At 54.0% G+C, this 57,671-nt stretch carries 49 protein-coding genes and 1 riboswitch (2 of these 50 only partly in view); of the genes, 28 read left to right on the forward strand and 21 right to left on the reverse strand.

Going from position 1 to position 57,671, the window contains the following annotated elements; all coding sequences use genetic code 11:
* A protein-coding gene (gene atpD / locus HCH_RS04185) for a F0F1 ATP synthase subunit beta (RefSeq protein ID WP_011394888.1) crosses the window boundary here: on the reverse strand, positions 1-175 show its 5' portion. Its footprint begins 1,205 nt before the window's first position; 175 of the gene's 1,380 nt are visible here — the first part of the coding sequence; it begins with the start codon at positions 173-175; its stop codon lies off the left edge, out of view.
* Between the two features lie 232 nt (positions 176-407).
* On the opposite strand from atpD, the gene HCH_RS04190 reads away from it, so the two are divergent.
* Both HCH_RS04190 and HCH_RS04195 read left to right on the forward strand, forming a co-directional pair.
* Positions 408-2,504: an ATP-binding protein gene (locus tag HCH_RS04190; protein ID WP_011394889.1), complete on the forward strand. Its 2,097-nt coding sequence runs from the start codon at positions 408-410 to the stop codon at positions 2,502-2,504.
* Positions 2,497-3,855, forward strand: coding sequence for a sigma-54-dependent transcriptional regulator (locus HCH_RS04195; protein ID WP_011394890.1), 1,359 nt, complete (start codon positions 2,497-2,499; stop codon positions 3,853-3,855). Before HCH_RS04190 ends, HCH_RS04195 begins: the two co-directional genes overlap by 8 nt.
* Positions 3,856-3,870: 15 nt before the next feature.
* Here HCH_RS04195 and HCH_RS04200 read toward each other — a convergent pair whose 3' ends face one another.
* The 4 genes from HCH_RS04200 to HCH_RS33545 form a co-directional block, all read right to left on the reverse strand.
* On the reverse strand, positions 3,871-4,248 hold the full coding sequence (locus HCH_RS04200) for a nuclear transport factor 2 family protein (RefSeq protein ID WP_011394891.1): 378 nt from the start codon (positions 4,246-4,248) through the stop codon (positions 3,871-3,873).
* A gap of 933 nt (positions 4,249-5,181) precedes the next feature.
* Positions 5,182-5,949, reverse strand: a complete 768-nt coding sequence (locus HCH_RS04210; protein WP_011394893.1) for a hypothetical protein — start codon at positions 5,947-5,949, stop codon at positions 5,182-5,184.
* Positions 5,950-6,574: 625 nt separating this feature from the next.
* On the reverse strand, positions 6,575-7,159 hold the full coding sequence (locus tag HCH_RS04220; protein WP_148212472.1) for a hypothetical protein: 585 nt from the start codon (positions 7,157-7,159) through the stop codon (positions 6,575-6,577).
* Between the two features lie 133 nt (positions 7,160-7,292).
* Positions 7,293-7,511, reverse strand: a complete 219-nt coding sequence (locus HCH_RS33545) for a hypothetical protein (RefSeq protein WP_148212473.1) — start codon at positions 7,509-7,511, stop codon at positions 7,293-7,295.
* A gap of 317 nt (positions 7,512-7,828) precedes the next feature.
* Between HCH_RS33545 and HCH_RS04230 the strand changes: the two genes are divergently transcribed.
* The 7 genes from HCH_RS04230 (at position 7,829) to HCH_RS32955 (ending at position 17,477) form a co-directional block, all read left to right on the forward strand.
* Entirely contained in the window at positions 7,829-8,842 is a 1,014-nt protein-coding gene (locus HCH_RS04230; protein WP_011394898.1) for a TAXI family TRAP transporter solute-binding subunit, read from the forward strand.
* A 60-nt stretch (positions 8,843-8,902) separates the two neighbouring features.
* Positions 8,903-10,990 (forward strand): TRAP transporter permease, encoded by a 2,088-nt coding sequence (locus HCH_RS04235; protein WP_011394899.1) that lies wholly within the window; start codon positions 8,903-8,905, stop codon positions 10,988-10,990.
* Positions 10,991-11,229: 239 nt separating this feature from the next.
* Complete coding sequence (locus HCH_RS04240; protein ID WP_011394900.1) at positions 11,230-12,756, forward strand: type VI secretion system contractile sheath domain-containing protein; 1,527 nt, start codon at positions 11,230-11,232, stop codon at positions 12,754-12,756.
* Between the two features lie 88 nt (positions 12,757-12,844).
* Positions 12,845-13,603: a metallophosphoesterase gene (locus HCH_RS04245; RefSeq protein WP_011394901.1), complete on the forward strand. Its 759-nt coding sequence runs from the start codon at positions 12,845-12,847 to the stop codon at positions 13,601-13,603.
* 287 nt (positions 13,604-13,890) lie between these two features.
* Complete coding sequence (locus HCH_RS04250; RefSeq protein WP_041598415.1) at positions 13,891-15,372, forward strand: right-handed parallel beta-helix repeat-containing protein; 1,482 nt, start codon at positions 13,891-13,893, stop codon at positions 15,370-15,372.
* Positions 15,373-15,501: 129 nt separating this feature from the next.
* Positions 15,502-15,978: a GNAT family N-acetyltransferase gene (locus tag HCH_RS04255; RefSeq protein WP_011394903.1), complete on the forward strand. Its 477-nt coding sequence runs from the start codon at positions 15,502-15,504 to the stop codon at positions 15,976-15,978.
* A 242-nt stretch (positions 15,979-16,220) separates the two neighbouring features.
* Positions 16,221-17,477, forward strand: a complete 1,257-nt coding sequence (locus HCH_RS32955; protein WP_011394904.1) for an immunoglobulin domain-containing protein — start codon at positions 16,221-16,223, stop codon at positions 17,475-17,477.
* Positions 17,478-17,683: 206 nt separating this feature from the next.
* On the opposite strand, the gene HCH_RS04265 is transcribed toward HCH_RS32955, so the two are convergent.
* From HCH_RS04265 to HCH_RS04275, 4 genes are read right to left on the reverse strand one after another with little or no spacing between them, the layout of a single operon-like run.
* Entirely contained in the window at positions 17,684-18,907 is a 1,224-nt protein-coding gene (locus HCH_RS04265; RefSeq protein WP_011394905.1) for a vWA domain-containing protein, read from the reverse strand.
* Between the two features lie 33 nt (positions 18,908-18,940).
* The gene (locus tag HCH_RS04270; protein ID WP_011394906.1) at positions 18,941-19,504 is read right to left on the reverse strand and encodes a hypothetical protein; all 564 of its coding nucleotides are present in this window, start codon (positions 19,502-19,504) and stop codon (positions 18,941-18,943) included.
* On the reverse strand, positions 19,501-19,638 hold the full coding sequence (locus HCH_RS34100) for a hypothetical protein (RefSeq protein ID WP_011394907.1): 138 nt from the start codon (positions 19,636-19,638) through the stop codon (positions 19,501-19,503). The genes HCH_RS04270 and HCH_RS34100 overlap by 4 nt, the downstream gene beginning before the upstream one ends.
* 55 nt (positions 19,639-19,693) lie before the next feature.
* Positions 19,694-20,032, reverse strand: a complete 339-nt coding sequence (locus HCH_RS04275) for a PspA/IM30 family protein (protein WP_011394908.1) — start codon at positions 20,030-20,032, stop codon at positions 19,694-19,696.
* 199 nt (positions 20,033-20,231) lie between these two features.
* Here HCH_RS04275 and HCH_RS04280 point away from each other — a divergent pair, with 199 nt between their 5' ends.
* From HCH_RS04280 to HCH_RS04290, 3 genes are all read left to right on the forward strand, one after another.
* Positions 20,232-20,936: a response regulator transcription factor gene (locus HCH_RS04280; RefSeq protein WP_041598417.1), complete on the forward strand. Its 705-nt coding sequence runs from the start codon at positions 20,232-20,234 to the stop codon at positions 20,934-20,936.
* A complete protein-coding gene (locus HCH_RS04285) occupies positions 20,936-23,116 on the forward strand; it encodes a sensor histidine kinase (protein WP_011394910.1) in 2,181 nt (726 codons plus the stop codon). Before HCH_RS04280 ends, HCH_RS04285 begins: the two co-directional genes overlap by 1 nt.
* 264 nt (positions 23,117-23,380) lie before the next feature.
* Positions 23,381-24,586: an MFS transporter gene (locus HCH_RS04290; protein ID WP_011394911.1), complete on the forward strand. Its 1,206-nt coding sequence runs from the start codon at positions 23,381-23,383 to the stop codon at positions 24,584-24,586.
* Between the two features lie 63 nt (positions 24,587-24,649).
* Here HCH_RS04290 and HCH_RS04295 read toward each other — a convergent pair whose 3' ends face one another.
* Positions 24,650-25,930, reverse strand: coding sequence for a hypothetical protein (locus HCH_RS04295; RefSeq protein ID WP_011394912.1), 1,281 nt, complete (start codon positions 25,928-25,930; stop codon positions 24,650-24,652).
* Between the two features lie 164 nt (positions 25,931-26,094).
* Between HCH_RS04295 and HCH_RS04300 the strand changes: the two genes are divergently transcribed.
* Positions 26,095-26,769, forward strand: coding sequence for a PrsW family intramembrane metalloprotease (locus tag HCH_RS04300; RefSeq protein ID WP_011394913.1), 675 nt, complete (start codon positions 26,095-26,097; stop codon positions 26,767-26,769).
* Positions 26,770-26,779: 10 nt separating this feature from the next.
* Positions 26,780-27,535 carry a DUF5071 domain-containing protein gene (locus HCH_RS04305; protein WP_011394914.1) on the forward strand — a complete coding sequence of 252 codons (756 nt, stop codon included), beginning with the start codon at positions 26,780-26,782 and terminating at the stop codon, positions 27,533-27,535.
* A 34-nt stretch (positions 27,536-27,569) separates the two neighbouring features.
* Here HCH_RS04305 and maiA read toward each other — a convergent pair whose 3' ends face one another.
* The 6 genes from maiA to HCH_RS04335 all read right to left on the reverse strand — a co-directional run bounded on the left by maiA (position 27,570) and on the right by HCH_RS04335 (position 33,372).
* The gene (maiA, locus tag HCH_RS04310) at positions 27,570-28,217 is read right to left on the reverse strand and encodes a maleylacetoacetate isomerase (RefSeq protein WP_011394915.1); all 648 of its coding nucleotides are present in this window, start codon (positions 28,215-28,217) and stop codon (positions 27,570-27,572) included.
* Positions 28,214-29,197, reverse strand: a complete 984-nt coding sequence (locus HCH_RS04315) for a fumarylacetoacetate hydrolase family protein (RefSeq protein ID WP_011394916.1) — start codon at positions 29,195-29,197, stop codon at positions 28,214-28,216. The genes maiA and HCH_RS04315 overlap by 4 nt, the downstream gene beginning before the upstream one ends.
* A 23-nt stretch (positions 29,198-29,220) precedes the next feature.
* Complete coding sequence (locus tag HCH_RS04320; RefSeq protein WP_011394917.1) at positions 29,221-30,348, reverse strand: homogentisate 1,2-dioxygenase; 1,128 nt, start codon at positions 30,346-30,348, stop codon at positions 29,221-29,223.
* Positions 30,341-31,438, reverse strand: coding sequence for a 4-hydroxyphenylpyruvate dioxygenase (hppD, locus tag HCH_RS04325; protein ID WP_011394918.1), 1,098 nt, complete (start codon positions 31,436-31,438; stop codon positions 30,341-30,343). Before hppD ends, HCH_RS04320 begins: the two co-directional genes overlap by 8 nt.
* Before the next feature lie 192 nt (positions 31,439-31,630).
* Complete coding sequence (gene phhA / locus HCH_RS04330; protein ID WP_011394919.1) at positions 31,631-32,449, reverse strand: phenylalanine 4-monooxygenase; 819 nt, start codon at positions 32,447-32,449, stop codon at positions 31,631-31,633.
* Between the two features lie 239 nt (positions 32,450-32,688).
* A complete protein-coding gene (locus HCH_RS04335) occupies positions 32,689-33,372 on the reverse strand; it encodes a phospholipase D-like domain-containing protein (protein ID WP_011394920.1) in 684 nt (227 codons plus the stop codon).
* 194 nt (positions 33,373-33,566) lie between these two features.
* Here HCH_RS04335 and HCH_RS04340 point away from each other — a divergent pair, with 194 nt between their 5' ends.
* The 9 genes from HCH_RS04340 (at position 33,567) to cobC (ending at position 42,565) form a co-directional block, all read left to right on the forward strand.
* Positions 33,567-33,977, forward strand: a complete 411-nt coding sequence (locus tag HCH_RS04340) for a hypothetical protein (protein ID WP_041598419.1) — start codon at positions 33,567-33,569, stop codon at positions 33,975-33,977.
* 150 nt (positions 33,978-34,127) lie between these two features.
* Positions 34,128-34,316, forward strand: a complete 189-nt coding sequence (locus HCH_RS04345) for a DUF3012 domain-containing protein (RefSeq protein ID WP_011394921.1) — start codon at positions 34,128-34,130, stop codon at positions 34,314-34,316.
* Positions 34,317-34,459: 143 nt separating this feature from the next.
* A riboswitch (cobalamin riboswitch) is annotated at positions 34,460-34,657 on the forward strand.
* 111 nt (positions 34,658-34,768) lie between these two features.
* Entirely contained in the window at positions 34,769-36,715 is a 1,947-nt protein-coding gene (locus HCH_RS04350) for a TonB-dependent receptor plug domain-containing protein (protein WP_011394923.1), read from the forward strand.
* Positions 36,716-36,746: 31 nt separating this feature from the next.
* Positions 36,747-37,928, forward strand: coding sequence for a hypothetical protein (locus HCH_RS33555; RefSeq protein ID WP_011394924.1), 1,182 nt, complete (start codon positions 36,747-36,749; stop codon positions 37,926-37,928).
* Positions 37,929-37,966: 38 nt separating this feature from the next.
* Entirely contained in the window at positions 37,967-39,457 is a 1,491-nt protein-coding gene (locus tag HCH_RS04365) for a cobyric acid synthase (protein ID WP_011394925.1), read from the forward strand.
* Positions 39,454-39,981: a bifunctional adenosylcobinamide kinase/adenosylcobinamide-phosphate guanylyltransferase gene (cobU, locus tag HCH_RS04370; protein ID WP_011394926.1), complete on the forward strand. Its 528-nt coding sequence runs from the start codon at positions 39,454-39,456 to the stop codon at positions 39,979-39,981. The genes HCH_RS04365 and cobU overlap by 4 nt, the downstream gene beginning before the upstream one ends.
* 114 nt (positions 39,982-40,095) lie before the next feature.
* Positions 40,096-41,142 carry a nicotinate-nucleotide--dimethylbenzimidazole phosphoribosyltransferase gene (gene cobT, locus HCH_RS04375; RefSeq protein ID WP_011394927.1) on the forward strand — a complete coding sequence of 349 codons (1,047 nt, stop codon included), beginning with the start codon at positions 40,096-40,098 and terminating at the stop codon, positions 41,140-41,142.
* A 17-nt stretch (positions 41,143-41,159) separates the two neighbouring features.
* Positions 41,160-42,026 carry an adenosylcobinamide-GDP ribazoletransferase gene (locus HCH_RS04380; RefSeq protein WP_011394928.1) on the forward strand — a complete coding sequence of 289 codons (867 nt, stop codon included), beginning with the start codon at positions 41,160-41,162 and terminating at the stop codon, positions 42,024-42,026.
* Positions 42,011-42,565: an alpha-ribazole phosphatase gene (gene cobC / locus HCH_RS04385; protein WP_011394929.1), complete on the forward strand. Its 555-nt coding sequence runs from the start codon at positions 42,011-42,013 to the stop codon at positions 42,563-42,565. Before HCH_RS04380 ends, cobC begins: the two co-directional genes overlap by 16 nt.
* Position 42,566: 1 nt before the next feature.
* On the opposite strand, the gene HCH_RS04390 is transcribed toward cobC, so the two are convergent.
* The 3 genes from HCH_RS04390 to HCH_RS04400 all read right to left on the reverse strand — a co-directional run bounded on the left by HCH_RS04390 (position 42,567) and on the right by HCH_RS04400 (position 47,594).
* Positions 42,567-43,775 carry an EAL domain-containing response regulator gene (locus tag HCH_RS04390; protein ID WP_011394930.1) on the reverse strand — a complete coding sequence of 403 codons (1,209 nt, stop codon included), beginning with the start codon at positions 43,773-43,775 and terminating at the stop codon, positions 42,567-42,569.
* A 138-nt stretch (positions 43,776-43,913) separates the two neighbouring features.
* Positions 43,914-46,406 carry an ATP-binding protein gene (locus HCH_RS04395; RefSeq protein ID WP_011394932.1) on the reverse strand — a complete coding sequence of 831 codons (2,493 nt, stop codon included), beginning with the start codon at positions 46,404-46,406 and terminating at the stop codon, positions 43,914-43,916.
* 33 nt (positions 46,407-46,439) lie between these two features.
* Positions 46,440-47,594: an FIST signal transduction protein gene (locus HCH_RS04400; protein WP_011394933.1), complete on the reverse strand. Its 1,155-nt coding sequence runs from the start codon at positions 47,592-47,594 to the stop codon at positions 46,440-46,442.
* 213 nt (positions 47,595-47,807) lie between these two features.
* Between HCH_RS04400 and creD the strand changes: the two genes are divergently transcribed.
* Positions 47,808-49,169, forward strand: coding sequence for a cell envelope integrity protein CreD (gene creD, locus HCH_RS04405; protein WP_011394934.1), 1,362 nt, complete (start codon positions 47,808-47,810; stop codon positions 49,167-49,169).
* Between the two features lie 22 nt (positions 49,170-49,191).
* Here the strand turns inward: creD and HCH_RS04410 are convergent, their stop codons facing one another.
* Positions 49,192-49,677 carry an Lrp/AsnC ligand binding domain-containing protein gene (locus HCH_RS04410; RefSeq protein ID WP_011394935.1) on the reverse strand — a complete coding sequence of 162 codons (486 nt, stop codon included), beginning with the start codon at positions 49,675-49,677 and terminating at the stop codon, positions 49,192-49,194.
* 132 nt (positions 49,678-49,809) lie between these two features.
* On the opposite strand from HCH_RS04410, the gene ald reads away from it, so the two are divergent.
* A complete protein-coding gene (ald, locus tag HCH_RS04415) occupies positions 49,810-50,931 on the forward strand; it encodes an alanine dehydrogenase (protein ID WP_011394936.1) in 1,122 nt (373 codons plus the stop codon).
* A 615-nt stretch (positions 50,932-51,546) separates the two neighbouring features.
* On the opposite strand, the gene HCH_RS04420 is transcribed toward ald, so the two are convergent.
* Complete coding sequence (locus HCH_RS04420; protein WP_011394939.1) at positions 51,547-52,320, reverse strand: acetoacetate decarboxylase family protein; 774 nt, start codon at positions 52,318-52,320, stop codon at positions 51,547-51,549.
* 296 nt (positions 52,321-52,616) lie between these two features.
* On the opposite strand from HCH_RS04420, the gene HCH_RS04425 reads away from it, so the two are divergent.
* The 3 genes from HCH_RS04425 to HCH_RS04435 form a co-directional block, all read left to right on the forward strand.
* The gene (locus HCH_RS04425) at positions 52,617-53,354 is read left to right on the forward strand and encodes a proteasome-type protease (protein WP_041599225.1); all 738 of its coding nucleotides are present in this window, start codon (positions 52,617-52,619) and stop codon (positions 53,352-53,354) included.
* 175 nt (positions 53,355-53,529) lie between these two features.
* Positions 53,530-56,808, forward strand: coding sequence for a DUF2126 domain-containing protein (locus HCH_RS04430; RefSeq protein WP_011394942.1), 3,279 nt, complete (start codon positions 53,530-53,532; stop codon positions 56,806-56,808).
* 3 nt (positions 56,809-56,811) lie between these two features.
* Positions 56,812-57,671, forward strand: partial view of a circularly permuted type 2 ATP-grasp protein gene (locus HCH_RS04435; RefSeq protein WP_011394943.1) — the 5' end (the start) only. 1,636 nt of this gene lie beyond the right edge of the window; the window shows 860 of its 2,496 coding nt (coding positions 1-860); the start codon lies at positions 56,812-56,814; the stop codon falls past the right edge of the window.

A 57,671-nucleotide genomic window follows, 5' to 3' on the forward strand; every position in this document is an offset into this window, starting at 1 on the left:
TCACCGCCTGAAGTTCATTGGGGCTAATATGACGGTGCACTTCAAAAATGCAGGTATCGCCATCAAGACGGGTATAGACCGCCCGTCGCAGAGGCGGCAGCTGTGGGCAGCGAATAATCGCCACCGGGCCGTGAACTTCGACAATTTCTCCAATAGGCGCAGCGTCTGCGGTCATGTGGCGAGGTCCATGTCGTGCATAATCGGTTGTTTCCTATGGAATAAAAATAATCCAGTTACATTCGGCGAGTCAAAAAAGAGTTCTTCGAGTGTAGGCGGGGGGAAGATCGGCCCCGTTGATTTGGCGCATTTTTTGGCAAACCTGACAGGATGGTAAGGTCGAGTCCTTAATTCCCACAGGTGCGGAATGTCGTTAAGATGAACGCCAATAAAAACAAGTGTAGTTCATCATGTTTCCGGCTGATTCGTCCCGTCCGTCCCATCGCAAAGCGCGCCAGATCGCGCTGGTTTTTTTGTTGCTGGCGACGGTGTCGTTGAGTTTTTTCCTCTCCCGCAATCTGCTAATCAAGCACAATGGCGTTGAGTCGGAGCAACTGTTGCAGGCGTTTGAAAGCGCTTTGCTGACCGCCATTGATAAATATGTCTATTTCCCCGCCATCCTGACCGCGGACCCGCGCTTTCAGCGGATGTTGCGCCGCAATGAGCGGGATGACGACATTTCCGAACTGCTGAATCGCTTCAATCAAGCGGCCGGCTCTGATGAGATTTTCATTATGAACGCCGAGGGGCTGACCCTGGCGTCCAGCAACTATCGCGACGCCACCAGCTTTGTTGGCCATTCCTACGCATTCCGGCCTTATTACGCAGACGCCATCGCTGGACGCACCGGGTTTTATTATGCGGTCGGCGTCACCACCGGCAAGGCGGGGTTGTTTATCTCTGCGCCGATACGGGACAACACCGGACGCATACTCGGCGTCACGGTCGTAAAACTGGACCTGACGCCGCAACAGGCGAGTTGGGCCGCAACTGGCAACCGGATATTCCTGAGCGGACCCAATGATATTATATTCCTGGCGTCTGATCCGGCTGCGCTGTATCGCGCACTGAGGCCGTTAGAGCAACGGGTGACGGCGGAGCTTAAGGTCACCAAGCAATACGGCTCCGCGGAATCGAAACCGTTGCCGACGGAGGTTGATAGGTGGTCTGACGCCCCCATTGTGGAAGTAGGCGGCGCTCGTTTGCTGCTGTATTCGCGTCAGGTCGTCGGTCAGCCCTGGCGCATGCACAGGGCGACGCCGGTAGCGGATGTGAACACCATGGCGGCGCTGATCTCCGCCGCGTGCGGCGGCGCGGTTTTGTTGCTGATCGTGCTGGCCCTGTATTACCGCGAAGCGCGCCAAAAACGCCGCGCGGAACACCGCTTACTGAAAGTCATTGAAGAAAGCGACGCGCATCAACGGGCGATTATTCAAAATACGGACGCAGGATTGATGACTCTTAATGAGCGCATGGAAATCCGTGAGATGAACCAGAAAGCAGCCGAACTGTTTGGCGTGCCGGCGCAGGCCGAGGGCGCTTCTCTGGACCCGAGGCGTCTGGTGTCGCCCTGGATCAGCGCGCCTGATAGCGAAGTCAGGGAAGCCGAGGGCGTTCGTCCCGACGGTGTTTCATTCCCCATTCTGTATTGCGTCAGTCTGATTCGTACTGGGCCGGATCGGGAGTATTTGCTGACTGTACACGATGTCAGTGAACTGAAAGCGGCGCAGGCGTCTTTGCTGCAAGCCAACGAAGAGCTTGAGGCGAGAGTGGAGGAGCGCACCCAGGCGCTGCGGACAACTCAGGAAGCATTGATGCAGGAGCGCAAACTGGCGGCGATGGGGCGTATGTCCGCGGCTATTGCCCATGAGCTGAATCAGCCGCTGACGGCGCTGGTCAGCTATGTGGCTATGGGACGGTTGTATCTTGAGCAGGAACAAAAAGACAAAAGCGCCGCTACTCTGGATAAAATGGATGCGCTGGTGCAACGCATCGCCAGAATCTCCTCTCAGCTCAAGTCGTTTGCGGGCATTCGCTCCGTTGACTTGCGACCGACGGCTTTGCAGGCGGTGATGCGGTATGTGGAGGAGGTGCTGGAGCATAAGCTCAACCAGCAAAAGTCCATCATTCGTATGCAGATTCCGGATGGACTACAGGCTATCGCGGACCAGCACATGCTGGAGCAAGTCATGATTAACTTGCTTGATAACGCTATCGCTGCGGTGAAGTCCGCGGTGAAGCCTGATATTTCCGTCGCGGCGGAGCGTTGCGGCGATCGCGTTATGATATCCGTTCGCGACAATGGCGAGGGGATGGACGAAGAACGTTTACGACACCTGTTCGACCCGTTCTTCACCACCAAGACAGGAAGTGAGGGGTTAGGCCTGGGATTGGCGATCAGTTATAACCTGCTGCAGGACATGCATGGGGAGATAACCGTTACCAGTACACCGGGTGAAGGCAGTGAATTCACCCTTAGCTTACCGGCAGTAAAACAACATGACTAATTTGGTTTATATCATCGACGACGACAGTTCCGTCAGAGAGGCGTTGGAAGAGTGGCTGGCGCTGGCAGACCTGGAGGCCAGGGGGTGGACGTCCGCCGAAGCGGCCTTGCAGACCATTGATGAGAGCTTCGCCGGGGTGGTGGTGTCAGACGTCAGGATGCCCGGTATGGACGGCATGGCGCTATTACAGAAAATGCCGAAAAATATTCCCGTACTCCTGATCACCGGCCATGGAGATATCGCTATGGCGGTGGAGGCGATGAAACAGGGCGCTTATGACTTCATCGAAAAGCCGTTTCAGCCCACTCATCTGGTGGATGCTATCAAGCGGGCATGCCGACAACGGTCATTGTTGTTGGAGAATGAGCGCTTACGCAAAGCATTGGCGTCGCAGCAGGGGCTGGAATCGATTCTTATCGGTGACTCGCCGGGCATCAAACGGCTGCGTCGACATGTCCATGAACTGGCGCAGTTGGATGTGGACGTGCTGATCCATGGTGAAACCGGCGTAGGCAAAGAGCTGGTGGCTCGATGCTTACATGACTTCGGTAAGCGCGCGAAACATCCTTTTGTCGCCCTGAATGTGGCGGCGATTCCGGAAAATCTGTTTGAAAGTGAACTGTTTGGGCATACCGCCAGCGCTTTCACCGGCGCGCAGAAAGCCCAGGCGGGTAAGTTTGAATACGCCAACAAGGGCACGCTGTTTCTGGATGAGGTGGAAAGTATGCCGCTGCATTTTCAGGTGAAGGTGCTGCGCGCTTTACAGGAGCGGGAGGTGGTTCGACTCGGCTCGCATCAGGCGGTGGCGCTGGATGTGCGTGTGGTGGCGGCGACCAAGGAGGACCTGAAAAAAGCGGGGGATGAAGGCCGTTTCCGCAGTGACCTTTATTACCGCTTGATGGTGGCGGAGTTGCGCATTCCTCCGTTGCGGGAGCGGCGCGAAGACATTGCGTTGCTGTTCGCGCACTTCCTCAAGCTGGCGGCGCAGAAACACGATAAAGAAGCGCCCGAGCTGCGCGGCGATGACTGGATCGCCCTTGAAAGCCATAACTGGCCCGGTAACGTGCGGGAACTCAAGAATCTTGCAGAGCGCTATCTTTTACGCAGCCAGTTCAGCGACGAATCCATCCGGGAAGTGCTCTCCGGCGAAAAACTGGACATGTCCAGCCCGTCGGACCAATCTCTGGCGTCCCGTGTTGCGGAATATGAAAAAGCGGTTATCAGCGCGGAACTGACCGCCAAGAAAGGCAATATCAATCAAGTGATGGAAGAACTGGACCTGCCCCGCCGCACGCTGAATCAGAAGATGCAGCGTTATGGATTGCGGCGGGAGGATTTTTTGGGAGGGTAAGCGAATTCGGTAAGATCAGTCGTCGATATCAACCCATTCTTTACGCCATTCTTGCGGCGCAAAGTCGTCTGGCCAGTACTCAACCTGTTTGGCGATCAGACCGTCTCTAACAGTGCTGAAGGTGAGGGCGCGTCCTTTAATCACTCCATCAGTGACGGATACATCCGTCACCACCTGCTCCCCCTCACACAGGATGTGATTCAGAGAGAATCGCCATTTTCCCTGTGCGGGATAATGGGCGTTGATCAGAACAAAATTCTCGCGCCCCCGAATGACTTCCCCAGATTGCGGCCAATGACAGACATAATCCTCCGACAACATCTCGCTGGCCTTGTGGAAGTCATTGGTTTGCATGAGCTGCCAGTACCTTTCAAGGGTAGATTTGGGTTCCATATTACTCACTTGAAAAATTAGCTTTACATGGTTGTATGGCTAAGAAACTGTATAATTAACTTCAACTCCCCCACCTATAACAGCAAGTACTATACTGCCTAACATTAAGTAAAGGGGTGTTCTCATTTCAGGTTCATAAATAGCGAATATGCCTTGTGCTATGGGCGGAAAAAAGAAGTTTAGCAAAAGGCATACGAATGATACTTGAAATCCTTTTATTAACGACATTATGTAGCCAATAATGAAAATAATTGTTGCGATTGTTTCCATAGTGTTTACTGCGACTCATGTAATTTAGGTGGTACTGGTTTTTTCTCAAATGTTCTGGAATATGGAGCAATGAAAATATATCCCACCATTACTTAGGAGGAACTATACAGTCCATCATCTTCATTCCATACTTGCGAAAGTCCTCTTTGTTGCCAATCATGTCCGGCATATCCTTTCCGACGCGGCTTCTACACATACTTTCAAAGCTCTTTGCTCGCTTCATACAGCTTGCATAATTTGGTGAGCCCTCATCCATGTTGTTGACTTCTAGACAAAGTCCTTCTTTCTGTGCGGACATTAAGTCAAGTAACTCTTCTTTAGTTTCGGGGTTCTCAACAAGGTTGCTGAAGCGGTTAGGGTGAGGCTGCGTAGAGGCCTGAAATATCCTACCCCTAAAGCTAGAATGACAAGAAGGTGCTTCATATATGTATCCTGGTACTGCAATGCTATAAAAATAAAAGACTTAGCGAACACGGATGTGCTATCAAAGATGGTAATGGTGCGAGAAGAGAGAGGTATGAGGGCTAGCTCATGGAATCCTGCATGCCAACGCATCCGTGCCAAGTTGTCAGCATTATAAGTATCAGAACCTGGAAGGCAATATTTTGTCTAGATAATGAGCGAATTATGTTGTGGTAAACAGGGTGAACTGTGCGCTTGGTCTCAACATGGCGTTACCTGAAAGGCTGAGCCTAAGGCGTCACTAACGCCATTCAGAATATGCGTCGTTATCTGCGCCCTGTTGAGGGTGATGTCCATAAGGAATCCAAATATCACGCTGATGTATGCGATATATCCGGTTCCCATGTAGTCGTTGTAGAGAATGGTGTAAAACCAGTCCTGTCCTACAAGGTAAATTGCGGAGCTGATGATCGTTGAGATGATTATCAGTATGCCGGGGACGGCGAGCTGTATATGGGCTCTGGGCTTGACCAGAGAAATGAGCAGTACTGCAAGGAAGGCCGCTAAATTTGTACCGAGAAATATTCGTAAGTCCGCCCTGAGCGCCTCCGTAATATCTATGTACTTTTCTTTTATGATGTTTTCCAATCTTCCTTGTGCGCTTTCCAAGGAAGATATTCGGTTACGAAAGCCGCTTGTGATGGACTGGGATAGCCGCTTTTTCTTTTCGCAGTCATATCCACACATGGAGGCAATGATGCTGGCGATTTTGTCTGGCAACTCGTTTTTGAGATCTTCAAGTATTTGCTGTTCTTCCATACTTAGCGACTTGGCGAGAGTTTCGGCTTTTTCTCTCAGCGATGACGCTTTGCTTTGCTGAAACTTTTCACGGACTTCTTTTTCGATCTGTCCTTGGATAAAGCTCTTTGCTGAACGTTCCAGTGTGTCTGTGGCAACGAATGTAATGGCGAATAAAAAGCCAAATAATATGGCCCCAGTAACGCCAACTGATCTTAGAAATAGCGTCATATCAGTTCCCTTGGGAAACGGGATCGATGCCTGGCTCTTTCTGAGCAAGCATAATTAGGAAACAAGCCGCAATAACTAATAATCCGAACTTCAGGCTAAACAAAATAAACACGCCTATCCCAAAAACAATGGAGGCGCCGGCATATACCGGACTTTCCTGTCTTCGTCTCGCCAGGAACGCAAAGAGTATGGCGGCGAGGGCGCATGAAAACGCTATACCGTAATTGATCCGTACGGCTAACTCTTCGGTAAGTGAAAAGCCGCCAGCGATGAAAGCAGGCTCCGCGACAGGGGGAGCAATAGAGAATGCTGACAATATATGGGCGTAGAACTGTGCGAAGAAAACATCATACTGATCGTTGATAGACCAATAATGCTGAGTGACTCCCAGCAGAAATACGCCTATCGCTGCGAGAATAACGCCTGTTCTGGCTATCCTACTGTGTCTCTTTGACGGCATAAGTTATCAAATCTCAATCATTCATCATGGCCACAGCGTATTGCGTGGAGCTGTCTTCCCTGACTGTCGTTGGGGGGAGTGAAGATGGCGGTCAGTGTACCTCAGGAATTGGGGAACGCCAATGCGACGCCGCGCAACGCTTTAATTGCGCGGCATCTGTGAGGTTTAGAAAGTAACGGAACGCTCATCCATCGGATACAGCTTGCCCTTGTCGATAATGGCGATGCGGGTGGGCGTCACGGAGAAAGCGCCTTGATAGCCGGTCACCTGAACCTTGGGAAAGCTCTGCTTCATTGCATCTTTCAAGCGGCTGGCCCATGGCGCCATTTTGCCTTCGTAACCGCCGCCGCAGGCGCAAACGTGCAGGTTTACAAAAGTGCTGGGCAATCCTTCTTTGGTCAGGGTGGAGGTGAGCTGATCCGGCGTGTAACTTTTCCACTCGCCGCCTTCCCAGGTGTCGTTGCCGTTAACGTTGATTCTTTTCTGTTTGTTTTTCCCCATGTTACGCTCTGCGCCAATGGTCATGGCGTCGGCGGCTCCTGTGCCGTGGGTGACGACATAGAGCGTGTCGTCCTTGGCGAGTTTGCTGAGACATTTGTCAATCCAGCGATACATCGCTTTGCCATTGCCTGAGACGCACTTGTTAGCCAGTATCTGATTAACTGGGATGCCCTTCGCTTTCGCGAATCTCTCCGCGAATTCGCTCATTTCGTCACTGTTTACAGGGATATAAATGTATTCACTTGCCATGGTGTTAGCCTTCTTGTTGATGAGAGCTTCGCCGCTCAGAGTTAGTGATAAATATTCATAACTCTGAAAGCGCTCACCCATGAGGAAGGCCGTCGGTTGAAATAAGGAAAGATTGTGCAAATACAAAGCGCGTTTATGGCTTCTGTTTCGCCAACTCTTTTCTGCGTCTTTCGTAGTCGTCGTAACTTTCATTCGCCTGTTTCATGCAGGCTTCGTACTGCGATTGCTCAATGTATTTTTCGCACTGTTGTCTCTGGTTTTCCCGCATAGCGTAGTAAGCCTGCTCAGTTGAGCAGGCTTGGAGAAGCGCTGCGCTGGCGATGATTGGAAACAGTTGGATGGCTTTGTACATGTTGTTCTCCTTGTATTTCCCTGTTGCAGGCTGGGCCGCAAAACGGCTTTGTGCATTTTTTCTCTGGTTTTTCTTACAGCTGGCGCCCAGTGAACGCGTTAGCGTTATCTCCTGACATAAAGTCATATTTATTGGTCGATAAGCAATTTTATGCCTATAAATTTTTAGCGATAAGCCAAAGTTAGCTTATCGCGCTTTCGTGTTTTTATCCGTACTTATTATAAATCAATAAGTTGTGTGCCGGTGGTAAGCGGCATGACCTTTGCGAAGTATTTGAACGCCTGTGACTAAAAAAATAAAACCTTGAGGTATTCAGTATGAATCGGTACATCCGACTAATCTCTCTCACTCTTTCCGTTCTGTCCTTATCTGTGTTCTCGTCCGGCCTGCGCGCCGCTGAAGAGAAGAATTACATCATGGCGACCGCCAGCACGGGAGGCACTTACTATCCTGTAGGGGTTGCAATCGCCACCCTGACGAAAGTGAAGCTCCAACCCACCCACAAAATCGGCATCTCCGCCATCAGTTCCGCAGGGTCGGCGGAAAACATCAAGTTGATGCGTGATAACGAAGCCCAGTTCTCCATCCTGCAGGGACTTTTCGGCAAGTACGCCTGGGAAGGCTCCGGCGTCTTCGCCAATGAAGGCAAGCAGCGCAACGTCCGCTCCATCACCATGTTATGGCAGAACGTGGAGCATTTCGTGCTGGACAACGAATACGTCAAAACCGGCACTATCAGCGATCTGGTTAACGCCAAGGGCGAACGCCTGGCTTTGGGCTCCAAGAACTCCGGCACCATTGAGTCTAATCGCACTATCCTGGCTAACTTCGGCCTGGATCTGGATAAAGACTTTGACCTCCTGTACGCAGGCTACGGTCCCAGCAGTCAGGCGCTGCAAGACGGTAAAGTAGTGGGCATGGGGACGCCGGCTGGCGTTCCGGTTGGCGCGGTGATTAACGCTTTCGCCCAGCGTACCGACATTACCTTGCTGTCCTTCACGCCAGAGCAAATCCAGCAGGCGGACAATGGTTTCGATCTATGGACGCCTTTCACCGTGAAAGCTGGCGTATATCCAGGCGTGAATAAAGATATCGTTACTATCGCCCAGCCGAACTTCCTGGCGGTGCGTGATGATATTGATGAAGAAACAGTGTATCTGCTTACCAAAGCGATATACGAAAACCTCCCTTTCCTGAACAGCATCCATAAAGCCACCAGCGATATGGCGCTGGAGAAAGCGATCGCCGGCCTGCCGATTCCGTTGCACCCCGGCGCGATTCGCTACTACAAAGAGCAAGGATTGAATATTCCAGACCGGCTGATGAAATAACAGCCTCCATATCTGAGTCACAACGGGGGATGCGTCCCCCGCTTACTTTGGAGATTTGTAATGAGTCAGTCTGCGACGGAGTGGAGTCAGCTCCGTGACAGCCGCGTGTTTTTTTATGCGGCCGTCGTTGTATCCCTGATCCATATCGTTATCAACATGACCGGCTGGATCAGCGGTTTTTGGCCTAATGTCATTCACTTTATCGGTTTCGCCTGGTTATGCGTGGGCTGGTATGTCGCCAGAGACGCCTCAAAGAAGCTAAAGCTATTCAATTACTCGCTGGCGGCGGCCACCACAGCGGCGACGCTTTGGCTGTTTTTCAGCGAGGATACGATTTATGAGCGTGGTTTCCATCTGACCTGGGCGGACTGGATGGCCGGCTGTGTGGTGGTGTTGGCGTCGCTGGAATTGACCCGGCGCATGGCTGGCTGGTTGATACCCACGCTGATTATTATCGCGCTGGGCTATGTCGCGTGGTGGGGGCAATACCTTCCCGGGGTATTCCGCTTCAGCGGGTTGAGTCTTGAAACCATCATGTTTCGCAGTCTTTTCGGCGATGACGGCATGTTCGGAAGCATCGCGACGATTTCTTCCAGCTTCGTGATGATGTTTATCTTGTTCGGCGCTTTCCTGGTGCGCTCAGGCGCTGGGGATTTCATTATCGATCTGGCCAAACGCTCTGCAGGCAAGATGCACGGCGGGCCCGGTCTAATCGCGGTTATCGCTTCCGGTCTCACAGGCACGATTTCCGGTTCTGCTGTGGCTAATACCGCCTCGACCGGCGTTATTACCATTCCTTTGATGAAAAAGGCGGGGTATTCGCCGCGCTTTTCCGCCGGCGTGGAAGCCGCCGCCTCTACCGGAGGGCAACTTATGCCGCCGATCATGGGCGCAGGCGCGTTTGTCATGGCCAACTATACTCAGATTCCGTACACGGACATCGTGGTCGTGTCGTTCCTGCCAGCGCTGCTGTATTTCCTGACGATCGCGGCTTTTGTGCGACTCCAGGCGAAAAAAGAAGGATTGAAGCCTATTGAGGAAGGCAGCCCGGAACCGTTGTCGGTGTTGATGAAACGGGGCGGATACTCATTTCTTATACCTATCGTGTTGCTGATCGGTCTGCTCATATGGGGATTGAGTCCTACCTACGCGGCGGGGTTCGCGATCCTGGCGGTGATTGCGGCGTCCTGGCTGACGCCCAACCGCATGGGCTTCACGGCGATTTGCGACGCGCTGGCTTTAGGCGCCAAGAATATGGTGATGACGGCGCTGCTGCTGATCAGCGTGGGACTGCTTGTAAACGTGGTGGCCACGACCGGAATCGGCAACACTTTTTCATTCATGATTGTGCAATGGGCGGGCGGACAGCTGTGGATTGCTATCTTGTTGATCGCTCTGGCCTCGCTGGTATTGGGGATGGGGCTGCCAGTGACGGCGGCCTATATCATGGTCGCGACCATCGCTGCGCCGGCGTTACAACAACTGATTCTGCAAAACCAGTTGGTGGATTTGCTGGTGGCCGGGCAACTGCCTGAGACTGCGCGAGTGACGTTGCAGTTTATGGCGGGGGTGACGGACGTTGATCTCAGCCAGCCTATTCCTTACGATCAAGCCGCCGCGCTGGTGGGGGGCATCAGCCGGGATATCCTGCCGACGCTGCTGGATGTGGCGATTGCGCCGGAAATGATTACCTTAGCGTTGTTGTCCGCGCACATGATCATCTTCTGGTTGTCGCAGGACAGTAACGTCACGCCGCCCGTGTGTCTGACCGCTTTCACGGCGGCCGCCATCGCCAAGACCTCGCCGATGGCGGCCGGGCTGTCCGCCTGGAGCCTGGCGAAAGCCTTGTATATCGTTCCGTTCCTGTTCGCCTACACGCCGTTTTTGAGCGGTGATTGGGGGGAGGCGCTGCAGATCTTCGTGTTCTCGGCATTTGGCCTGTACGCTTTCGCCGCTGTGTTTGTGGGATGGCTGGGACAGGCCCTTAATCCGGTTATGCGTCTGCTGGTCTTTGTCGCCGCACTGTTGTTGTTGTGGCCGCTTTCGCTGTGGTGGCATCTTGGCGGACTGGGCATGTTAATCGCACTGCGTTTACTAAACCGCACACGCCGCTCTTCAGGGGACGCGCCGCGTATTCAGACGCAGTAATCCCTACGCCCTCTATACCGAAACGAGGGCGTTCTCCCGTTTCACACTAAGCCAGGGACGGCTTCAATTCTCCGACGCCGGAGAGTCTCCCGTTTCAACGCTTTTACTCTTTTTCACGACGCTGTATTCTCGACCGAATCAATTCGTATGACAGCGGACGCCAGATGCGGCCGCTTTACATGAAACATGGCGTACGCCTTTTTCAATGCGAGGCGGCGACAACCTCAAGGGAAGCACTTATGTCCAAAACAACCATCAGCACGGGCGCGATTCTGTTTCAAAGCGGTGAAGCAGGCGACAAGAAAGCGACCCCGGCCAATCAACCTTGTCACATCGTGGTGCTAGCGGATTTCAGCGGTCGCGGTCATCGCGGCGCACATGAGCCGGAAAGCCTGGCGAGACGCAAAGTCATCGAAGTGGACCGGGATAACTTTGATGAAGTCTTTGAACAGTTGAAAGTCGAGCTGGATATCCCTGTTATTGATGATGTCATTCGCTTTCGCGAGCTGGATGATATGCACCCGGATTTCATCTATGACCGCACCGCGCTGTTTGAGAAGTTCAAAAGCCTGAAACGTCGTCTCAAGAGTAACGATACCTTTCAGGCGGCGGCGGACGAAATCCGCGGCTGGAATGGCGTCGCGCCGAAAGCGGAGACGCCTGCCATGGAGGCTAAACCGTCGAGTGCGGGCGCCTCCAGTGACAGCGGTTCTTTGCTGGAAAGCCTGTTGGATAGCACATCTGGCCTTCAACGCTCCAGTAACGCCTTTGATGTGCGCACGCTGGTGCAGGAAATCTTTGCGCCCTATGTGAGCCAGGGACCGGACCCACGCCAGCAGGAAATGCTGGAGGCTGTGGACCAGGCCGCCAGCGATCTGATGCGCAAGATCATGCATCACAGCGCTTTCCATGCTTTGGAAGCGAGCTGGCGCGGACTGTATCTGCTGGTGCGCAGGCTGGAGACGGACGCGAACCTGCGCGTTTTCATCGTCGATGCGACGCGTCAGGAGTTGGTAGCTGACGCGAACGCCGCGGAATCCATTGACGAAACAGGGCTGTACAAGTTGCTGGTGGAGAAACGCAGCGCCAGCGGCGCTACGCCATTCAGTATGATCCTTGCTGATTATGCCTTTGGGCCGGAGTCGGACTCTCTGAACTTTCTGTCCACCCTGGCGGGTTCCGCGCATGTCGTCGGAGCCGCGGCGTTGACTGGCGGGTCCGCAACGTTGGCGGGATGTGGAAATCTGGCGGAGACGCCTGATCCAGACGACTGGAAGGACGTCGTTGATGCGGAATTCTCCGAACAATGGAAATCGGTGAGGGAGCAGGTTAGCGCCGGCAGCCTGGCGATGGTGGCGCCGCGAGTATTGCTGCGCATGCCTTATGGCAAGCGCACCTCCCGTACGGAACGCTTTGATTTTGAGGAGCTGCCGGAGCGTAATCGTCACGCTTTTTATTTGTGGGGTAACGGCGCCTGGCTGGCGGTAATGCTTTTGGCGCAGCACTACACCGATTTCGGCTGGAAATTTGCGCCAGGCAGGAAACAGCAGGTCGATCGCTTGCCTTTGCATGTCTACAGCGAAGACGGGGAGTCAGTGGTGACGCCCTGCGCGGAGATCAATATCACCGATTCGGCAGTGAGAGCATTGAGCCAGGCCGGCCTCATGGCGGTGCGCTCCATTGTGGGTAAGGACAGCGTATTAATTCCGAACTTCCGCTCGATTTCAGCGGTAAATCCCGACCTTACCGGACCCTGGAACGAGTGAGTAGATAATAGTCCGACACCTGGGGAAGGGAGCTCAGATTCCCTTCCTGTCATGTCGACAAATTTGAGGATGAGTAGTAAGCGGTGGTATGAAAATAAGAGTATTGAGCGATCTTCATTTGGAGTTTGAGGACTTTGCGCTCGATGTCGGCGACGCGGACGCGCTTGTCCTGGCTGGAGATATCCATGTCGGCGACAAAGGCGTGCGTTGGGCCTTAGAGCAGACTCCGGCGAAGCCAGTCATTTATGTATTGGGAAACCATGAGTATTACCGACATATTTACCCCAAACTAGCTCGAAAATTACGAGAGATGACCCAGGGAACGCATGTTCATGTCCTGGAGAACGAGTTTGTGGAAGTCGATGGCGTCGTCTTCTTCGGCTGTACGTTATGGACAGACTTTGAATTGCTCTGCGATCCGCGCGTGGCGGGTTTTGAGTGCCAACAGATGATGAGCGATTTTCGGAAAATCCGCAGAGAGCCGGGTTACTCCAAAATCCGCTCATTGGATCTGGCGGTGATCCATACCCGCTCGCTGCACTGGCTAAAAGGCGCGTTCGCTCTTTGCGACGAGACGCATCCAGACAGCCGGCGCGTCGTCGTCACTCATCATGCGCCAAGCAGCCATTCTCTGCCGCTGTACAGGAAAAACCATATTGTCAGCTCAGCATACGCCTCCAATCTGGAGCCTGTGATTGAATCCTTGCAGCCGAACCTGTGGATTCATGGCCATCTGCATAACAGCAGTGATTACCACATAGGATCAAGCCGGGTAGTATGCAATCCCCGAGGCTACCCCGGCGAACGCAATCCGGACTTTGATCCGGCTTTCACTATCAGCCTTTAATATTAATCAGGCAGCCAAATAGCTTCCTTCTATTTGGCTGCAACGCCAGGGCCTGCACATGTCAGGCCCTGTCTCCCGCGGCTAGCCGCCGCGCAGGCGCATCCATGCGCCTGATATGAACATGCTAATATCATTGCCATGTTAATAACTTCATCAACGGAAGCTGGTCTCTTGGAGCGAACAGTATTGTGTCGCTCTGCATTGAATCGCTGCAAAAACAGATCAGGTTTATTTAAGTGAAAAAATATATGAGAAACTTATTACTGACACTCCTTCTAACGAGTGGCGTGACGAATGCCAATGCAGGGGAATGCGTTAACCTGAACAGCCTTCCTTCCAGCAATATTGATAATGAAAGGCTCATAATCGTTTCTGAAAGCATTGCGCTATGTCCTCAGGAAGAGATCATCCTCGGCGTTCGGTTCAAGCTAAAAGCGTCAAATATTACGCTGGACTGCGGCGGCAACACCTTTGACGGAACTATTCCTTCAACCTCTGAAAAAACTTCCAGAGCCCTGGACTCGGCGGCGGCATTGGAGGATGTGACCATTGAGAACTGCGTATTCAAGAATTATCAAAAAGGGCTGCTTCTGACGCCGGCGACACTAGGTATCGGCGGCGCGGATTACACAACCGGGCTTAAACGGTTTCGGGTAAAAAATGTCGCGGTCAGGGACATCGGAGTCTATGACGCCAACAATCCGCTAGGAGGGGAAGGCGTCATTGTCGGCGCATACAGCCAGGATTTCTTGATTGATAGTGTGGTCGTTGAAAATACAAGACTGTCAGGGATCTACCTGGAGGCATACAGCGTTCGAACGCGGGTGGCTAACTCCAGTTTTATTCATAATGGATTCTCCGGCAGCGCTTCCGGGCGTGAAGCCATCGCAATCGACGCCTCCTCTGAGAACGTCATTTCCAACAACTTGTTTAAAGACAATAAGTACGCAGCGATAGCAACCTATAAAAATTGCGGCGAGGCTGGCGTTACACGGACTATGCATGCGAATGACAACCTCATTGAACGCAATACGTTTAGCTATCACGACAACTACAACGGCGGCGCGGCGATTATTATTGCTGCGCGACAGGCGGCTGCGTTATCCGGCTGCTCGGACGATGCGATGCCGGGATACGGCAACCGATACTTTGATTACTCCAGACACAATGTCATAAGGGAAAATGCGTTTGTAAACAATGTCGCCTCTATAAAGGTAATGGACAGCTTTCAAACCATTTCCGGCAATACCTTTCACGGCACAAGCTGGAACGATCTGAGCGACCCGAATGTAAAACACAAATTGGTGTATGACGCTGTCGTCGGGAACGCGCAACTGGCGGAGCTAGGCTCTCCAGTCATTGGCGTCAGCATTCTCGATAATATCACTCGCACTTCAACGACAAATGTAAGTGGCAAGACGTTTGTGCTTAATCATGGCGCCGCTGCCGCGTTTGCGGGGAACCGGGATCAAAACTACCACTGCCTTCCCGAAGAAAAAAGTCCGGGGAATGCCTGCGCGGAGCTGGAGACGCTACCTCCGCCTAACCGATGTGAGGTCGCGGTAACCAAGTGTCCTGCACACCCGCGGGAGAACTGGCTGGATGCAACCTATGGCTCCAACGTGATTCAGTCCACATGCGCGGCCAGAGCCAGGCAGCTCTGGGATTGGTGTCGTCTTGATGATTCTGATTCTTACTCTGTGACGACAGAGTTCTTCAGAAATAATGTTTCTCTTGAGACGACAACATACAACGGCGCAAAGCGCTAAATAAAAGGGGGGGCGCCTGGACGGCGATAAGCTGCGGAAGTCAGGGCCTGGCGCGTGCGGGTCCTGTTGTTTCAGGCAAACGGAAGGGCGCTATGCCTCTACTGGATTAATGGTTAGGGCGATCTTGTTGTGAATATTGATGTGATTGATTACGACTCCCAGTACGCCGAAGCGGTCGCGGATTTATTTCACGGGGCGGTGCATGGCGTTGACTCGCAGATGTATACGCCTGCGCAAAAGGAGGCGTGGGCGCCGACGCCGCCTGATTATGATCGGTGGAAAGCCCGGCTGGATGTCAAAAAACCATTCTTGGCGTTGAGCAATGGGCGTCTGCTTGGCTTTATCGAGCTGGAAGCTGACGGCCATATCGATTGCCTGTATACCCATGTGAAATGTCAACGGCGTGGGGTGGCGACTCAGCTCTATCAGCGGCTTGAACGGGAGGCGACTGACGCAGGTATGACGCGCCTTTATGTCGAAGCATCAAGGGCTGCGCGCCCCTTTTTCGAGTCAAAAGGCTTTGTAACGACGCAACTTAATGAAATACAACGCAACGGTCAGATACTGGTTAATTTCACAATGGAAAAGAAGTTAACAAAACGCTAGCACATTTGGTTTTTTTATATCCATTTGATCTTATCGTCGTTATTTACAGAGTAAATCCTTTACTAAACTGTAAATAATGGCGCCGCATAAATAGTGCTTTTTGGATTTTGCGCCCAAACGGACGAGAACAGCCCGCATATTTATTCACGCCAGAACAACATATCCGTCGCAGCCCGAAGTCATGCGCAGTGAAGCGCCAAGAGGCGAGTCGGCGGGAAGTATCCTCAGAGGGGGGAGTGGACATGGCGGAAGCACCCGTATCATCGTCAGATAAGACCCGTTTAGGGGACCTGTTGCTTGAGCGGAATCTCATCACCCAGGAGCAACTGGAAAGGGCGATGTCTTTGCAGAAGGCATCCCATAAGAAGCTGGGTGAGATCCTGGTCGAAGAACATTTGGTGTCAGACCGGCAAATACGGCGCACTCTTAAGATTCAACGTAATTTACGACGCACCGTACTGACATCCGTTTTAACTTTGTCGCCGTTATTCCTTGCAGGGTGCGGGGGGGCGACGCCGGCCAGCGCTGCGCCAAAAACACAGACTTCGACGGAGAGTTCCATCACTGTTTCAGAAACGGAACTGAGCGGCGATACGGTACTGGATTCGTCTTACACCACTTCTACTAAGGGCGGTAAAGGCGGGACCAAAGGAGGAGGTGGAAGGTGGGGGGATGGCTCCAACAACAGCACTACTGACACCTCCACGGACACTTCCGGGACCACGACGACAACTCAAGACCCCTTTAGTCCCACCACCAATACCTCTGGCGCCACCCAGTCATCAGATCCGTTCAGTCCTTCAGACACGACTACCGACACCAGCCAGACTACGGACCCCTTTAGTCCTACAACGGATACGACTGCATCGAGTAGCAATCAGACGACTGACTCCGGCCAGACGGATACGGGCGACACGACGTTGGCCCCAGATACGTCCACTCAGGACCCGACGACTGACCAGACCCAGTCAGATGACGTGAACATTGTTATTTCCTTGCCGCCAGCCTCGCAATCCGCCGCGGTAGGCTCCTCTGTCACCTTGAACGTCAGCGCCAGCGGCAATAATACGCTCTATTATCAATGGCGTAAAAACGGGCAGAACATTCCTGATGCGGTCACCTCCAGCTATACCATTACCAATGTGAGCGAAGCGGACGCCGGCAGTTATGACGTCATGATTGGCAATGAGAGCGGCGTTGTGATTAGTGATGCGGCGACGCTGGATGTCGTGATCGATCGCACTGCTTTGTTGAGTTGGACGCCACCGGCGACCCGCGAAGACGGCAGCGTGCTCGCGGCATCGGAAATTCAACTTTATCGTATTTATCATCTGTCTGAAGACGGTTCCGTGGAGACGGTATATGAAGCGGCGCCGGATGAAATCAGCTTCTCCTTCGATAACCTGCCCGTAGGCACCCATTACTTTGCCGTTTCGGCAGTGGATGTGAATGGGCTGGAAAGCGACACCTCAGATATTGTGACGAAAAAAGTCTTATAAAAACCAAGGGCGGAGTATCCGCCCTTTTTGCTTCCCTTACTTCTATTGATCAGGCAGACAAATAGCTTCCTTCTATTTGTCTGCAACGACGTGGCCTGCACATGTCAGGCCACGTCTCCCGCGGCTAGCCGCCGCGCAGGCGCATCCATGCGCCTGACTATTAACATGCCAATATCATTGCCATATTAATATTACCCTCACATCCATCAGTAAGCCGGCGCGCTTTCGTATACGATGCCTTTCTCGGCGGCTTGTGCTTTGACTGTCGAGTAAATTTTGTAGTCCAGGGTTTCTTCTTCTGTTCCGCTATCCTTGAGGCGCTGCTCGATGAACTCCTGGCGCTGGCGCGATAGCTCCGCAATCTGCGTACGCAGGGCTTCCCGCTTTTCCGCTGTTTCCTTGATGACTTTCGCCTGTTCCTCTTTTTCCATTGCTTGCAACGGCGCGGGCAGGGCGGCTGGCGCGACAGTCTCCAGGTCGACGCGGCCGCTGCTGATGTCATCGACTAACTCGCTTTCCGCCAGGAAGTTTCCTTCGCCGGCGGCGGAGGCGTTAAAGGCGGCGCGCTTAGCCAGGGCTGCATCGGAACTGACGGCGTTCAGCTTGTCCGTGGCTGCGCTTTTCGCTGCGAGTGCTTTACGCTTTTCTTCCGTACCGTAGAACATCCGGGTTTTGTCCATTTCTTTGGACAAGGACGCTAACCGTTCATCAAACGGCGTGGCGACTGCAACGGCCTGACCGGACTGCTCCACCTGGAAGAAAGAGCCCTGATTCAACTGCGCTATGCGACGCCACTCTGTTTGGGTAAAAGGGTCGTCGCCCGCCTGGATGGTATTGACCACGATGCCTTTGCTCAGGGCGTCTTTCAACGTTTGCGGATATTGCTGTTCGTTTTGGTAATCCATATGCGGTGGGGCGTCGCCGACCAGAAAGATGACCCGGTAACTGTCTTTGTCCTGACTCCAGGAAATTTTGTGTACTGCGTCGAACAACGCCTGATTGACGCTTTCGGGGCCATCGCCGCCGCCTTCAGCCTGGTAATCCATCAATGTCGCGTACATGGAGTCCAGATCAGGAGAAAGGTCGGTGACGCGGGTGATATAGCTGTCTCCACGATCCCTGAAGGCGACCAGCCCCATTTTGATTTCCGGAGCGGGCTGCGCTGAGGCCATGGTGCTGGCGATGGACCAGATGTTTTCTTTCGCCGCCTGAATCAGACCACTCATGCTGCTGGTGGTGTCCAGGGCAAACACCACTTCGATCTTGGCTCGCTTCTCACTGACTGTGGCGATTGGGCTAGTTGTCGTGATCGGGTGGGTGGTCTGGTTGACCGCAGGCTTTGCAATGGCGAGGTTCTGCAGAGTCGGATAAAAGGCGATCACGCCGGCGGTGGCCGCAAACAGGGTGAAGGCGAAGAATTTCGATTTCATGGTTTAGTTCCTCCAAAAATGAATGAGCCAATGTCAGGAGTGTCTGGATAGACGCCGTAAGGCGGCGTCGGCATTGCGATAGGCGCGCTCGAAATCCTCGTCGCCGGCGGGCGCCTCGCTGCGTTCTGACGCAGACAGTTTGCGAGGGATGTAGATAAACGCCGCTTGCACAAGAAAGAACGTCCATAAAGCCAGGAACAGACTTTGGGTATGCAGCGCGGCGGCCAGGGACGCGAGCAGGGCGGCGCCATTGAGGAGCGCGTCCATCGCGGCGGCGACCAGGCTGTCATGGATATACAAACAGCGCGTCAGCCAGATGGCGGCGGTTTGCGCCGTCAGCCAGACCCAAACGCCGGGATTAAGTAAGAACAGCGCGGCGGTCGCCGTCATCCAGGCGGCGAATACGACAAGACGTCCGGTGCGGGCGCGGCTGTCACGCAACAAGATCACCACATAGGCCAGACCAAGAGCGGAAATGAGCAGCCTGAGTCCGAAGCCTTCGCCAACCAGTGGCGCGAAAAGAACCAGCGCCAGGGCGCCGAATATACTGAGCGCCAGCGCAATCGCCGCGCCGCGCCAGAAAGTGGTCTTGCTCATGACGCCCTCCGTTTTTGCTGCTCGCGCAGCATCGCCAGATCAATGTCTTCCTCGGTAATGCTGACGTCTTTGTTGTCCCAGGCCTTGGGCTCGACGCTGTGATCCGTCTCAAACAAAGCGGCTTTCTGTCGCATACTCTCAAGCCGACGGCGCTGATCGCAAAGTGTTGAAGTTTGAGCGGTGATCGCGTCAGTCAGTTGGCTGGGCCTGCTGTCGGAATTGGGTCAGCAGCAGCTCGCCTTCCAGTTTTCGACGGAGTAAGTTGCGGGCGAGCTTTTCATTTTGCGCCTCAAAACAAAGGTCCAGCTGCCCTTCAAGTCCGCCCAGAGATTTCTCCACTTCTTTAACGCGACCGTTAACCTGTTGTATCTCAAACTCTTTCGCTTGCAGTCGACGCGCGTTTTGCGATACTTCTTCTTCCATTTCCCGAATCGCCTGACGCAGAAGGGCGTCGGGCTCTTCCAGGCGGTCCAGCACAGCGTGCATATCCGCTTTGAATAATCGAGTCAGTCTGGTGATCAGCGCCATGTTCGTCTCCTTTCAGGGTGTTCGTTGATGTGGTTCCAGTCTAAAAAGGAGCGAGCAGGCGTCGTAGACAGGCTTTTGTAAAACCTGCGCGGTCCTGTTTACAAAGAATTTACATGGCGCGCCGGCGCTTGTTGTTAGACTCGTTTGTAACTACATTCCTATCGCGAGAATGTTCTTTTCGGTACTTGTTGAGGTGGAGATGCAACGCAAAGCGCGCATTCTGATAGTGGAAGACGAAACGGCGATTCGCACCGGACTGGTGGATGTCTTCGTTTACCATGGCTATGACGTGGACTTCGCCGTGGACGGCGACGACGGTCTGAATAAGTCGCTGAATGGCGCCTATGATCTGATCCTGCTGGATGTGATGTTGCCGGGAAAAAACGGCTACGAGATCTGCGAAGCCGTGCGTCTCAAGGACCGTGATCAACCGATTATCATGTTGACCGCCAAGTCTTCCGACGAAGATGTCATCCATGGCCTGTCGCTGGGCGCCGATGACTACGTGGCCAAACCTTTCTCTGTAGCGCAACTGGTGCTGCGAGTGCAGGCTGTGCTGAGACGCTCCCGTTCCGCGTCGCTGGATGACGCGCATATTTGTCTGCTTGGCGGCTTGGAGATCGACACGTTGAATTTAAGCTGTCAGCACAAAGGGGAAGATGTTGCGTTTACGCGCAGGGAAATGGATGTCCTGCAATACCTGCACGAGCACAGCGAACGTCCGGTATCCCGAGAGGAGCTTCTAAACAAGGTCTGGGGCTATGCGCGGGATCTGGATATTGAAACCCGCACCGTGGATATTCACATCGCCAAGTTGCGTCGTAAAATTGAAGCCGATCCCAAGCAGCCGCAGCGGTTGGTGACTGTTCGCGGCGGCGGCTACCGCCTGATGACGGCGTCCTGATGGCCGCCTCGTTGCGACGTGGACTCACGCCAGGACGCCTGCGCCTGTTTCTGGCGGTTCTGTTTCTTGCCCTGCTTATCCCTTTCTCAGTATTGGTGTGGCAGACCCAGCAGCAGATCAAATGGGAGGCTTTTCACCAGTATCGTTTGCTGGCGGAAGAGCTATCCCAGCGTATCGACTCTGAGTTACAGCGCTGGATCGCCGTGGAAGAAGCGCATTCGTACGCCGACTATCAGTTTCTGGTTTTAACCGGCGACCCCAATACGTCCAGCTATGTGCAGCGCTCTCCTTTGGCGGCTTTCCCTGCTGAATCGTCTATTCCCGGCTTGCTTGGCTATTTTCAGGTGGATGCGGAAGGCGTGTTCTCTACGCCGGCGACTCCTGAGACGCTGGATAACCCTGAGCGTTGGGGCTTGAGCGTGGAGGAGCTGACCCAGAGAACCGCGTTGCGCGACACCTTGTTGGATATTCTCAGCCAGAATCAGCTGGTGCAGCGTCGCAGGACAGATGATCAGCCTCTCAATCTTGTGGAGGAAGGCGCAGGTCTGGCGGATGCGGCGGAGTCCTCCTCAAGTATGTACAGTTCGTCTTCCGAGTCGGGCTTGGGTGGCATGAGCGCGAGCGACGATATCAGTAGTGAGCGCGATGCGGAGATGGACACTCTGGCCATGGTCGAGCCCAAACCGACTCCGGCGGCGCCCGCTACGCGGGAGAGAAAATCCGTTCCGGAACCGGCGCAGGAAGAGTATAAGGCCAAGTCCCCGCCCGTGTATGCGCAGCAGGCGTTTGACAATTTAAACTCGCCGGTATTCGAACAACGGCAGCGTAGCCAAAGCGAGAAGCGCCTTGATGATCTCAAGCTACAAAACAGTTTCAAGAAGGAAAGCGCTGCAAGCAAGTCACTCTCGAAGGCCGCGCCAGCTACTGTGCAGGCTCCCAATCGCGTATCGAGAATAGAGCAGACCGCGTTGCTGGAAGAAGTGGAGTCCGAGGCGGCGCCGGGAGAGCCCGCCGTCGCCGCGCCAAAAGTAAAAATCTTCGAAAGCGAAGTAGACCCCCTGGAGCTGGCCTTGTTGGACAGCGGTCAGTTTGTGCTGTTCAGGAAAGTCTGGCGAGATGGTCAGCGTATCATTCAGGGTGCGATCATCGAGCAGGACGCCTTTGTCGAAGGGGCGATCGCGCAGGCGTTTCAGGGAACGGCGCTGGCGCAGATGAGCAATATGGTGGTGGCGTTTCAGGGCGATATCCTGCAAACGATCTCCGGTTCCGTGGGGCGTGGTTACATGGATCGAAGCGGGGAGTTGAACGGCGAACTGCTGCATCAGGTGCGTTTGTCAGCGCCGCTGGGCGATTTTCAATTACTTTGGACGATTAATCGTCTCCCCGCCGGTCCCGGCGCCAGGGTCGTCATTTGGGCAAGCGTGATTCTTGGCGGCGTGTTGCTGCTGGGATTCATCATGTTGTACCGGCTTGGCCTGCGGCAGATCAAACTGGCCCGGCAACAGCAGGATTTTGTTTCCGCCGTCAGTCATGAACTGAAAACGCCGCTGACCTCCATTCGCATGTATGGCGAAATGCTGCGGGAAGGCTGGGTCGGCGAAGAGAAGAAACGGGAGTACTACGATTTCATTCACGACGAGAGCGAGCGCTTATCCCGTCTCATCGCCAATGTGTTGCAACTGGCGAGAATGGAGCGCAACGACCTGAAACTCGAACTCAAACCCGTCGGCGCCCAGGCGCTAATGGATATGGTGCGCTCTAAAATCAGCAGCCAGGTGGAGCGGGCCGGATTTGAATGCAGCTACGAACTCGATCCTTCCTGCGTGGAGAGAGAGCTGCACGTAGACGCAGACGCGTTCGTGCAAGTGATCATCAATCTGGTGGACAACGCCATCAAGTTCTCCGCCAAATCCGAGCGCAAACGCATTGAGATCCACGCGCGGCCTCGGGGAGCCAAGTCAGTCGCCTGGAGCGTGCGGGACTACGGTCCTGGCGTACAGAAGAGCCAGATGAAAAAAATCTTCCAGCTGTTTTACCGCTCCGGCAATGAACTGACCCGCGACACCGTCGGCACCGGAATCGGGCTGGCGCTGGTGCGACAGCTGACCCGCGCCATGGGGGGCGAGGTGGACGTGCTGAACCGCACTCCAGGAGCGGAGTTTGAGGTGGTGTTGAGCTGATGCAGGAATAAGTGGCTAACTATAATTTTCTCTATAAAATAGTCACTTATCTGTTTTAAGACTTGTTGCAGGACGCAAACGATGATGTACACCGCTTCGCTTGTTGCGAACTTATCCCCCGACGATTTACCTCTCATCTGCGATACGCCCGATTAGTCGCGGATAACCACGTTCTCTGAATTTTTTACTCCAAACGAAGCCGGTTTTCACTGGGCTTTGCTGTTGGATGTAATAGCGCTGAATGATTAAGGATTGAGTAGGGCTATGAACGCTGTGTTGCGTATTAAAAACGACCTTGTGGCGGCCAGTATGGTCGCCAGTATTCTGTTTCTGGCTCTTGTCAGTCTGGGGCTTTCCCTGGCTGTCTTGCCGTTGTATGTAAATAAAACGCTGGGCTACTCTGCGTTTTATGTCGGATTGGTGGTGGCGATTGAGTCCATTTCTACGTTGCTTTCCCGCGCCTATGCCGGCAGGTTTTCGGACAATCATGGTCCCAGAAAAGGGATGGTGCTGGGGCTTACGCTGACCTTTAGCGCGGGGATACTGTGCTATCTGTCATTCGCTTTGTTGCCGGCGACTATTCTCACTTACGTGATTATCTGCTTCTCCCGGATCTTGATGGGGGTTGGCGAGAGTCTGATTTTTACCTGTAGCGGAACATGGCCTATCGGGCTGGTTGGTCGGGAGCACGCCGGTAAGATTATGTCCTGGGTGGGTATCGCTATGTTTCTGGGGCTCGCCGCCGGGAATTATGTCGGGGCCTGGTCTTATTACTCTGTAGGCATTGTCTATGCGGCGCTTTTCATGAGTCTGTCGCCAGTCATTGGCTTTGTATTTGTGGCGGTTGTCCGTCCCGTGGATGTGCATCCAGAAAGAAGCGAAATCAAGCTGGCCTATGCGATCAGTCGGATCTGGAAGTCGGGGTCAGGCTTTTCCCTCGCGAATATTGGCTATGCGGCGATTACCGCTTTCCTGGTGCTGTACTTTGTTGAAAGCGGCTGGCGGGAAGAGGCGGCTTTCTCTTTATCGCTCTTTGGCGTGGGCTATGTCTGTGCGCGTTTGACGCTGGGTTGGAGGGCGGACAGTTCTGGACTGAAAATGACATTGTTCTCACTTCTCATAGAAGCGGTGGGACTGCTATTGATTGGACTGGCGACCTCGCCTCAGCAAGCCATGATCGGGGCCTTCCTGACTGGCTTTGGCTTGTCCATGGTGTATCCGCTACTGGCGTTGCCCGCCCTGAAAAGTCTGCCGGATAAGAATATCGGACTGGCGCTGAGCACCTATGAATCCTGCTTTGATATTGGAATTTTGATTGCGGGCATTATCGGCGGCTCGATCGTTTCCTGGTTCGGCTACGAATCTATATTTATTTTCTCATTCTTTTGCTGCCTGTTAGCGATGGCGTCTACGGTGCTGGCGTTCAGGCAGTTGGAGGATGAGCAAATGGAGCCGGCCGCAGCGGTTTAACCGGGGCGCTGGACTCACTGGATAAGCCAGAGTAGCCGGCAGCCTGCTCTGGCTTATCGCGGATTACTTTTGCTGCGCCTCAGGGAAGAGCAGAGCGTAGGCGTCAAAAAAAGACAATGCGTCTTCTTCAGTAGAGGCGTCGGCGAGGGTTTTCAATTCGGGTTTGAGCGCCAGCCTGTAGCCGTCCAGCAAGTGCTCGATATTGTGCAGAGTGGGATTGTGGTTAATGGCGTCGGGCATCATTTTCAGGATGGCGTCCACATAGTTGAGGTTGCGATGAATGACGTCTCCGGAGTGTTGACTGGAGGCGACCCATAGGTGGTTAAGTTCTTTGCCTGATGTACGTTTTTCCGAATCTGCGGCTTGCACCACAGTGGTTCCATACACGACCGTGCACAGCTTTTCTTCTGCTTCAAACTCGCCATTTCTGTTGGCGTCGTACCAAAACTCATAAGCCAGTTCGTGGGTAAAGGCTCGGGCGTCGATGCTGATTTTGGCGACAGGCTTGCTGTCTGGACCCATATCTAAGCCTTGATACAGGGAATAGCCATCGAACCAACTGCGAGGTCGCCCCAGAAAATTACCCGGAGGGTATTCTTCTTCAACACGATAATGGGCGCCCAAAATGTTGAGGTCGCTGCCCTGGTGGAAAAACAGGTCTCCCAGCAGCACGCCGTCTTCCCGGGTTTCCATGAGCAGCTGTTGACGATCATCTTTCAGCTTTGTGCCAGTACGGACTCGCTCGCCCAAAATGCCCAGCATTCCCCTGCCTTCAATGAGGGTATACAGCGGTTTGATGTCGTTGACGTCGCCGTTTTTGACCGCGCCGTAGACTTCGATTTCTTCCCGTCCAAAGGTTGGATCGTTTTCGTTGATGGCGAAGACGGGAGTAAGTTGGTCTTCGACCAGAACTCTACCGATCAAGGCCTCCTTGCGTCCGCCCAAGCCTAGCCACTTACGGACTTCGCGTTCTTCGGAAGAAGCCAGCAAGACGCCATTAGCGTCCTTAACCTGAAAGGTTTCCACTTTGCCGTTGTCATTGGCGTTGATTTCGGCGATGACGTCGCCGCTGGGAAGGTTGATGTCGTTGTCGCCCCAGAAATTGTATGATCCGCTCCCCCGGCTGACGCCGCTATACACTCGAATGATGGACTGATAGGGAACATCCTGATTGGCCCCTGCGTTCCATGGATAGGTCGTGCGGCTTTCTGCGATGGTCAGTACTGCATTGGAGACAGGGTAATCGTTGAACGGCAGGCTACAGATGAACTTAATGATTCCCCATACAATGAGTGCGGGAATGATATAAATGGCTGACCTAAGTGATTGATAAATAAATTGCATTTTGGGTCGCGGATGGGGGCTTTGAATTGTTTGGCTGATATGGGAGGCGTTAGCTGGTCGAGTATATCATAAGGTGATAGTATTTCAGCCCGACTCATTGTCGAGTCATCATTTCTTATGAAGTTTGCGCCCGCAGCGCCTTATATTTGACGCGATGTATAGCAATGGAATACTGGTCTTTACTCTACCTCCCGTGCCTTTTCTGGGGCGCATACCACTACTATAAAGACCGGCATAAGCCCGAACCTGTTTTAATGCTGGTGCTGGCCCTTGTGCTAGGGTACTGCTCGGCCTATATCGGTTTATATTTGTATGAAGCGCTGGACTATGTTCACTTACGTTTCGATGCCTATGAACTTGCGGAAAGCTCGAGTCTGCATTTGTTTTTATATGCCGTTTTAGTCATTGGTCCGATAGAGGAGTTGGCTAAGTTTATTCCTTTTCTCCTTATCATTGTCAGACTGCCGCACTTTGACGAGCCGATAGACGGCATTATTTATTCCTCATTTATTGCACTCGGTTTTTCATTGCATGAGAACAGCTATTACCTGACCTATCTGGAGGGATGGGAAGCGATAGCGAGATCCCTGACGGCGCCGATGGTTCATGTCATGTTCGCTTCGATATGGGGATATGCTTATGGGTACTCTGATTCTCACGGAGGCAATCGCTTCGCCGTCACTACCTGTTTCTTGCTGATCTCTATGTTTTTACATGGCGTATTCGATTTTTTCAGTATTGGCCTGTCGCTATGGACCAATATCGCGCCGCCGTTGCTGATCCTGGGGATATGGATGTGGCGGTTGCGAATTTTACATAGAGTTGAGAGTGAGGCCTGAGTACAAGCTTATGAATTCAAGTGATTACGTATATGCTCTGCAAGGCTTGCGTTTCTGGCTGGATGACATGACGCGGCGTCAGCACTCACGGGCCAACCTTGATCCCGGCGAAGAGGAAATGATGCTGCAGGTGGAGCTGTGCTATCAGGAAATGTGGGGAGCGTATGCATCTATCTACAACCCTGAGAGTAACATGGTTCCTCCAGACCTACTGGAAAGGGCCGCCTGGACCAATTTCCCTGCATGGCCTGAGTCACTGCTGGCGTTACGGCCGCAGGATAAGTGCGATACGGACAAAGCAAAGAGATTACTGCAATTACCGTTTGAGCGTATCGAGCCTTGTTTACCAGAAATGTTGACATGGTTGCAGGACCCCAATTGGCCTGTCGCGGGCGCCATTGTCGATCCCTTGGCGGCGATGGGGGACAAGTTAACTCCCGCGTTGCTGCAGGCGCTCAAAATGGCGCGCCAGGAAAATGATTCCTGGTGGGTGTGCAATCTTATCCTTAACCTGATTAACCAATTACCAGCGTCCTCTGTGGAGACGCTGCGAGCTGAGTTATCGCACTGGATACTGAGTGAAGACCAGGAGCTGGGCGTTATGGTGATCAAACTCTTGCTGCGCCATAAGCTGGGCGACCAACAGAACCTGCGCAGATGGGCGCGGATAAAAATTGACGCTTACGCAGAGTATATTGAGGAGCTGCAAGATGCTCTCAAGGAAGAGGAAGAGGAAGAGGAAGAGGAAGAGGGAAATCAGCCGTAGCCAATTTCCCTTGTAATGAGCCTGATACGGATGACTAAGTCGCGTCCGCCTGTTGTTCAGGCGTCGCCTTCTGGAAGGCTTCCAGCTTCAGGCAATTGTCGTTGATCTCCCGTAGTCTCGGAAAGTCCGTCATCGGGCAGTTGAAACGGTCGGCGTTGTATACCTGAGGAATCAGGCAGACATCCGCCATCGTCACCTGCTCGCCAAAGCAGTAGGGACCTGCATCCGCATAACTCGCCGCCATTTTCTCAAGCGCCTTGAAGCCCTCAAGAATCCAATGCTGATACCACACCAGCTTCCTCTCCTCGCTGACTTCCATGGGGCCGGTCAGATACTGCAACACCCGCAGGTTATCCAACGGGTGAATGTCACAAGCAATGACCTGACTGAAAGCCCTGACTTGCGCTTTACTTTGCGGATCTGCTGGAAGTAAAGCAGGCGATGGATGCGTATCTTCCAGATACTCGATAATCGCAAGAGACTGATTCAGGCGGAACGAGCCGTCCGTCAGCAGCGGGACGAGGCCCTGAGGATTCAGGGCCCTGTAGTCAGACTGGTGCTGTTGGCCGCCGTCTTTCACCAGGTGAACGCTGTGGGCTTCGTAAGGAAGTCCTTTCAGGTTCAGTGCGATACGCACCCGGTAGGCGGCGCTGGAGCGCCAGTAATCATATAAGAGCATCATGAGTAGCGCGTCACTTTCTGGTCGATGGCGCCGAAAATGGAGCGCCCCTGTTTATCCAACATCTCAATACGCACTTGGTCTCCGAAACGCATGAATGGCGTTTTCGGCGAGCCGCTTTCAATGATCTCCAGCATGCGCACTTCCGCCAGACAGCTGGAGCCGGTGGAACGGTCTTTGTTGGAGACTGTGCCAGAGCCGACGATCGCGCCAGCAGACAGCGGACGAGTTTTCGCCGCGTGGGCTATCAGGGTGGGAAAGTCGAAGGTCATATCGATGCCGGCGTTGGGTTGTCCCAGCAGCGTGTCATTCAAATGCGTGATCAAGGGTAAATGCACCTTGCCGCCATCCCAGGCGTCGCCCAGCTCGTCCGGCGTCACCGCCACAGGGGAGAAGGCGCTGGAGGGTTTGCTCTGGAAAAAGCCGAAGCCTTTCGCCAGCTCGCCGGGAATCAGGTTGCGCAGGGACACATCATTGACCAGCATCAGCAGGCGAATATGTTTACCCGCGTCTTCCGGCGTGGCGCCCATTCGAACGTCGTCTGTTATTACCGCCACTTCCGCTTCCATATCGATGCCCCAATCCTCTGAAGCCATGGCGATATCTTCGCGCGGCCCCAGGAAAGCGTCGCTGCCGCCCTGGTACATCAGCGGGTCGGTCCAGAAGCTCTCCGGCATTTCCGCGCCGCGGGCTTTGCGCACCAGCTCTACGTGATTGACGTAAGCGCTGCCGTCAGCCCATTGGTAAGCACGCGGCAGGGGAGAGGCGCATTGGCTCGGATCAAATGCAAAGGCCTCCTTGGCGGAGCCTTTATTCAGGGCGCTGTACACTTCCTCCAGCGCGGAGGACAGATCGTTCCACTGGTCCAAGGCGGCTTGCAGCGTAGGAGCGATCTGTGGAACGGCGACGGCCTGTTGCAGATCGCGGCTGACGACAACCAGGACGCCGTCGCGCGAATTGCTTTTTAATGTTGCGAATTTCATGGATATTGCTCCTTAAACCGTCGCTATTTCATTTTCCAACTGTCTGCATATTCGATGGTCTCCACCTGACAGGCTGACGGCCCGACTTCCAGCGCATCGCGGGTGTCGAGCATGACGGCGACTTCATCGGTTTCTTTACGGGTATATTCGAGGCCCGCAGCAAATGCTTTGGGGTGAGGCCCGTGAGTGAACCCGGAAGGATGGAAGGTCACCATGGCGGGACCAATATTGTCCCGGCTGAAGAAGTTGCCTTGATGGTAGAAAATGACCTCATCGAAGTCGTCATTGTTGTGGTAGAAGGGCACTTTCAGTGCGCCTGGATCAGACTCGATTGGACGAGGCACGAAGGTGCACACCACAAACCGACTGGCGACGAAGGTGGAGTGCGCCGACGGCGGCAAATGATAACGATGAGACGCCAATGGGCGAATGTCGCGCCAGTTGATGCGCACCACGGAAAGGTCGCCGTGCCAGCCGAGAGCGTCCAGCGGGCTGTAAGGATAGGTCACCTTGGAAATCGCGTTGCGACGCTTGATCTCCACCACCCACTGGGTGTCGTCCTGCTGGGCGAGGAAGGCGTCGTCAATGCGGGGGACGTCCAGCATCGCGGGATCAAAGATCGCCTGCGGTCCCACCAATCCTTTTTCCGGCAGCTGATAGCTGTCGTTAGTGGCTTCGATCATTAACATGGTGATGGGAGACTTAGGCTCCAGTCGCCACATGGTGCTGCGCGGCAGCACGATGTAATCGCCTTCACGCACGGTCAGGCGACCGTAATCACAGAAGAAGTCGCCTTCTCCTTCGTGAATGAAGAACAGGTCGTCGCCATCTGCATTGCGGGCGAGAGTATCCATCTTCTGCGTGCAGCGCCAGTAACGATACTGACAGTGCGCGTTGTGCAGCAAAACCGGGGCGTCAAAGGGAGATTTGGTCTCAATGTTCAATCTGTTGAGATCAAAAGCCCGGGGACGCAATGGCCCTTCCCAGCTATCCCAGTCAGTAGGCGGACGCTTATGGTGAAAGTGGGCGGTAGGCCCGAAGAAACCGCTGCGTCCGGCTTCCCTTTCATAGATCGCTTCGCTGGGCAGGTCTGCATGGGCTTGTCTGGAGACCAGCCCTTCTTTATGCGGAAAAGAGATCCACTTACGCATGTTCCTTTTCTCCGGCGTTAGGAGACAGCAGACCGCGACGGATCTGGTCTTCTTCGATGGATTCAAACAATGCCTGGAAGTTGCCTTCGCCGAATCCTTCATTGCCTTTGCGTTGGATGATTTCGAAGAAGATCGGCCCGATGACGGTGCTGGTGAAAATCTGCAGCAGCAGGCCGTCATTATCGTGAGGCGCTCCGTCAATCAGAATGCGCAGATCTTTCAGGTTCTCGACATTTTCATCATGGCCGGGGACGCGGGTGTCGATTTTTTCGTAGTAAGTATCGGGCGTGTCCATGAACACCACGCCAGCTTCGCGCATATCGCGTACTGTCTTGTAGATATCCTCGGTAGACAGCGCGATGTGCTGGATGCCTTCGCCTTTGTACTCCTGCAGATATTCTTCGATCTGAGACTTGTCGTCAGCGGACTCGTTGATCGGGATGCGGATTTTGCAGCAGGGGGAGGTCATGGCGCGGCTATGCAGGCCGGTCAACTTGCCTTCGATGTCGAAATAACGAATCTCGCGGAAGTTGCCGATGCGCTCGTAAAAGCCGGCCCAGGTGTCCATGTTGCCGCGGAATACGTTGTGAGTCAGGTGGTCCAGAGTGGTCAGACCCAGGCCTTTCGGGTGTTTATCCACGCCGGGGAAGTACTCGAAATCAATATCGTAAATACTGTCTTCGCCATATTTATCAACGAAATAAAGCACACTGCCGCCGATGCCATACACCGCAGGGATGCGGACTTCTTCGCCTTGAACATCGCCTTGGTCAAAGGGCTTGGCGCCTTGAGATACGGCGTATTCGAATGCCTTTTGTGCGTCTTTGACGCGGAACGCCATAGCGCAGGCGCAGGGGCCATGATCCATGCTGAACTTGTGGAAGTAGCTGGGGACGTTTTCGTTGACCAGGAAGTTGATGTCGCCCTGACGATACAGGGTGATAGCTTTACGCTTGTGTCTGGCGATGGCGGTGAAACCCAGCGTTTCGAAAAGAGGTTTCAGGCTTTCTGCGCCTGCTTTGTCAGGAGCTCCAAATTCAACGAATTCGAAACCATCAGTGCCAAGTGGGTTTGTATATACATTACTCATGATACAGTCCTCTGTATTATCAATTAAAAAACGCGTAATGGAATTGTCGTCAGCTGGGGCGAAGCCCCGCTTAGCTCCATTGGGCGCGGATTTCTGCGGCTATCAGTAGCTTCAATGCGAGTAATGCAAAATCGTTCATAACTTTAGTGGACTTAACCTGCTTCGTCTGTACGTCGTCGCCGTTCCCGCACGTCAGGCGCGGGCGGCTAACTTCTCCGGATTGGTTTGTTGTTTGGGCGGAAAAGTCGGGGCGAACAGCCCAAGTTCTTTGGCCTGGCGCACTTTATCCATAATGTCGCAGTGGGCGACTTCGTAAAGCTGTTTAAGGCCATCCAGCACATAATAAATAGGTTGCATGATATCGATGCGGTAAGGCGTTCTCAGCACATCCACGATATCAAAGGGACGGCGTTCCGGCGTATCGGAGAAACAATATTGCGTCTCGCCGATAGAGGACAGAATGCCGCCGCCGTAAATTCGTTGTCCCGCGGCGGAGTTCATCAGCCCGAACTCGACGGTGAACCAGTACAGCCGCGCCAGGAAGATGCGGTCTTCCTTGGAGGCTGAGTAACCCAGTTTGCCGTACATTTGGGTGAATTCCGCGAAGTAGGGATTGGTCAGCATGGCGCAGTGACCGAAGATTTCATGGAAGATGTCCGGCTCTTGCAAATAATCCATTTCATCCGGCGTGCGAATAAAGGTGGCGCAGGGGAATTTCTTATTTGAGAGTAAGTCGAAGAAGGTATCGAAGGGAATCAATGCAGGCACTTGCGCCACTTCCCAACCGGTTTCACGGCGTAATACGGAGGATACTTCCTCCAATTGGGGGATACGGTCTTCGGGTAAATCCAGTAACTTCAGTCCATGAAGATATTCGTCGCAGGCCACATTGCGTATGACCTTGTGTTGTCGTGTGATCAGCTCACGCCAGACGGCGTGTTCCGAATCGGGGTAGGCGATAAAGCCGGATGCGTCAGGCTCTCTCGCAACATACTTTGTACCTTTGCCCATTTTCTCACCTCGTGACGTGTCAGGAAGGGTGTATTCCATGGCACTCTTATTATTCTACCGGCTTGTGGCCGGCTTAATCTGGCGGCCGTCAGTTGGATTGGACGGCGCGAGGTCGGATTTTTTTCCGGCCGGGCCTTCCTCTGATTAAATGACAATCTGCAGAATTTGTCTATACATTGCTAATAACGGCTGGCGATTAGCGAGGGAGATTTAATGACGATTCCTTTCAAGCTTAAGGCTCAGTCGGTGAATGTCCGCCACAACTTGGCGAACTCCCCTGAGAACTCCCTGATGAGGCCGGGGTGGTCGGTAATGACGATATTCTCCTGATTATAAGTAGTGGCGCTGCGGGTCCAGTTAAAACTGCCGTGGATAAGCAGGCCATCGTCAATAAGCGCAAACTTATGATGCATATGGTGGGGTTCATCGTCCATCTTCACAGAAATGCCGGCTTCTTTAAATCGATCGATGTCGCTGCCGCGATCGAAGGACTTGTCATTGTCCGTGATAATCCGAATATTCAGCCCCCGTCTATGGGCGTTAATAATTTCATCCGCGATTTTGTCATCGGAAATGGTGAACACGCAGATCTGCAGGCTGCTTTGAGCATTGCGTATGCGTTCTATGATTGCGCGACGACATTGTTCCCCGGGACTAAAGTAGGCTCGCGTTAAGTTACTCTCCTCTTCGCCTGAGTCCAAAGCCTTGATCACCCGCTCCAGCCATTTCAACGCCCTGAGCGCCTCATCGCCCCCATTGACGATCAATGGACGGGTCAACTCAAAGGCGCGATTACGCATAAAACGCACCTGATCCGGCTGTAAAGTCTCAAGCATCGCCAGCAACGCCTGCTTCTCAGCATTATCAAACCTTTCATCCGTGAGGGTTTGTTGGAGGAAGAAAGTCAGTTGGTTCAGTTGCATTGTGCTCGCACCTTTTACTTCGAAAGTCGGAAAAGAGTAACTTTTTGAGATGCAAATCGAAATAGTGATAGGCGTCGCTGGAGGAGAGGGATGTTGGCCTGGAAACTTTCCGTCGAGCCAAAACAAATGTTGCATTTGTACGGTGAATATTATGAATTGTAAGCCTTTTGTTCAGGCCGTGTGAGTGATCAGTGATGAAGTCTAGGTACGGCAAAATTTTGCTTATTGTTCTTTTACAGCTACTGACGGCCGCTTTCGTCTTTCATTTCATATCTATCGTTTATTCAGAACAGCAGGCGGCAGCCAATGGGGTTAGCACAATTGAGGTTAAGAGCGGCGTGCGTTACCTGCTATTGCCGCTTGTCGTCACGGTTATCATTATCACAGGAGTGATCGACCGGAGATTAGGTTCGGCATTCTTTAAAAAAGCGCAGGGAGGAATTATTTTCGCAGCCTTTTTATGCTTACTTTTTATAGGTTGGTGGATGGAAATGTCGGTAGTCTACTTTATTGAAAGCATGGGATATCAGGATTGTGGAACAACATATTCAGGGGTGTGGTTGAACGTTTCACTTTACGCGCACGCATCTGAAGTATGCCCTTAACACACTGCTTTAGCGTTGCTTTGCTTGTGCTGGAAACCTGTATCGTCAGATAGGTCGATGGCTCGGAGCCGGCAATCACTCCAATTTCCAGTCCTCTCCTGTATACTTGCTCGCTAAAGATGAATTGATGACCTGATATTTGGGATTACTATGGCGATTAAACGCGTATCTTCTTGGCTATTGGTGGTGGGGTTGAGTCTGGGCGCATTGGCTGGCTGTTCTCCTGAGGTGGGGAGCAAGGACTGGTGTGAGGATATGGCGACCAAGCCGAAGGGTGACTGGACGGCGAATGAGGCGACGGATTACGCCAAACATTGTCTGTTCCGCTCCGATAGCTAAGCGAGCGAACTCCGCTCCTCACTTATTGGGAACAGGGGCGAGACTACATTTTGATAGTTATCAACAGGTTGTCGTCACCTTGAAGCCTGTTGTTTTCGTGAGGCGCTTTGTGCGCCTTGACTTTGCCGGGGCGGCCATTTAGCTTACGCCCCATTGCATCAGGTGTCCCACGAACATTCGTTCACGGGATGAAACGGGAAGTCGGTTAAAATCCGACGCTGCCCCCGCAACGGTAAATGAGTCAAACGACAACCCCCTGTCACTGCGGATTCGCGGGAAGACGTTGTCGCCGGTTACGCCACTCATGAGCCCGGAGACCGGCCTGACGCCTGCTGATCGCGTGGCATAGCGGAGGGCTTTGCCGGGATTCGTCTGACTCGACTCCTTTCCCTCTTTGCTTGTTTCCGCTGCGCAACCATTACATTCACTGGCGCTACTCTTGTCGGAACATTATGAGGCTTGTAACCCTTTTGCTTTTAGTTGGCTCTCAACTGACCGGCGCTCGCGCGGAAGAGTTGGGGCCTGTTGTCGTCGAAGCCAAGGCGCCATCTGCGGATGAGATTGACGCGGAATATCAGACTGGCTTCGTGAAAGTGATCAAGCGCGAGCAATTTGACTCGAAAGTCGCCACCGTCGCGGATGTGCTGAAGAATGAAACCGGTGTCCAAGTGCGGCAGAGCGGTGGGTTGGGATCTTACTCGGCTGTTTATCTGCGCGGCTCCACCAGTAAGCAGGTGAATGTTTATCTGGATGGGGTTTTGCTAAACGACGCCACTGGCGGCGCGGTGGACTTGAGCCAGATATTGTTGAGCGGCATTGAGCAGATTGAAATTTATAAAGGCGCGACGCCGATTCAGCTGGGCTACTCCGGGGTCGGCGGCGCGATCAATATCAAATCCCTTCGCTTCAGCAAGCCCATCAAGCAATTGGCCCTTGGGTATGGATCATTTAACAGTCGCAAAGGGGCGCTTACTTTCGCCGATAGCGTAGGTGAGACAAACTACCTCGCTTCTCTCGATTATCTCGGCAGTGATAACGATTTCGAGATGCTGAACAATAATCAAACTGAATTTAATCCCTACGATGATCGTGTAGAGCGCCGTCGTAATGCGGACTTTAGTCAGTTCAACGGCATGTTGACAGCGGAGCGAAGCTTGTCGGATCGTACGGATCTGCAACTGATGGCGCAACACTTCAATAAAGATCAGCATCTGCCTGATATCGCCAACTTAGAGAGTACGCGAACCAGTCTGGATACGGATTTCACTCGTTTGCAGAGCAAACTGAGTTTCGCGAGAAATGCGCGGGAAAATTACACCGGGCGTATATTCTGGTCCACCCAGGAAGAACGATATGACGACAGTCAAAGCCGCGTCGGCCTGGGCGTGCAGAAAACACGAGCAAATACGGATGTGGTCGGCGCAGAGCTGTATGGCTCCTATTCATTAGGGTTGCATCTGTTCTCCGCTACATTGGAGGCGCGGAAGGAAACTTATCAAGAAGAGGACCTGACCCGACGCAGCCAAAAGCAGGACTTTGAGCGCATGACCTATTTATTGGGAGTACAGGACGAGTGGGCGGACGCGGAAGACATCTGGCTGGTGCGGCTGAGTGCGCGCCAATATTTTCTTGAAGATGAAACCCCTGCTGCATCCATGAGCGGACGCGTGGAGACGGCTTCCGACAGCGCTCAGTATCACTCATTGCAGGCGGGCGTTCGTTACCGCCTGACAGATTGGTTGTCGCTCAAGACCAATGCATCCCGTGATGTGAGGTTCCCTCAGTTAGCGGAGAAGTTCGGCGATAGAGGATTCTTCATTGGTAATAGTGAGTTGCAACCGGAAACAGCGTTGAACGGTGACATCGGATTTGAAGTGGGCGTAGATAGTTTTAGTGTATCAGCGGCCTATTTCTATCGGGATTTAAAAGATGCTATCGTCCCCTCTTATGACTCAAGGGGAGTCGGCCGCTTTGAGAATGTTGGCAAAGCAAGGGTTAGCGGAGTGGAAGTGGACGCCATGTATCGACCTGTTCCCGCCTGGACGTTTATCGCCAGAAGCACCGCCCAGGACACAGAAAACCTGTCAGACGCTCGCGATCTGCACGGCAAACAACTGGCGGGCGCTTACACCTATTCCCACTTTTTATCCGCCGCCTGGAGTATCGGGCGCATCACCACCTCCGTCGAGTATCGCCATGAATCCGGGGCTTATTACGACAGCGCTCAGGAAACGGAAGTGGAAGATCAGAACATTGTCGATGTGGTGGGACGCTGGTCCGATGGCGAGACTACTGTCGAAGTCAGCGCAAACAATGTGACCGATGAAGTTGTTGAAGCCTTTAATGGTTTCCCCTCTCCTGGGCGTCACTTCTTTGTGTCTTTAATGCATTTATTTTAATGGCTTACTTTTAATAAAAGAGGGTTCGGTCATGCCAACAAGCTACAAAATATTAGGATGGATTGGTCTATCTCAAGCGCTTGTCTTATTACTGAATGGATGCGGAGGTGGTGGAGTTGAAGGTACTGCAGGCACAACTCCAAAATCAGAGACCCTCGCAGTTATCGCTAACATTTCTACAAATTTTGACTCAAGTGAAATATCTATTGCTTCAGCCGTTTCTCCTTATGATGTTGAGGAAGGTTATGCTGGCTCAGACAAGTCTGACATCGCAGTTGCTGTTTGGGGGGATTACTTTTATCGCTTGGGTAAGTTTGGTCAAGATAATATTACTAAATATAGTTTTGACCGTCCGGGTGGAGTTCCTGAGTGGCAGGTATCGACCAATGATCCAGGTAAGTCTTTAAGTAATCCATACGATATCTTATTTGTTAGTGAAACGAAGGCGTATGTCCTTCGTTATGGTGCGTCTTCCATCTGGGTGGTTAATCCAAGTGATCCGGAAGACTTCAAAATTAAAGAAATAGATTTGAGTCACTACGATGACGATGGCGTGCCAGAAATGTCGGCGGGGGTTATCGTGAATGGGCGTCTCTATGTGGCCATGCAGCGCATGGACTCTACATTCGCGCCGGATGAAGCATACGTAGCCGTCATAAATACGGCTACAGACAAAGAAGTCAATACATTTACTGATGATGCTCATTACGGGATTAAACTAAGTATCAAAAATCCGCACAAATTAGTGGCGATGGATGGCTTTGTGTATGTTGTTGGTTCTGGCAGGTATGCGACATCTTCGACCCCCCCTGACTACACTGGGGGAATTGAAAAAATTAATACCAGTAACTATACCCACACTCAGATAATTGATGACGACCTGGGTACTGATCATCCATACGGACTTATTACAGATATGGCGATAGTATCAAGCACAGTCGGTTATTTTAAAGGATCCACCGGCTATAAAGATGACACTCTGTATCGTTTTGATCCATCTACAGGGGCTACCTATAAGTCCTTTATTCCGGGAACGAGCAACACAAATCTCCGAGCCCTTGCAGTAAGTCCTAGTGGAGAGATATGGATAGGTATTGGAGGAGATAACCCTGGTTTGGTCATAGCAAGTGTTGTGACGGAGCAACGGAAAAAAACGATTCCTGTTAACAAGGACCCGGCACAGATCGTATTTATTAAAGTCGAGAAAAACTAACTCAATAAAAATATTGAGTATTGGTTAAGGGAAGCGTTATGACTAATAAGACGCTCATGATCCAGGGAACCACTTCCGACGCTGGCAAAAGCACACTCGTCACCGCAATATGCCGCAGTCTGTTGCGGCGCGGCGTGAAAGTGGCGCCGTTCAAGCCGCAGAATATGGCGCTTAACAGCGCCGTAACAGTGGACGGCGGTGAGATTGGGCGGGCGCAGGCGGTGCAGGCGCAGGCCTGTGGCCTGCAGCCGCATACCGATATGAATCCGGTGTTGTTGAAGCCTAATACGGATATTGGCGCGCAAGTCATTATTCATGGAAAAGCCCGCGCCAATATGGACGCAGTGGCCTATCACGATTACAAACGCACCGCTATGCAGGCGGTGTTGGAATCTTTTCAACGACTCTCCTCCGCTTACGATGCGGTTCTGGTGGAAGGCGCAGGTTCTCCAGCGGAGATTAACCTGCGCGATCGCGATATCGCCAATATGGGTTTTGCGGAGGAGGTCGATTGCCCGGTCATCCTGGTCGCGGATATTGACCGGGGGGGCGTGTTCGCTCATTTGGTCGGCACCTTGGCTTTATTGAGCGAAAGCGAGCAGCGGCGCGTACGCGGCTTTGTCATCAACCGTTTTCGCGGCGACATTGCTTTGCTTGAGCCGGGACTTCGGTGGCTGGAGGAATATACCGGCAAGCCTGTGTTGGGAGTGTTGCCTTATCTGAACGGCCTGCATCTGGAAGCGGAAGACGCCTTGCCGCGAGACTCAATCGTTAAATCTGACGCGACGCTCAAAGTCATCGCGCCGGCCTTGCCCCGAATCAGCAATCACACTGACTTTGATCCACTGCGCTTACACCCGCAGGTAGACTTCCAGTTTATCGGGCCGGGCCAGTCGCCGCCGCCTGCTGATCTCATTATTCTTCCTGGCTCCAAATCCGTACGCAACGACCTGCAGTGGTTGCGTGAAAATGGCTGGGAAGAGGTTATTCGCAAGCATTTGCGCTATGGCGGTCGAGTCATCGGTATTTGCGGCGGCTATCAAATGTTGGGACGTAGCATCGCCGACCCTCATGGCCTGGAAGGCGTTGCTGGAGAGAGCGTCGGCCTGGGATGGCTGGATATCGCCACCACGCTGGAGCCGGAAAAGCAATTGCGGCGAGTGGAAGGGCGGCTGTGGCTGGATGACGCTCGGATTACCGGCTATGAGATTCATGCTGGAGTGACTCGCTGCCTAGCGTCGCAAACGTCGGCGGTGTGTCTTGAGGACGGACGACTGGATGGCGTCGTCAGCGATGATAATCAGGTGTTGGGGCTTTATCTGCATGGACTGTTTGAGAGCCCGCAGGCATTGACGGCTTTGTTACGTTGGGCGGGCCTGAACGAAGTGCAGCGCCTGGATTACGATGCTTTACGAGAAGCAGACATAAATCGCCTGGCGGATGTCGTGGACCAGTATTTAAACTGGGAGGAAATCGCAGGGTTTCTACAGGTTGGGCCAAACAGCGACGACAGGGAGAGCAGGGCGTGAGGACGTTGATTCTGGGGGGCGTGAAGTCAGGAAAGAGCGCGTTGGCTGAGCAACTGGCGATTTCCCAGGACAAACCCGTCGTCTATATCGCTACAGCTACCGCCGGCGATGGCGAAATGGCCGCGAGAATCGCTCATCATCGCGCCCGCCGTCCATCCGCCTGGGGATTGATTGAGGCGCCTGTATATCTCGCTGACGCCATTCGCGACGCTATGCAGGGAGGGAGTATGGTGCTGGTGGACTGTCTGACGCTTTGGCTTACCAACCTTTTGATTTCCGACTCCAACGAGCTTTTTGAACAGCAACGGCAGGCGCTGTTGGACGTGTTGCCCGACCTCGATGGCGACATCATCTTCGTCAGCAATGAAACCAATATGGGCGTCACGCCTTTAGGGGAGCTATCGCGCCGCTATTGCGATGAAGCCGGGCTGCTGCATCAGGCGCTCGCCGCCCAGTGTGATCGGGTGGTGTTAACCGTCGCGGGACTGCCTCATTGCCTGAAAGGTCGTTTGGAGCTTGCCTAAGTATACTGATTACCATTAAAAATAAGGTCTGAACCTTAATTGGGCCTGTTGACGTTTTAGCGCGTGGGTTTGGAAAACAACAATGACTGACTGTTTGACGAGAAGAGGATGAAAATGGAATTTATCAGACGCTTGCGCGTTCCCCCGATAGACGACACGCTGGATGCGGCGCTGCACCAAAAAATCGATCAGAAAACCAAACCCCTGGGCGCACTGGGGCAGTTGGAAAGGCTGGCGTTTCAGGTCGCCCGCATCCAGGGCTCCATGACTCCTACTTTAAAGAATCCCTATATTCTGGTGTTCGCCGGCGATCATGGCGTGGCGAAATCCGGTGTCAGCGCGTATCCACAGGACGTCACCTGGCAGATGGTGCATAACTTCCTGCAGGGGGGCGCAGCAATCAATGTCTTCGCGCGCCAACACAATATCAGCATGCGGGTCATCGACGCTGGCGTGAATCATGAGTTTGAAGACCATCCGCAACTGGTTAAAGGAAAAATCGGCCCGGGAACAGCAAATTTCCTGGAACAACCGGCCATGTCCGAGGAACTCTGTGAGAAGGCGTTGCGCTTGGGCGCGGCCCAGGTTGACGCGATCGCGGAAGAAGGCTGTAACGTATTGGGTTTTGGTGAGATGGGCATCGGCAACACATCTTCCGCCTCCATGCTGATGAGCTATCTTCTCGACGTTCCTCTGGAGCACTGCGTTGGCCGTGGCACAGGGTTGAGCGATGAGCAATTTGAACACAAGGTTAAATTACTGCAGCAGGCGGCGGAGAAGTATCCCAACTTGAAAAGCCCGATTGATATCCTGCAGACATTCGCTGGCTTTGAAATTGTCGCCATGGTGGGAGGCATCTTGCGTGCGGCGCAAAACCGCATGTTGGTGTTGATTGACGGGTTTATCGCTACGGCGGCCTATCTGGCCGCCTATAAGCTGGCGCCGGCGATTGGCGAATATGCGATTTTCTGCCATCGCTCCATGGAGCAAGGGCATCAGCATATGCTGGAAGCGCTCAAGGCTGATCCGATCCTGAAGATGGATCTGCGATTGGGAGAAGGGACCGGCTGTGCGCTGGCGTACCCTCTGCTGCAGTCTTCACTGAACTTTTTCAATGAAATGGCCAGCTTTGCGGACGCTGGCGTCAGTGAAAAGAGCTAGCGGGGCGATTTTGACCTGTGAGCGAATACGAGCGCGTTGATAAAAACTCCCGAGCAATCATGAAAAGCGGCGAAGCTGTGAGCGCAACCGGGGAGCCTGCAGCGCAACGCTGGGCGGAAATCCTGCGTCGGCAATGGCATTTATTGATGCTGTCCTTGCAGTTCTATACCCGCATCCCAGTGCGTCTGCTTTATGACTTCCATGAAGCGGATCTGAATCAGGCCAGTCGGTATATCGCCTTGACCGGGTGGCTGGTGGCCCTGGCGGCCGCTTGCGCTTATTTGTCAGGTCTCTACTTTTATGGCCCGTGGGGCGGCGCTGTGCTGGCCGTCGCGACTGGAGTCTTGATTACGGGCGCGTTTCATGAAGACGGCCTGGCGGACGCCGCTGATGGCTTCGGCGGCGGGCATACCCCGGAGCGTATCCTGGAAATCATGAAGGACAGCCGGGTGGGAACCTATGGCGCACTGGCGCTGGCGTTAAGTCTTTCTCTAAAAATCGTCGTCCTGGCGCAACTTTCCCCGGACGCTGCTCTGTTGTTACTTTGGATATCCCACGCCTGTAGTCGTGCGTTGGCGATTAGTTTGATTGCGAGTCTGGACTACGTGCGCGCCGACCAGCTCAGTAAGGTCAAACCGGTCGCCAAGGGCATCGCAACGAGAGACATAGCCATTGCCGCAGGGATGGCGATCGCGCCGCTGATGCTGGCGGGCGCTAAGGCGCTGATCCTGGCGGCCGTGGGCCTGTGGCTACTGCGGCGAGCCAGTATCTGTTATCTGTCCCGCCGATTGGGCGGTTACACTGGAGACTGTCTGGGCGCTGTGCAACAACTTGGAGAAATTGTTTTATTCCTTTTACTGGGAGCGCTATGGAGCTCTATCTGATTCGTCACACCCGAGTCGCAGTGCCAAAGGGGACCTTATACGGCCAGTTCGATGTCGCGCTGGCTGAGACCTTTGCGGAAGAGGCGGCGACTATTCGCGGCAAGTTGCCCGCGGCCTGGGATCTGCTATACAGCAGTCCGCTGACCCGCTGTAAGACGTTGGCGCAATGGCTGGGCCCTGCGCCGGCCTTTGACGACCTTCTGATGGAGATGAGTTTTGGCGACTGGGAGGGCCGGCTCCTCACGGAACTGCCGCAAAAGGAGGCCCGCGCCTGGGGGGATAACTGGCTGACTCAACGCACTCCGGGCGGTGAAGGTTTTCCTGATCTTTACCGTAGAAGCGAGCGCTTCATAGAGCGTCTTGCGCTGGAAGCAAAAGGAAAAGTGGCGCTGGTAGTGGCGCATTCCGGGCTGCTTCGCTGTCTTTGCCTGCAATTGCATCCAGAATATTGCCGCTGGGATAAGTCGAAAACATTCAGCATTCCTCTGGACTACGGCGCAGTGATTCACATCCCATCTCCCAGCCTGCCTGATTATTGACCTAGTCTTTCTCAGACTCGCGGCGTTGCAGCCAGCTTTCAAAGTCTTCCGGGGCCATTGGTTGGGCGATAAAGAAGCCCTGGGCGATATCGCAGCCTAATTTGGCGGCGTAGTCCCAGTCATCCTGGTTTTCCACTCCTTCGGCCACGATGCTCATGCCCAGTTGTTTGCCCAGCGCTGCGCTGGAATCGAAAATGGCGCGCGCCGCCTGATCACGATAGGAGCCATGTACAAAGCTGCCGTCGATTTTGAGTTCGTCGAATGGAATGCGTTGTAGACGCTCCAGTGAGGAATAACCGGTTCCGAAGTCGTCAATGGACAGGCACAACCCTTTTAGCTTGATGCGGGTGAGCACTTCCAGCATGGTCACCATATCCTGCCCTACTTGAGTCTCCGTAATCTCAAGCGTGATTCTGGACGCTTCCACCTTGTGATGTTGGCAGTAATGCTCCAGCAAGTGCGGCAGGTCCAGGATGGAAATGGACGATGATGAGATGTTGATCGCCACTTGCAGGTTAAGCTGCTTCTGCTTCCATTTCTGCATTTGATCTATCGCCTGTGCGATCACCGCGGTGGTGAAATCGCCGACGAGGTTGCTTTCTTCCGCTAACGGCACAAAGGCGCCGGGGCCCAGTAAGCCATGTTGCGGGTGCTTCCAGCGCGCCAGCGCCTCCACCCCGACGACGGCTTCGGTTTTCATATCCACCTGAGGTTGATAGAAAAGTGTGAGGTGGCCGTCATTCAGGCCTTGGCGCAGTTCGCTGGTATTAAGCAGGGAGCCGCCGGAAACGGTATGGCGGGAGCGGAAATAAGACTGATAATGGGTCAGGTAATAGGTGAGGGCGTCTACGGTGACAGGCTTCTGCAATGAGCCGAGCACGTTCAGATAACGCGCTCGCGCTACATTCACCGCCGCTTTCAGTACTTTGCTGTCGGCGCCGCTGAACAGCAACACGCCACCCTGGTATTCATGTTCAGCCAGATGGCGTAGCAGCTCAATACCGTCCATGCCGGGCATCAGAAGATCCACCAGCAAAATATCGAAGTGGGAATCGGCGTCTTTCAACAAGGTCAGCGCTTCTTCTCCGCTTGCTACACTTTCCACCCGCCCCAGATTAAGTCGTTGCAGCGTCTTGGTGATAATGCTGCGCATGAAGGCGTCATCGTCGATAATCAGGGCGTTCAGGTGACAAAACTGCTTTTCGCTCATAACAATAAATTCTTAACTCTTTTGAACCGTATCGCCGGACCTCGCTCCATCAGTATCGGCCAAGCGGCCGCAATGGGGGGACGGAGCAGTCAGGTGCGCTGGCGGCGGGGCTGCGTGACGGTTGTTGTCGCAGTCGGCTCAACCTCCGTTATGGGCTAGCCAGTTTTGTAAATAATAGTCTACTTTTTCGAACTCTTGCTCAATACCGCTGATTGCGAAGCGGATATCGCGCCAATTGGCGCCGCGCCCGGCCATTTCCGCTTTCTCACTCCACTCGCCCAAGGCCTCTGCGCCAATCGCGCGGGAAGAGGACTTCAGACGGTGGGCTTCAAAGGACACTGCTTCCGGGTTGTCCTGCTGGGCGGCGAGTTGCAGCGCCTGTAGATTGGCGGCGGCGTCCTCCCGGTACTTAGTGAGAATTTCATACTGGACGTCAGTATCCGGGCCAACGGAGTCGCTAAGTACATTCAGATCCACGGAGCCTTCCACCATTTCCGGGTGATCGGCGGGGTTGAGCTTGCGACGCTGGTGCGGCAGCCATTTGGCTAACGTCTCATACAGTTTGCGAATTTCCACAGGCTTGGAAAGATAATCATCCATGCCTGCGTGCAGACAGCGCTCCGCCTCGCCACGCAAAGCGTTGGCGGTAATGGCGATGATAGGGGTGCGCAGACCCGCGCCCTCTTTTTCCCTAATCGCTGAGGTCAACTGGAAGCCGTCCATTTCCGGCATATGGCAATCGGTAAGCACCAGGTCCACCTGACGTTGCTGCCATACCGCCAGAGCCTGACAGCCGTTCTCCACAATAATGCAGTCGAGGCCGAGCCGCTTCAGTTGCAGACGAATAACCTCCTGATTGGTGAGGTTGTCCTCCGCAACAAGTATGCTGACCGGTTGCAGTCCAGGTCGGTTCGGTACATCAAAGCGGGGGATTTTATCCGGGTCCTGAAAGTGTCTGACAGGCGGGCTGCAGCGCCCGGCCGCCGCTGCGGCGGCCATCACGAGATCGTTACGGCACAGCGGGTAGACGTAGACTTTGACGGAATCCGGCGGCGGATTTAGTGACCGATAGCGTCGTGGCGTCAGAATGATAAAGCGCACGTCCTGTCCCCAAGGTTGCCCGCGCAATTTCAGCAAGGGCGAGAGGTCGCTGTCTTGCTCAGCGTAGGTCAGTAGAACGGGCGGGGTACGGTCTAACTGCAGGGCTTTTGAGAGGTGCATGGACGCCTCTTTTATGTCCTGACAGGTTTGCACTGCGGCGCCGAATTTCAGTAAATAGTTGCAGACGGTTGTGCGAGTCAGTTCATCGCTCAGCACCACCAGCGTCTCAATGCCATTCAGAGTCGGAGGCGGCTCTACCTGTGCTCCCGGCGCGGCGGCCAGCGTCAAATTAAGGCGGAACTCCGTACCTTGTCCCGGCTCGCTGGCGACCTCGATGGCCCCTCCCATTATTTCCGTGAGGCGTTTACAAATGGACAGGCCCAAACCAGTGCCGCCATAGCGTCGGGTGGTGGAGCTTTCTCCCTGGGTGAATGGGCTGAACAGCTTGTCCAGGGTGACCTGATCCATTCCTATACCGTTGTCCTTGACGCTGATGCGGATGGAATAGAGCTGGCCGGCGCTGTGCAGAAGGTCGGCGCGCAAGGTGACGCACCCTTGCAGTCCGTTGGCGGTATCCGTGAACTTGGTGGCGTTGCTGCACAGGTTGAACAGAATCTGGCGCAACCGCACTTCATCGCCTACCAGAGCGTCAGGAATGTCTGGGTCCACATAGCAATGCAAGTGCAGATTGCGCTTATTGGCGCTGGCCGCCACTGTCTCTGCGACGCCCTCGATAATTTCCTCTACGGACAGGGTTATGTTCTCCAGCTCCATGCGTCCGGCTTCTATTTTGGAGAAGTCGAGAATGTCATTGAGAATATTCAGCAGCGAGAACGCGGAGTCCCTCACTGTGCTGATCATCTTGGTTTGCTCGGCGCTGAGCTGGGAGTGCGACAGCAGCTCCAGCATTCCCAATATACCGTTCATCGGCGTGCGGATCTCGTGGCTCATGGTCGCCAGAAATAAACTTTTGGCTTCGTTGGCGCTTTCCGCGGCTTCTTTGGCTTCTAACAGCTTGCGATTGGTTTCCGCCAGTTCGGCGGTGCGTTCCTCTACGCGTTTTTCCAGCGCGGTGTTCAGAGCCAGTATTTCGCTCTGGGCTTTGGTGAGCGCTTCGACTTTGTTTTGCAGGCGCGCATTGACCCGTTGGTAATCATCGTGAGTGGTGGACAGGTCGCGGCTGGCGCGCTCCAGTTTCAAGTGCAGCTCCTGCGACTCATCCAGAAGCGGAATCGTATTGTCCAGCACCTGCAACATGGGGGCGAAGATTTGCGCCAGATCATTGAACCAATGGCGGGGGGCCTGCAATAACCAGCAACGCGGCCCTAGTGGCTTCAGCTCAAAAGCGTCGCCGAAGCTGACTATCGCTCCTTGTAAGCGGTCGCTGCGATGATCGACGATAGCGAGCACCTGCTCGGCGTTGTCCGTTACGACTACGACCGGACCTGTCACCAGATCGCGTTTTTGCGGGTGGCGGAAAGTAAAGCCTGGCGGAGCGGGGTCGAGCGTACTGAGTAACCTGGCTTTCATTTATTATCAATGCCCTACGGAAGCGCTAACGGGTTATTCGGATATTAACAGAAGTACATAGGTCATGTTGTGGAACAAATTTCTTGAATAGCCCTTTGCTGTCTTGAGCGGACCGATCTCTCCGAATGAGGGAAAACCTGCAATTGGCAGAGCGGCGCCAAAGTGTTCCGCCAGTGCGAGGATTTCATGCTCTATTTCCTGTCCCAGCAACCACTTGCGCCCCACGCAGCTGACAATGATCGCGGCGACAGGTTTGACTCCCTGGTTGCGGGCTTTTTCCGCAATCTTATATACCTCGCTGATGATAGTTTGCGGTTGCGCCAGACAAACCTGCACGGTTTTACCCTGTTCAATGCCGCCATACAGTCCCAGAAAGCGCTCGGAAACAGAAAAATCAGGCACGATGGAGCGTAATCGAGTGATACCCGGCTCATCGGAATCAATGATTGAAAGCGAGGTGATGCCGCGGTCTGATTGCAACACCGGTTTGCCTGTTTCTCGTTCGATGAAGTCCATGGCGTCGGTGCCGTCGATGGAGAAAATGGTGGCGCCTTCCGCTTTATCGATCACCCCGGGCTTGCCCACCGGGCTCAGTGTGTTGCCGATGGAAATGTCGAAATGAAGTTCGCCGGACGCCGTCATGACTACGACAGCGTCTGAGAGGGCGCGGCGGTTAGCGTAAAGGGTGCAGCTGGCCATCTTGTTATCATCGGCGGCGAAGCCCCCGACTATGGGGATGTCCGTCTCGAACTCCAGCACTTTTTCAATCTGTGAGGCGTCGGCGCGAAAGTCCGAGACCATAAACATGCATGTGGGTTTATCGTCGCCACAGGCTTGCAGCGCCGCAGTGAGGGCTGCGCGCGCAGTTTGCGCAGGTTGGTCGCCGACGCCCGAGGCGTAGGACGCGCGCCATCTGACAAGTCCTTCTGAGTTGAGTCCCAGTGCGCAGGCTCCGATATCCCTGGGGCCTTCGCTTTCAAAGAAACCATCTCCGGTGCTGCCGATAATTACAAGTTCATCATTGCCGATGCTGTCGTACAGCCCTTCGACAAGCTCCTGCGGGTTCTCGTAGTGAACGGTGGAGAATAAGAAAACGACTTCCGGGCGTATCGAAACGAGGACGTCGCCCATCATGGTTCCCGCCCGATACGGATCGGCGGCGTTGGTGGAAGTGGAGCAGGCTTTCATGGGACACCTTCACGGTAACAGCTGTTATTAAAATGACGGCTCAAAGCCAGTGAAATGCATTAGTCCAGGCGTTACCTAAAGTCTAGTTGCTCAATGATGAGAATTCACCCTGCCCAACAAAGTTATCCGCGCCATATTTCGCCTTAATTTTCCCATTGGTTCGCCCTATTTGTTTGTTTTGATAGCCCCAGAGCAGACAAAGGAGCGGGCAAGGTGAACGTTAAAGAAGTAAGTTGGCGGCGGTTCGGATTACATTCTCCATTGGGCAAGGCCCTTATGATTGGCGCGCTGATCCTGATATTGCAGATTCCCATCATGGAGATTAATGGTCTCATCGGGGAGCGCAGCGTCAGATACCATAATGTCGTGACGGAGATCACTGAGAAATGGGGCGGCGAACAGACAGTGAACGGTCCCTTTCTGGTTGTGCCGGTGGATACGATGTCCAGGAGCGCTGATCTTGAAAACCCCAGTAAGCAGGTTGTCAGGACCCACTACCTGATGATGACGCCCACCTTTTTGCACGCGAAGTTCAAGGTCGTCAGCGATAGCCGTTACCGGGGCATTTATGAGGCGCCTCTTTACCACACCGATGCGGATTTGAAGGGAGCTTTCGATTTGCGTCCGCAAATGGCGGAGCTGACGGAAAACCAGGCGTTGCGGTTAAAGGACGCCTATCTTTCTGTCGCCATCGGTGATGTGAAAGCGATTCAAAGCCCGATTAAGTTTCTCTGGAATGAGCATGAAGCGGCTCCCTCGCCAGGCGGCGCCATGGCGGACGTCGACGGCGTACATGTGCGACTGCCGGTAGGGTCGATAAGCACGGAGGCGCCCAATGACTTCAATCTGGCGATACGGTTGAAGGGCGCGCAGGCGCTTTATGTCTCGCCGGTCGGGCAGGAGAGCAACATCGAAATCAACGGCGACTGGAATGATCCAAGTTTTCAGGGGGATTGGCTGCCGGTGGAGCGTAAGCTGGAGCAAGACGCCTTCTACGCCAAATGGGACATCCCTTTCCTGGCGAAAGGGGCGCCCGCCTCATGGACGGGGTCGGCTCCAGCATTGCTGAATCATGTTTCGCCGCTAGTCGGCGTGTCGCGCCCTGCAGCGGGGGCGGGATACCAGGAAATCAGTCGTTCGGTGAAATATGCATTACTGTTTCTCACCTGCACTTTCGCGTGTCTATGGCTCTTTGAAATTATCAGCGGCGTGCGCATTCACGTTATGCAATATCTGTTTACGGGACTCACCCTGTGTTTGTTCTACCTGCTGTTTCTCTCCCTTTCGGAACATGTGGGAACCTGGGCGGCTTATTTGATCGCCTGTGGCGCCGTCATCGGGCAGGTGGGATGGTACGCCGGGCAATTTATCCGGCGGAGGAAACTGACCATCGCCTTCATTACGCTGCTGATTGTCTTGTACGGCTATCTGTTGTCGTTGCTGAACGAACAGGATATGGCGCTGCTTTACGGTTCTCTGGGATTATTTATCATTCTTGGCGCGGCGATGTTCGCCACGCGCAAAATCGACTGGTATAACCTCCGTGGCGGTGATGGGGAGGTTGCGGAAGGGTGATAGGGAGCAACTGGCGCGATGCTCAGAGGTCTTCGCGCCAGCCGTCCAGTTTCAGTTCCTGGCCTTCCTTTACTGTCTCCATCACCACATAGCTGCGTGATTCCCGTACGCCGGGCAACACCAGTATTTTTTCGCCCAGAAGGGCGCGGTACTGGTCCATGTTGGCGACCCGGGCTTTGATGAGGTAGTCGAAGTTGCCAGAGACAAGGTGACACTCCTGCACCTCCGGGACTTTGATCACAGACTCCTTGAAGTCGGCGAAAACGTCCCTGGAGGTCCGGTTCAGGCCGATTTCAATAAACACCACCAAACCCACGCCCAGTTTTTTTGCATTCAGAACAGCGGTATAGCGCCGAATATAGCCGTCTCTTTCCAACCGCTTTACCCGTTCAAGGCAGGGGGTGGGGCTCAGGTTCACCCGCCGGGACAGCTCGCTGTTACTGAGGCGTCCTTCACTTTGTAGTTCGCGCAAAATGGCGTGGTCTATGCGGTCCAGCTGCTTTTTCATTTTTTGCCAGTCAAATATGCTGAAAGTTTTAAAATAAAAGAATAAAACACTGAGTCTGATTTTAACAACAGAGATAAATTCTGCATACAAAGCGTAGACTGGAATTATTACTAACCTTGAGAGGGCTTATTAATGATTGTCGGTGTACCAAAAGAAGTAAAAAACCACGAATACCGTGTCGGATTGACTCCCGCCGCTGTCCAGGAGCTGATTCGCAATGGACACAAAGTGGTGGTGCAAAAGGATGCCGGCGCAGCTATCGACTTCACTGACGACCAGTATGTCGCGGCTGGCGCGGAAATCGCCGCTACCGCTGAGCAAGTGTTCGAAGTCGCCGATATGATCGTCAAGGTGAAAGAACCTCAAGCTCAAGAGCGCGCTATGCTGCGTCCTGGGCAAACCCTGTTTACTTATCTGCACCTGGCTCCAGACGTTCCCCAGACTCAGGATCTGCTGAACAGCGGCGCTACCTGTATCGCTTACGAAACTGTTACTGACGCGCAAGGTCGCCTGCCGTTGTTGTCCCCCATGTCAGAGGTCGCTGGACGCATGAGCATCCAGGCGGCTGCGCGCTGCCTGGAAAAATCCCAGGCGGGTCGTGGCCTGCTGCTGGGCGGCGTTCCTGGTGTAGAGGCAGCGCTGGTTGTGGTTCTTGGCGGCGGCGTGGTTGGCTTCAACGCCACTCAGATGGCTGTCGGCATGGGCGCGCGCGTTGTGGTTATGGACAAGTCCGTAGACGTACTGAGACGCTTCGACGCCACTTTCGGCAACAGCGTACAAACCGTATTCTCCACTGCGCAGGCGGTTGAAGAGTGGGTGACTCAGGCTGACGTGGTGATCGGCGGCGTTCTGATTCCTGGCGCGGCGGCTCCAAAACTGGTTTCTCGCGAAATGGTCAGAAAGATGAAGCGCGGCGCAACGGTTGTCGACGTGGCGATCGACCAGGGCGGATGCTTCGAGACTTCACATGCGACCACTCATGCGGAACCAACATTCATCGTTGACGACGTGGTTCACTACTGCGTAGCCAACATGCCTGGCGCTGTAGCGCGTACCTCTACTCTGGCGCTGACCAACGCAACACTGCCATTCGTTCTGCAACTGGCCAACAAAGGCGCGAAGCAGGCTCTGGAAGACAACGCCTTCCTGCTGCAAGGTCTGAACGTAGTGAAAGGCAAGCTGACCTGTCCTTCCGTCGGTGTGGCTCAGGACATCGAATCCCTGACTCCGGAAGAAGGCTTGGCGTTGCTGTAACAGGCGACATTGTTCTAACGGGTAAAACCGTTAAACCTCCGCACAAGCGCTTCGGCGCTTATGCTCTCTAGTGCATTGGAGAATGGATTCTCGTCTTCCTTGCGGTCCTGAGTGGCCGCTTTTGTTTTTGCGGCCTCCACAAAACAGCGCAGAGGCGGGAAACGTCCTTGTACGGTGCGTTTCCTGCTCGGCGGGACGCCTTAGTTGGCGTAATACATCCACTCAAAATACTCTCTCATTTCCTGCATGACCGTGACCTCATAGGGGTGGGTTAATGCAAACAACAGGCTTTCGTTGGTTTCGGGTTTCATAGCTTAAATCCTTCTTCTCAGTGGTTTAATTGAGACAATCCGTCTTCGTTGAGTTGTGAGTCTATCGTTGGGGTTGGGACACCTCTTTCACTACAGTTTCAGCATAAGCCGTGCCAGCGGATTTCAACTTCCGGGCAATTCACTGAAAGCAAAAGAAAAAGCGTTAATCTTTGGATAGCTTCCATGTAATCGAGGACGTTCTTCCTTCATGTCGTCGCCCCGCATGCTTGCTGCAGGCTCCAAGATGGGGCGGTTATCCTGGAGTCTGGTCTATTTATGTGCGCTTGTGCAGACAAGTGTCGCGTCAGTCAATCCTTGCAGCCGGCTCCATCAGCATTTGTAATCGCTCTGCGCGCATCACCAAAGCCGGGCTTTTTTCATCAAGGCCTAAACGGGTCAGATGCTCCGTCATCGGATGATCGGTCTCGCCTACGGTAAGCCTGACGGTTCCGGCTGGGTAGAGTTTTCCAAACCCCTTTAGGCGTACTTTGGTTTTCGTAAGATGGCGCTCCACCTGGGTGTAAATCAGGAGATTGACGGGAATTACTGGAATGCCGGGCAGCGTCTCGCCGGTCAGAGTGAAAAGCGTTTCGCCGTCAGAGCGGACCTGCGCGTGTATTTGTCTGCGTTGGCTGGCGAGAGTGATCTCCGCCGGAAAGCGCGGTAATCCCCATAACTCTCTACCTGTCGAGAGCGCGCTCTCTGAAGTGACCGGGAGGTCCAACGGAAAAAAGCCGATGCGGCGTTGATTGATCGGTAAATACAAATCCAGCACATTGCTAAGAGGCAGGCTTTCACCTTCTGGCAGCACGGGAATGACCAGTCCGGCTTCTTTATGCGCGCCGATGGCGCAACGCTTGTGCTCGTAGATGCTGACCACAACTAAAGTGTGGGAACCCAGCGCAAAAGCCGGTTTGAGCCCGCTGCCTTTTAGCAGGGATGTCGCCGCCTCCACGGAAACGGGAAAAAATGCATTAATGCAAGCGCTGTCGCGGTAATTGATCGACGCGGAGAGTGCGCTTTTGTCTGTGCTTGGCATGGGAGTTGGAGTGGTTAATCCTAATTTGACTCCGGTCATCGGGATGTCTCCGCAGATGGCGTGGGTTGAGGCGGCGGCTCCTGGCCGGGTGATTTACACAGATTAACACGAACTTTCCCACTGGGTTTGATGTGAGTCAGTTCGCGCAGCCGGCATGCTTCATAGGCCGCCGACATCCTTCCTGCTCCGCATGTGTGGACGTGAATTATCCCGGCGACGAGCAGTTCTCACGCCGGTTGCGCCCGCATATGAATATTAACAAAGAAATTATTGCAAGCATGCGTCGCCAAGTACATTATGCAGCCGATTCCCTGTTGTTTAATGAGAGCGCGGCTGTGACATACTGTTTGGCGATATCCGTTGATGCCGGGTTGGTGTTTGCATCTGACTCCCGTACCAATGCAGGGGTTGATAACGTCAACACCTATCCCAAAATGTATTCGTTCAATGTGCCGGAAAAGGCTTTTGTCACGGTGCTGACCTCCGGTAATCTGGCGACGACGCAGGCGGTGGTGAGGCGGATTTCACGCGACTTAGAGGACCCCTCAGGAGAGGGAGGGCTGGCCGCCTGCAATGATATGAGCGACGCGGCTCGCTACATCGGCGCGTTGAGCGTTGAATTGAAAAATTATTACGAAAAGGATCTGAAGCAGGGCGCCAATTTTGACTGCACCCTGATTGTGGGTGGCCAGTATAAGGATGGCCCCCATGAAATATTCATGGTCTATCCTGAAGGAAACTATATCCAAAGTTCGCCCTATGCGCCGTACCTGCAGATAGGGGAAACCAAATACGGCAAGCCTATTCTGGACCGGGTGATCCGCAGTAATTCCAGTCTTGAAGCGGCGGCCCGGTGCGCGCTGGTTTCCATGGACTCCACCATGCGCAGTAATTTATCCGTGGCGCCGCCGTTTGATCTTCTGGTGTATGAAACCGGCAAGCTGGAGCCGGCGCATGTCATGCATCTGAAGCTGAATTCGCCTTATTATGCGACTTTGCGCAAGCAATGGAGCGAAGGACTTAAGGCGCTGTTTAATGAATTACCGCTTTTCGAGTGGGAGAAAAATAAATAAGCGCCAAGGCGCGGTAGTTGCATAAAAGCGCTGCGATATGATGAATTAACGTATTCTTTGACTGGGCGTTCGCCTCCTGTCCTTGTGGCGGAACAAAGGAGTGAGCGAGAGTCAGCCAGGGATACGTCATAACAATGCAGGCGCTTACCGACGATGACTAAGCAAGGGGGTTGCTATGAGTATTCTGGTAGGGATCAGGCATCGAACGACATACACCTATGACCGACTGGTCAGTCTGTCTCCACACACTGTTCGACTTCGTCCCGCTCCGCACTGCCGCACGCCGATTATCAGTTACAGTCTCAACATTCATCCCAAACCGCACTTCATTAACTGGTTGCAGGACCCTTTCTCCAACTATGTCGCGAGGCTGGTGTTCCCAGAGAAGACTTCAAAGCTGGACGTGGATGTTGATCTGGTGGCGGACTTAACCGCCTACAACCCTTTCGACTTTTTCGTTGAGAGCTTCGCGGAATATTATCCTTTCCAATATCCTGACAAACTGAAAGCCCAATTGGAGCCGTTTCTCGTTACGCAAGAATGGGGCCCCCGCTTTGAATCTTATCTAAAGGCGTTGCCCCGGAAGAAAAAGCTGATCAATGACTTTCTGGTCGAGCTGAATCAAAAGCTGTGCAAAGACGTCCAATATAACATCCGCATGGAGCCGGGCGTGCAAACGCCGGAGCAGACCCTGGAGATAGAGCGGGGTTCCTGTCGAGACACCGCCTGGCTGATGATCCAGTTGTCACGCCGGTTGGGGCTGGCGGCGCGATTTGTATCCGGCTATCTAGTGCAATTGACGTCGGATCAGAAATCTCTGGATGGCCCCAGCGGACCAGAGAATGACTTTACTGACTTACACGCATGGTGCGAAGTTTTTATTCCCGGCGCGGGCTGGCTGGGGCTGGACCCGACTTCCGGCCTGTTCGCGGCGGAAGGGCATATTCCGCTTACCTGCACCCCCAACCCGGAAGAAGCGGCGCCTATTCTTGGTTCTGTAGATGAAGCGGAAGTCGAATTCAGCTTTTTCAACCAAGTGACCCGTATAAAAGAAGACCCACGGGTTACCCGGCCCTTTACTGAACGGGAATGGGAAGACATTGACGCCCTGGGCCAATATATCGATGAGACGCTGACCCGCAATGACGTGCGTCTGACGATGGGCGGGGAGCCGACATTTGTGTCGATCGATGATATGCAATCGGCGCAATGGAACACAGACGCCGACGGGCCTGAGAAACGCCGCTTGGCTTTTGATTTATCCCTGCGACTTAAAAAGCAGTATGCGGAAAACGGCTTCATGCATTACGGCCAGGGCAAATGGTATCCAGGTGAGCCGCTGCCGCGCTGGCAGTACGCCTTGTATTGGCGCAAAGACGGCGAGCCGTTATGGCGGGGGCCGCAAGATGCGTTGATGCATGACGCCAGGCCCGATGATGCGCGTGCGCTTATGGCCGCTTTCTGTCAGGAAATAGGCCTGTCCGACAGTGCGGTGCAGCCCTGTTACGAAGATCCTTTCTATTACATGTGGCGTCATGGACAGCTGCCGGCGGGCGATGACCTGCATGGAGATCATGAGGAGCTGGCGCGCCGCACTTTGGCGCAGGTCATGCAGATGGGGCTGAATCAGGCGGTGGGCTACTGTCTGCCGATTGGCCTGAATCAGGTGACAGGCGTTTGGCGCACCTGTCTCTGGCGTTTTTTACAGGGGGCGCTGTATCTGAGCCCCGGCAATTCGCCTCTTGGTTTCAGACTGCCCCTGGCGAGCCTTTCTTCCCATGAACTCAGCGATGAGTACGAAGTGTATGAACGAGATCCGTTCGCCCCGCTGCCACAGGAGCTAAAACCTCTTTCTAAAGCCGAGAGTCGCCCTCTGGCGGAAATGGCGATTCATACGGCGATGTGCGCGGAAGTGCGCGAGGGCTATCTGCATGCCTTTATGCCTCCGGTCAGTACGCTGGAGGAATATGTCGCGCTGTTGGATGCCTTGTCCCGGGCGGCGACCCGGATCAAGCGCCCGGTGCGCATCGAGGGCTATCCTCCGCCTCATGACGTCAGACTGGTGAAAATGGTGGTGGCGCCGGACCCAGGGGTGATTGAAGTGAATATTCAACCCGCCTCCAGTTGGAATGAGCTTAAGCAGATCACAGAAACGCTGTACCACGAAGCGCGCCTGAGCCGGCTGGGAACGGAAAAGTTCATGTTGGACGGCCGGCACAGCGGTACTGGCGGCGGCAATCATGTCACCCTGGGAGGCCCCACAGCGGCGGACAGCCCGCTATTACGACGCCCGGATCTGCTGCGCAGTCTGATTACGTTCTGGCAGCATCATCCCAGTCTGTCTTACCTGTTCAGCGGCATGTTCATTGGTCCCACCAGTCAGGCTCCGCGCCTGGATGAGGGGCGGGTGGAGCGGATATATGAAATGGAGATCGCTTTCTCTCATATGCCGGCGGGAGACGTGCCGCAACCCTGGTTGGTGGACAGGTTGTTGCGCCATTTACTGACTGACCTGACCGGCAACACCCATCGCAGCGAATTCTGCATTGATAAACTGTATTCCCCGGACAGCAGCACAGGTCGCCTTGGCATTCTTGAGTTTCGCTCTTTTGAAATGCCGCCTCATGCGCGTATGAGCCTGGCGCAAATGCTGTTGCTGCGGGCCTGTGTGGCTCTGTTTTGGGAGCGTCCCTACAAGCATAAGTTGATTGAATGGGGGCACGGCTTGCATGACCGTTTTATGTTGCCTCACTTCCTGTGGCGGGATCTGACGGATGTGCTGCAGTTTCTGGCGGATAATGGCTACCCCTTTAAATCTCAATGGTATGAGTCTTTTCTGGAGTTTCGTTGTCCACGTATCGGAACCATGGAGCTGGAGGGCATTGAACTGGAGCTGCGACATGCGCTGGAGCCTTGGTTTGTGCTTGGTGAAGAAGCGGCGGCTGGCGGAACGGCGCGTTACGTGGACTCCAGTATGGAGCGACTGCAGGTCAAGCTCAGGTTGGCGACGCCCGAGCGCTATGTTTTAACCTGCAACGGACGCGTAGTCCCTATGTCCCCCGGCGGTGAAGAGGGCTGTTTTGTCGCGGGCGTGCGTTATCGGGCCTGGCAGCCGTGGTCTGCGTTGCACCCCACCATTGGCGTTCACTCGCCTCTGGTGTTTGATATTTTCGATACCTGGAATGGGCGCAGCCTGGGCGGATGCACTTACCACGTCATGCACCCGGGGGGCCGCAGTTATGAACATTTCCCGGTCAATGCGCTGGAAGCGGAAGCGCGTCGTATCAGCCGCTTTGAAGATATTGGCCACACTCATGGCCCTCTGATTGCGCCGCCGGTCGTCGATGGCGGCGGGCGTTTTTATCCTCGTCGCGAGCCTCGCGTCGGCGCTGCGCCGCCCCGGCCCAAGCCTAACGCCAGCTACCCCTTAACCTTGGATTTACGCTACGATTAAGCTATGTCAGAAAACATAGCGCCTTCTTCGCAGCCCAGTCTGGACCTGACTGGGCTGCCTTACTCCCCCCTCGCCACCGCATTCGATGAAATGCTGGGTTCCGGCGGCGAGGTGCGTCCTCATTGGCGCGCCTTTGCAGACTATTTTTCCCGGGTGTCCCGGGACAATCTGGGACAATTACGCCGAGATGCGTTGCGTCGCTTAAAAGAGCAGGGCGTCAACTATCATGTTTACGACGACCCGCAGGGCATGCGTCGAACCTGGCAGTTGGACCCGCTGCCGATGGTGATGTCCGAAGCGGACTGGAGCCCAATCGAAACCGGGCTGCAGCAGCGGGCGCATCTGTTTTCGCGGGTGCTGGCGGACCTGCTGGGACCGCAAACCTGCCTGAAGCAAGGGGTGCTGCCGCCGGAGCTGGTGTTGCAGCATCCGGGTTTTTTACGTTCGATGATGGGCTCCGCCGCGTTGCCGTTGAGCCTGTTCGCTGCGGACCTGGCCAGAGGCCCTGACGGGGCCTGGTGGGTGCTGGCGGATCGCACGCAGGGACCTTCCGGCGCCGGCTACGTTCTGGAAGCCAGAATGGTGACCAAGCGTGTATTGAGTCAAAACGCTGTGGACTACGCCATCGCTCCGTTGGCGCAGTTTTTCTATCACTTCAAGCGCCATGTGGCGGCGCTGGCCCCGGATCAGCAAAAAGAGCCCACTATCGTGCTGTTGTCGCCGGGGATCGGCAATGAAGTGTATTTCGAGCACGCTTACCTGGCGGCGCAGCTGGGCATCACGCTAGTACAGGGCGATGATCTGACGGTGCGTCAGGGGAAGGTCTATCTTAAAACAGTGGATGATCTGCAGCAGGTGGATGT

Source organism: Hahella chejuensis KCTC 2396 (genome assembly GCF_000012985.1).
Lineage (GTDB): Bacteria > Pseudomonadota > Gammaproteobacteria > Pseudomonadales > Oleiphilaceae > Hahella > Hahella chejuensis.

Coding starts and splice junctions, on each gene's coding strand:
- HCH_RS04190 (WP_011394889.1), top strand. CDS start 408: ATGTTTCCGGCTGATTCGTCCCGTCCGTCCCATCGCAAAGCGCGCCAG.
- HCH_RS04195 (WP_011394890.1), top strand. CDS start 2,497: ATGACTAATTTGGTTTATATCATCGACGACGACAGTTCCGTCAGAGAG.
- HCH_RS04200 (WP_011394891.1), bottom strand. CDS start 4,248: ATGGAACCCAAATCTACCCTTGAAAGGTACTGGCAGCTCATGCAAACC.
- HCH_RS04210 (WP_011394893.1), bottom strand. CDS start 5,949: ATGACGCTATTTCTAAGATCAGTTGGCGTTACTGGGGCCATATTATTT.
- HCH_RS04220 (WP_148212472.1), bottom strand. CDS start 7,159: ATGGCAAGTGAATACATTTATATCCCTGTAAACAGTGACGAAATGAGC.
- HCH_RS33545 (WP_148212473.1), bottom strand. CDS start 7,511: ATGTACAAAGCCATCCAACTGTTTCCAATCATCGCCAGCGCAGCGCTT.
- HCH_RS04230 (WP_011394898.1), top strand. CDS start 7,829: ATGAATCGGTACATCCGACTAATCTCTCTCACTCTTTCCGTTCTGTCC.
- HCH_RS04235 (WP_011394899.1), top strand. CDS start 8,903: ATGAGTCAGTCTGCGACGGAGTGGAGTCAGCTCCGTGACAGCCGCGTG.
- HCH_RS04240 (WP_011394900.1), top strand. CDS start 11,230: ATGTCCAAAACAACCATCAGCACGGGCGCGATTCTGTTTCAAAGCGGT.
- HCH_RS04245 (WP_011394901.1), top strand. CDS start 12,845: ATGAAAATAAGAGTATTGAGCGATCTTCATTTGGAGTTTGAGGACTTT.
- HCH_RS32955 (WP_011394904.1), top strand. CDS start 16,221: ATGGCGGAAGCACCCGTATCATCGTCAGATAAGACCCGTTTAGGGGAC.
- HCH_RS04265 (WP_011394905.1), bottom strand. CDS start 18,907: ATGAAATCGAAATTCTTCGCCTTCACCCTGTTTGCGGCCACCGCCGGC.
- HCH_RS04270 (WP_011394906.1), bottom strand. CDS start 19,504: ATGAGCAAGACCACTTTCTGGCGCGGCGCGGCGATTGCGCTGGCGCTC.
- HCH_RS34100 (WP_011394907.1), bottom strand. CDS start 19,638: ATGCGACAGAAAGCCGCTTTGTTTGAGACGGATCACAGCGTCGAGCCC.
- HCH_RS04275 (WP_011394908.1), bottom strand. CDS start 20,032: ATGGCGCTGATCACCAGACTGACTCGATTATTCAAAGCGGATATGCAC.
- HCH_RS04280 (WP_041598417.1), top strand. CDS start 20,232: ATGCAACGCAAAGCGCGCATTCTGATAGTGGAAGACGAAACGGCGATT.
- HCH_RS04285 (WP_011394910.1), top strand. CDS start 20,936: ATGGCCGCCTCGTTGCGACGTGGACTCACGCCAGGACGCCTGCGCCTG.
- HCH_RS04290 (WP_011394911.1), top strand. CDS start 23,381: ATGAACGCTGTGTTGCGTATTAAAAACGACCTTGTGGCGGCCAGTATG.
- HCH_RS04295 (WP_011394912.1), bottom strand. CDS start 25,930: ATGCAATTTATTTATCAATCACTTAGGTCAGCCATTTATATCATTCCC.
- HCH_RS04300 (WP_011394913.1), top strand. CDS start 26,095: ATGGAATACTGGTCTTTACTCTACCTCCCGTGCCTTTTCTGGGGCGCA.
- HCH_RS04305 (WP_011394914.1), top strand. CDS start 26,780: ATGAATTCAAGTGATTACGTATATGCTCTGCAAGGCTTGCGTTTCTGG.
- maiA (WP_011394915.1), bottom strand. CDS start 28,217: ATGATGCTCTTATATGATTACTGGCGCTCCAGCGCCGCCTACCGGGTG.
- HCH_RS04315 (WP_011394916.1), bottom strand. CDS start 29,197: ATGAAATTCGCAACATTAAAAAGCAATTCGCGCGACGGCGTCCTGGTT.
- HCH_RS04320 (WP_011394917.1), bottom strand. CDS start 30,348: ATGCGTAAGTGGATCTCTTTTCCGCATAAAGAAGGGCTGGTCTCCAGA.
- hppD (WP_011394918.1), bottom strand. CDS start 31,438: ATGAGTAATGTATATACAAACCCACTTGGCACTGATGGTTTCGAATTC.
- phhA (WP_011394919.1), bottom strand. CDS start 32,449: ATGGGCAAAGGTACAAAGTATGTTGCGAGAGAGCCTGACGCATCCGGC.
- HCH_RS04335 (WP_011394920.1), bottom strand. CDS start 33,372: ATGCAACTGAACCAACTGACTTTCTTCCTCCAACAAACCCTCACGGAT.
- HCH_RS04340 (WP_041598419.1), top strand. CDS start 33,567: ATGAAGTCTAGGTACGGCAAAATTTTGCTTATTGTTCTTTTACAGCTA.
- HCH_RS04345 (WP_011394921.1), top strand. CDS start 34,128: ATGGCGATTAAACGCGTATCTTCTTGGCTATTGGTGGTGGGGTTGAGT.
- HCH_RS04350 (WP_011394923.1), top strand. CDS start 34,769: ATGAGGCTTGTAACCCTTTTGCTTTTAGTTGGCTCTCAACTGACCGGC.
- HCH_RS33555 (WP_011394924.1), top strand. CDS start 36,747: ATGCCAACAAGCTACAAAATATTAGGATGGATTGGTCTATCTCAAGCG.
- HCH_RS04365 (WP_011394925.1), top strand. CDS start 37,967: ATGACTAATAAGACGCTCATGATCCAGGGAACCACTTCCGACGCTGGC.
- cobT (WP_011394927.1), top strand. CDS start 40,096: ATGGAATTTATCAGACGCTTGCGCGTTCCCCCGATAGACGACACGCTG.
- cobC (WP_011394929.1), top strand. CDS start 42,011: ATGGAGCTCTATCTGATTCGTCACACCCGAGTCGCAGTGCCAAAGGGG.
- HCH_RS04390 (WP_011394930.1), bottom strand. CDS start 43,775: ATGAGCGAAAAGCAGTTTTGTCACCTGAACGCCCTGATTATCGACGAT.
- HCH_RS04395 (WP_011394932.1), bottom strand. CDS start 46,406: ATGAAAGCCAGGTTACTCAGTACGCTCGACCCCGCTCCGCCAGGCTTT.
- HCH_RS04400 (WP_011394933.1), bottom strand. CDS start 47,594: ATGAAAGCCTGCTCCACTTCCACCAACGCCGCCGATCCGTATCGGGCG.
- HCH_RS04410 (WP_011394935.1), bottom strand. CDS start 49,677: ATGAAAAAGCAGCTGGACCGCATAGACCACGCCATTTTGCGCGAACTA.
- ald (WP_011394936.1), top strand. CDS start 49,810: ATGATTGTCGGTGTACCAAAAGAAGTAAAAAACCACGAATACCGTGTC.
- HCH_RS04420 (WP_011394939.1), bottom strand. CDS start 52,320: ATGACCGGAGTCAAATTAGGATTAACCACTCCAACTCCCATGCCAAGC.
- HCH_RS04430 (WP_011394942.1), top strand. CDS start 53,530: ATGAGTATTCTGGTAGGGATCAGGCATCGAACGACATACACCTATGAC.